Below are 44108 nucleotides of genomic sequence, written 5' to 3' on the forward strand. Positions count from 1 at the left end.
ACATCCTGGTCGTCGCGGACGACATGTACCTGGCGCGCCCGCAGGCCCGTATCGGCTTCGCCGGATTCTCGACCGCGATGCCGCTGGCCCTGCTCAAGCTCGGGCCGAACCGCGGTTATGAGGCCATGATCACGGGGCACAGGGTCCCCGCCGCCGAGCTGCGCGAGTGGGGAGTCGCCGCGTCGGTGGTTCCCGCCGAACGGCTGCACGACGAGGCGCTGCGGTATGCCCGCGCCATCGCCCACCATTCGGCGGACGGGCTGATGGTCGGCAAGCACGCACTCATCACGTTCTGGCACGCGGTCGGCATGGCGCAGTTCGGCGACTGGGTTCCCATGGCGCACAGCGTGTTCAGCAACTTGTCCTGGCGTGAGGACGAGTTCAACTTCATGAAGGAGCGGGCGTCCAGAGGCGGCCGGGAGGCACTTGCGGAGCTAGAGCGCCGATACTCGGAATGGGGTTTCGACTAGTGTACAGATATACACATAATGTTCTGCTGTCTTGTATGATGCCGGAGAGCGCTTGTTAAGGAGCGGGTATGGGTGCACTGGACGGACGGACGGCGCTGGTCACCGGCGCGGGTCGCGGTATCGGAGCTGCCGTGGCCGAGGGACTGGCGACAGAAGGAGCGACCGTCCTGGTCTCCGACGCAGGTGTGGGAGTCGATGGCACCGGTCGTGACCCTGGGCCGGCAGAGGCGGTGGCTGCGGCCATCAACGCACAGGGTGGCAAGGCCTTCTCCGACACCACCGACATCACGGACTTCTGCGCCTGCGCCGACTTGATCGGCCGCGCCGCCGACACCCTCGGCGGGCTCGACGTAGTGGTGAACGCCGCGGGCATTCTGCGCGACGGCATGGTCTTCAAGATGAGCGAGGAGGACTGGGATGCCGTCGTCGCCGTCCACCTGAAGGGGACGTTCAACATCAGCCGACACGCGGCCGGATGGTGGCGGGAGAACCGCGGCGGCCAGTACCGGTTGATCAACTTCACGTCGATGTCCGGTTTGCAGGGCGCCCCGAGCCAGCCGAACTATGCGGCGGCGAAGATGGGCATCGTCGGCCTCACGTTCTCCTGCGCCAACGCCCTGCGCAACTACGGTGTCACGTCGAATGCGATCGCTCCGATCGCCGGAACGCGAATGACGCAGGGCATCAAGGGCGGTGGCAGCATGGACTACTCCGATTCGAATGTGCGGTTGTCGCCGAAGAACTGCGTGCCGCCGGTGGCGTATCTGGCGAGCGTGCAGTCGGATTGGCTGAATCGCCGCGTGATCTTCGCCGGGAACGGCCGGATCAGTTTGATGTCGAATCCGGTGATCGAGCGCGAAATCGTCTCGGCCACGGGAACGTGGGACATCCCCAGCGCGTTCGCCGAGATCGAAACGTCATTCAAAGAGGCGATCCTGTGGCCCAATATCTTCGACAAGCCGCCTGCCGGCTGACGAGAAGAGGTGACGATGACCGACGTGGCGACCCGGCGAGTGCCGGAGAAGTATGCGTGTGGGGAAACGTTCGTCCCGAAGACCCGTTACCTCGACCCGGAATTCCTCCAGCTCGAACTCGACAGGCTGTTCACCCGGGTTTGGCAGGCCGCGTGCCGCGAGGAAGAGATCCCCGACCCGGGCTCCTATTACGAGTACACCATCGGTCGGCAGTCGATCGTCGTTGTGCGCCAGAAGGATCGCAGCATCAAGGCGTTCTACAACGCGTGCGCGCATCGGGGGATGAAGATCGTGCGGGGGACCGGCACGGCTGTCGAGGGGGATCTGCGGTGTGAGTTCCATGGGTGGCGCTACGCGCTCGACGGCCGTTCGTCGTTCGTCCCGTGCAGAGAGGAGTTCGCCTCCCGGCCGCGGGATCAGTGGGGGCTGAAACCCGTCAACGTGGGTACATGGGGTGGCTGGGTGTTCATCAGCATGGCCGACGACCCGCCTGACCTCCTGTCGTGGCTGGACCCGCTGCCTACTGCACTGGCGCCGTTTCGCCTGCAGGACATGCGTTACCGCTGGCGTAAGCGGACGTTTCTGCCGGCCAACTACAAGACCGTCATCGATGCCTTCATCGAGGGCTACCACACGCCGGGCACACACCCGCAGACGTTGCGGGCCGCTCAGGGTCCCCGGCCGAGCACCGAACCGGCACAGCCTCAGGAGTACGTCTACGCGCCGTACACGCCGACGATCGCCTACCGCAACCACTCGCGGTTCATCTACACACAGCGGCCGGAGACGGCCGAGCGTGACAGTGTTCGCCGGAAGCAGTCCTCGCGGCCGGAGGTGTTCGCCAACGCTATGCAGTACAACTTCCTCGGGGTGAACGCGCTGGTCACCGAGCGCGACTATCGCGCCGCGCAGCAGCTGGCCACGATGGAGCCCAGTGAAACTCCGCCATTTGTCCTCTACCACAAGATGTGTGAGGAACTGGCGCTGGCCGACGGTGTCGATTTCCCGCGGATGTCGATGGAGGAGTATTTCGCCGGTAACGGCGACTGGCACATCTTTCCCACGCTCGTGATCCTCGTCGAGAAATCGTGTCTGCTCGGGTACCGGATGCTGCCCGACGCCGACGATCCGAACAGGTGCACGTTCGAGATGTTCTCGCTCGAGCACTTCGCACCCGGCGAAGTGCCCGAAGCCGGTTGGCAGGAATTCGATCGCTGGCAGGACCATGACGGCTGGGGAGAGTTGCCGACTCAGGACCTGAAGAACATCGGCGCCATCCATGCGGGCATGCACTCAAAGGGCTTCGACGGCCTCTGGCTGAACACCGCTCAGGAGATGTCGATCCGCAACGAGCACGCGATCGCGGACCGGTTCATCTTCGGCGTCGACGAGCGGTGAGCGAGACCACACCGGATCAGCCGATTCCGCTGCTGTCGGAGGTGAATCGGCCGTACTGGACTTCGGGCGCCGACGGGCGGTTTCGTCTGCAGCGCTGTTCGAGTTGCGAGCGTCTGGTTCACCCACCGGCCGTGCGCTGCCCGCATGACCACGGCGAGCTCGGATACGTCGCGCTCAGCGGCCGGGGACGCGTCGAGACGTGGACTGTGAATCAACACCCGTTCTTCCCGAGTTTTCCGCCGCCGTACATCATCGCGTTCGTCACACCCGTCGAGGACGAGTGCGTCCGAGTCCTGACGAACCTCGTGAACGTCGAGCCCGACGATGTCACCGCGGGCTTACCGGTGCGCGTCACGTTCGACCCACGCAGTGACGGTGACGACGACGTGTTCGTACCGCTGTTCGAACCGGATCTCTGATGGCCTCGCCGCTCACCGACGACGTCATCATCAGTGGCATCGGTCAATCCGCTATCGGCAGGCGACTGGGTCGGGATGCACTGCGGCTCACCGCCGACGCCTGCCTGGCCGCCGTCGAAGACGCAGGACTCACGCTCGCCGACATCGACGGGCTGACCACGTACCCGGGGGCGTCGCAGGCCGGCCCGGGGTTCTCCGGCGCTTCTCTGCGCGATATCCACGACGCCCTCGGCATCAAACCGAATTGGGTGGCAGGAGGAGTGGAATCGCCCGGACAGTTGGGTGCTGTGGTCGACGCGATGCTCGCCGTTGCGGGTGGCCTCGCCAACCATGTGCTGTGCTGGCGCAGCATCTGGGAGGGCACGGCCCAGGGCTCAGGGCGTCGCCAGGGCTACGGGGCGCGCGGCGGCCGCCCGGCCGGAATGATGGGATGGCAGTTGCCTTTTGGCGTCACCGCCGCCAATCTCGCCGCGATGCAGGTCCGAGCCAGGATGATCCGCTACGGGCTGACGCGCGAACAACTCGCCTCTGTTGCGATCGTCGAACGCGCCAACGCGCGGAGGAACCCGTCGGCGATCTACACCGACCCATTGGATCTGCAGACTTACCTGAACGCGCGCATGGTGTCCGAGCCGTTGTGCATGTACGACTGTGACATCGCCTGTGACGGCGCAACAGCGTTCGTGGTCTCGCGCACCGAGCACGCACATGCCCTCGATCACCCAGCGGTCACGGTGGAGGCCCTCGACTGTGCCCATCACGACCGGTTCACATGGGAGGGTGGGGAGGACATCACGCGGATCAGCTCGCGGTGGTCCACGATTTGGGACCGAACGGATTTCACTGTGGGCGACGTCGATTACGCCTCGTTGTACGACGGGTTCAGCGTGTTCGTGCTGTGTTGGTTGGAAGATTTCGGCTTCTGCAAGGTGGGCGAGTCGGGTGAGTTCGTCGCCGACTCCGCGCGTATCTCGCTTGGTGGCGCCCTGCCCATCAACACCGCTGGCGGCCAACTGTCCGGTGGACGACTGCATGGGTTCGGCCACCTGCACGAGGCGTGTCTACAGGTCCGCGGCGAAGCGGGAGAGCGACAGGTTGCCGACGCTGCACTGGCGGCGGTCGGAGTCGGGGCCGCCAACAGCGGAACGACAGCCATGCTGCTCCGACCGGCCTGAGGCATGCACTCGTCAATGTAGAGGAGCCACTTTGCACATCGACCTACAGACTTGTTTCGAGCTGGAGCAGGCCAAATCGAGATATTGCCGGCTGATGGACACCAAGGACTGGGCCGGATTGGCTGAGCTGATGACCGAAGACATCGTGTTCGATTTGGGCGCCGGCGACGACGTGCCGCCGATCATCGGACGCGACGCCACGCTTGCGGCAGTGCAGGCGTCTGTGACAGATGCGGTCACGGTCCATCAGGTGCACAGCCCGGAGTTTCACCTCGATGAGGATGGGGCCCGCGTGATCTGGGCGGCTCAAGAGCGAGTGAAGTGGAACAACGGGACGGGGTTGACTGCCTACGGTCATTACCACGACCGATGGGTCCGGCGCGACGGGGTGTGGCGTATCGCGGAACTTCGGCTGACCCACCTTCTCATCGATGTCGACTGATGGGGTCTCGCTGACGTCAACCGAGGCGGGGGTAGGTCATGAGGTCCACCCAGTTCTCTGCTGTGGATGTTCGAGATGAGCCACTGGCGTACAGGCTGATTCCGGAATACGGGTCGAGAAACCGACCGGTTGTCGGATCGTAGGTTGTCACGGCGGCACGGCCCGCCTGTGGTTGGCTTGTTCTCGACAATCCGGCCTCAGCCGGCAACGGTGTGTTCTCGCTCGCGGGTGGCGTTGTGCCGCCAGGATTTGCAGGAGTGGGTGGCGCAGACGGCCGGACGTATGGCGGGATCACCTGGTCAGGCGGCGGCTGAAATGGTAGAGGCGGTGGAGGTGGTCCGGGGGTCACAGGCGGGACCTGCGTCGGATACGGCGCGGTGAGCGCCGGCCCCGGCCCGGGCGGCACACCTGGCGGAAGCTGCACGGCGGGAGGCCCGGGATCGTAGTCCGCTTGCGGCGGAATGTACGGATACTTGTTCTGCGGCAGAGTCATTCGTGGATCGGTCACCGGTGTTCCCACCGGCACCGGCGGTCCGCGCCACGGGTTGCTCCCCAACGGTACATAACCCCGCGGATCGCGGCAGAGTTGCACCGTCGGCGCCCTTTTGCCGGGGAATTCCTGGCAGGGGTAGTTGCGTGCGCCGCGAACGACTGTTGGATCGTTCTGCGGGACCTTGCAGTACATGTCTTTCGGGACATCGCGAAGCGTGGTGTCGGCGGGCGAGCGTATGTCGGACGGAGGTACGAACCCGGTGATGCAGGGCGGTGGATCACCGAAATTCAGCTTGAAGTCCGCTTTGGCGCCCTCGTCTGCCGGGTACTGATTCGCGATTGTGATGACCGCCGCGGCAAGGGCCGGCATGATCACCAGCACCTGTTCGATCGACTTGTGGTAGATGACGCCAACACGGCCGGCGTTGGCGAGGTTCGCAGCCAGCACCGGAAACGTGGGACGGATGCCTTCGAAGAGAGCGGTCGCTTCGTCGGCAGCGCCTGGGGCCGACTGCAGAACTGCGCGTATCTGGGGGTCGGCTTCACGAAGATGAGTCGTGAGGCGTGCCAGGCCATCTGCGACCGATCTGATGTGCTGCCCGGACGCACGCTGGGCGTCGAGCAGCGGCTGAGATTGTTCGAGGAGTTGAATTGTCTCGCTGGACGTGTTGTCGGCTTCTTCGATCAGCGACCGTGACGATTCGATGAGCCGGGCGAGCTCGGGACCTGACCCGTCGAAAGCGGTGAATGCCTCCCTCAGTACGTCGCGCAACCGGCTTCGATCAAGCGAATCGACCAGGCTTTGCGCGTCGCGCAGCAGGCTGGCGATGTCGCCGCTGATGTGCGTTCGAGCACGGTCGATGTGCCCATCATTTTCCAGAGAATCCGTCGACGCGTTCGGCGGCGGCACAAGATCGACGTATAGCTCGCCGATCGCCGACACGCTCTTGACGTAGGCGTCGACGTCGTCGGGGATTTTCGTAGTGTCCTCGATTCGCATCTCGACCCGAACATCGTTGTCACGGGTCAGTGATACGGATTTGACCTTGCCGACGGTCGTTCCGCGGTAGGCGACGTTTGCATTGGGATACAGACCTCCACTGGCCGCGAAGTTGGCCGTCACGGTGTAGGTCCCGAGGCCGAACGCCTTCGGCAACTGCACGTAGAACACTGCGATCACGAACACGCTGACGAGCGCGACCAGGGAGAAGATGGTCAGTTGCAGGCGGACGAGTGGAGTGAGCATCAGGGTTGGCCGGCCGGCTGTGGATCGGGAGGATTCAGGGGCGGGATTTTGAAGGGATCGGCAGCCTGCCCGGACAACGACGATGTCGCTCCGACAAGGTAATCGGGTACCGAGATGACTTCGGAGAGGCGCTTCATGTTGGGATCGAGCGTGCTCGTCGTGAAGAAGTTCTCGCCCATTCGCCGCAGGGTGAGGTCAAACGTCGCGAAGACGTTGAGGAAGTCACCCCTGACCGCCCGCTTCAGTCCGTCGTTGAGCGGTATCGGAAATGCCGGCAGGATCGGCAATGCGTCGACGAGCGTTTCGGCGTTGTCGCTGAGGGCCTTGACCACGGCGAAGGCGTGGATGAGGTCAGCGGCGAAATCCGTTTTCGTCTGAGCCAACAGCGGGGCGGCGATGTCCGCGAGTCGCTTCAGGGCCGCGAAAGCATCGACGATTCTCTGGCCGTTGTCCTTGAGTACCCGCGTCGCCGACGGGAGTGCCTCCAGTGTCCGCTCGATCTTGTCGGTACCGCCGGCGAGTCGACCTGCAAAGTGGTTGACCTTCTCCATCGCCGTAGCGATGTCGCCGGCCTGGGCATCCAACCCCGCGGCCAATTCGGCGAGCCGTGGCAGGAACGCGGTGAACTGACCGGCGCGCCCGACAACGGCAGCATACGTCTCGTCTGTAATATCCTGCAGTACACCAAGATTACCGTTGTTGACGACGATGGCCAGCGAAGACAGGACATCTTCGGTGCTCGGATAATTTCCGGCCTTTTCAATGCCGATCCGAGAATTCGGGCCCAGCGAGCCTACGGGCCGTTCGGAGATGGGCTCGGCCAGCTCCAAATGCCGCGAGCCCAGGAGCGATGTTTGCGCGACGGTCGCGGTGGCGTTGGCGGGCAGATGCACCGAGCCGTCGAGGGAGAGCTGGACCAGCGCATAGAACGTACCGTCGTCACGCTGCATGGGCTTGACACCCGACACACTGCCGACGGTCACGTCGTCCACCTTGACGGGGGAGTTCTGTGGCAGCGACGAAATATCGGGTAGCTCGACAGATACCGTGAACGAGCCTTCGCCGTGACCTGCGGTGCCGGGCATGTTCAGTGAGTTCAGCCCGTTGAATTGGCATGCCGAGAGCGCCACCGCGAGTGATGCGATCGCCGTCGCTTGCCGCGCCGATTTGCGGAGATGCACGTTGATCATCTGCCGGCTCCTGTCTGTCCGTCCGGCTGGTGTGGCGCAATCGGTGCGTCCGGGACCATGAGCGAACTCAGATCGGCCTCGGGCGGAATGGACGGTGGGGTCACGCCGGGCAGCGGTTGCCATTGAAGTTGCGCAATCGGGGTCTGCGCCTTCGCCTCCGTTTGCGGTGTGTCATAGATGATTTGCCCCTTGTACGCCGTGATGCTGGTGATTGGACGGAAGAGGAACGGTGGATAGTTCATCTGAAGCCGCTTGACCACCGGCGCCATTCGCTGGCGGCAGATCTCTGCGCGCTTGTAATTCTCCGGCGTCTCGGAGGTCTCGAACATCCCCGCGCACATGAGCTGAACTGGGTTGCCGAAGTTGGGCAGTGTCACGATGCCGTTCAGCGAGGCCTGGGCTGGATTGTAGATGTTGTAGAAGTTGGCTAGCGCCGTCGGCGCGAGGTGCAGAACTTGTTCGATGTCGTCGCTGCGTTCGGTGAGCAGACTGGTGAAGTCGGCGAGCCGATCGATCTGGCCGATCAATGCATCGTTGTTGTCCTTGAGCAGCCCCCGGACGTCGGAGAGCGCACTGTTCAGTGAGCCGAGAGCTTGATCGATGTCGCGGGAATTGTCCGCGAGCACCTGAGAGACCGAGGCGACATGTGACGTGAACGCCACGATCTGTTCATTGCTCTTCGAGAGGGCGTCCACGACGATGCGCAGGTTCTTCACGGTGTCGAAGATGTCGGTACGGGAATCCCCGAGACGCCCTGCCACTTGCGATAATTCACGGACCGCACTCCTGAATGATTCGCCCGAACCGTCGAAAGTATCTGCGGCTTGGTTGATCAACTCGCTCAGTGGGCCCTGCGCCGAGCCTGGTCTGGGTCCAAGTTGTGCCGACAATTTGGTCAGCTCATCTTTGACCTGATCCCATTCGATCGGTACCGCTGTCCGATCGAGTCCGACGACCGCGTTGTCGGACAGGGTCGGGCCGCCGTCGTAGATCGGCGCGAATTCCACGAACCGAGCGGAGACCAGATTCGGCGAAACTATCAGGGCGGCGGCATCGCCCGGAACGGGAATCCTTGAGTCGACACTCATTGCCACCCTGGTGTGCTGCGGGCCTGGTTCGATTCCGGTGACCCGGCCGACGGGGACTCCGGCGACCTTCACCTCGTCGCCGACGTACAAACCCACTGCCGAGGAGAACAAGCCGGTGATGTTCCGTTGCTGCGTGCGCGGCCACACTGTGTACAGCCCGGCGACAAGCGTCATGGTCAGTACCGTGGCGAGCACAGCCCGAGGCCATCCTCGGGGGCGGTTGAGTCCGAGCGTAGTCATGGCGTTCTCGGCCTGATCACGAGTCGCTCTCGAATGAATCCGCGAAGCATGTCGGCCAGACTGTCGGGCAGCTTGCCCGGCTGGAAGTAGGTGTCCAACAGCACGCCGGCAACGGCAGGAGTCGGCACGCCCCAGATGTTGACGGAAAAGCCCGGTCCGGATCCCACAACTTCACCCAATGTGGTGGAAAAGGCAGGGAGCCGTTTGAGCGCTTCGTCGAGGTGGGCGCGGCGGGCGTTCAGATTCTCGAGTACGAGGTTGAGCTTGACCAGTGCGGGACCGAATTCACGACGGTTGTCCGCGACGAACCCCGATATCTGCCTCGACACATCGCCGATTCCCGCGACGAGCGAGGCGAGCGCGGTGCGCTGTTCACTGAGCTCGGCGAACAGCTCATTACCGTCGGTGATCAGCTGATTCAGTTGGCGTGAGCGAGTGGCGAGGATGGTGGACAGCGATTTCGTGTGAGTCAACAACTGGGCGAGGTCTTCGTCGCGGGCGTTGATGCTGCGGGAGAGCGCCGCCACGCCGTCGAGCGCGCTGCGCAGCTGGGGGGTGGCATCGCGCATCGTCGCGGTCAGAGTTTCAAGCGCGCTTTCGAAGGCGTCGGTGTCCAGCTCGGCTGCGGAGTTGCCCAGGTCCTGCAACGCGTCGGGCAAGGTGTACGGGGTCGTCGTGCGTCCGAGCGGCACGGTGTTGACCGAACCTGCGCCACCCGGAGTGACCGCCAGAATCCGTTGGCCGAGAATGGTATCGGTCTTGATGGCCACCAGCGTCTGGTCGCCGAGGCGTAGATCGCGGTCGACGGTGAAAAGCACCTTTGCGGCGCGGGCGCTCAGGTCGAGGTCGACCGAGGTCACCTTGCCGACGTTGTAACCGTAGATCTGCACATCGCTACCACCGGTGACTCCGGCGGCGTTTGTGAAGTACGCGGTGTAGACCTTTCCCTGTGGCATGAAGGGCAGTGTGGAGTAACCGAATGAGACGAGCACCAGCAGTACCACGAGAATGATTCCGAAAATGCCTGTGCGTAACGGGTTCCGGCCACCCCGCTCCTCAACCGTCATCGGAGCACCGTCCCTTTGACGGATCCGACGGCCCGAGCAGCGGAATCAAGATGTCGCTACCTGCCGGACCGTTTATCTTGATCTTCACTGCGCAGAAGAAGATGTTGAAAAACGCGCCGTACTGACCGAGCGCGCTGAGTCGCAGGTAGTTCTCGGCGAGTGGCTCGATCACGGCATTCACCTCCTCTTTTCGATCATCAAGAACGGTCGCCAACGGACGCGCGTGCTCGATCACCCCCTGCAACGGACGCCGCGACGAGATCAACAGGTCGGTGAGGTCGGCCTGCGCGGAGGCAAGCGGCTGGATCGCCCCCGCAATCGGGCCGCGCCCGGCCGACAATGTCGTGGTCAGTTGCTGCAATTGATCGATACTCGTGTCTAGTTGTGCCCCTTTGTCATCGATCGAAGTGAGTACGGTGTTGAGGTTGTCGATGACATCACCGATCAACTGGTCGCGTCCCGCCAGCGTCCGGGTGAACGAGTCGGTTTCCGACAGGACCTTGGCCAAGGTGCCGCCGTTGCCTTGGAGTAATTCGATGATCGCGTTGCTGACCTCGTTGACCTTGCTCGCGTCGAGGCCTTTTAGGACCGGACGCAAACCGCCCAGTAGAGCGTCGAGATCCACTGCTGGTACGGTGTGCGAGCGCGGTATGGTACCGCCGGGCGCCAGCGGCCGTAGTTCCCCTGAGCCAGTGCTGATTTCGAGGTAGCGGTTGCCGACGAGGTCCTCATATCGAATCGCCGCGCGGGTCGAGCTGTATATCCGATACTCTTTGTCGATCTCGAACTCGACGTCGACATGGTCGCCGTTGATGGCGATGTCGGTAACGGACCCGACGGGAATGCCTGCCACGCGCACGTCCTGGCCGGGCTTCAGGCGTGAGACGGAGTCGAACTCTGCACGGTAGGACACCGCTGAACCGAAACGGAACTTTCCGAAGGTCATTACGAGAAGGCCGAGGACGAGCAGCATCACAACGGTGAATGCTGCAACTTTCAGCCCGAGCCGGTCCTTGGGCATCAGTAGTCATCTCGCTCGGCATAGGCGCCGTTGAACAGAAACTGGAAGGTTGACAGCGGATCGAATTGGAGTTCGGTATTGGGCTGATACGGAATATATGCGTTGTCCGTCACCAGAAACGGCGGCCGGAACCACGATCCGTTCTTCATCTTCCCGGGCAGATTCGGCAGTCCCCGGCAATTGGGACCGCCGGATGCGTTGACGATGGGAAGGCTCTCGGGGTACGTGTACGGCGCCACGCCTGGGATGAAGAAGGCATTCATGAAGACCCCGGGTACGGTGCCTCCCCAAGCGGGAGTGAATTCTTTGAGTGTGGTCGCCAAACCGGTTAGGAGGCAGCCTAATTGAGGTGAATAGTCGCCCAGGACCTTCAACGGGGCCCGCAATCGCTGGACCGCGGCGGTCAAGTCGCTCTGTGCGGGCCCGAGCACATCCGCTGCGCTGTTTCCCAGTCCGGCCGAGGCCATCAACGTCGTGGCCAGGTTCTCCTGTTGGTCGACGATGGTCTCGCTGAGGGGACCGGCGTTATCGAACAAGGTCAGGATGTCCGGCGCAGCTTCTGCATAGATATCGGCGACGTCGCCGACCTTTTGGATATCCGCCTGCAGGGTGGGCAGGTGCGAGTTGAACGTTCCCATGTAGTCGGTGATCGTCGAGATAGTGCTCCCGATGTCCCGTCCGTTTCCGCGTAACCCTTCGCCGATTGCCGTCATCGTCGCGTTGAGTTCGGTTGGATCGATCTTCTTCAGAGTGTCGACGAGCGTTTCGAAGAGGGTGTTGGCTTCTACGGCGACCTCGGCGGCACGCAGATGCGAATTGGCTGCAAGTGGGATTTTGTCGGGAGTCTGCGGGCTCAGGAACTCGACGGACTTCGCACCGAATACCGTGTTGCTCGCAATACGGACGGTGACGTTGGACGGGATGTATTCCATCTGATCGCGGCGGATCTTGAGTGTCAGTAGCGCCTGTGCACCGTCGTATTCGATCGAGGACACTTTTCCGACTTCAATTCCCAGGTACTTGACCTTGGCGTCGCGGTCCATCACGAGCCCGGCACGTGCCGAGGTCACTGTGACGGTGTCGACGGGAATGAACCTCCCCGAGTATGCGAGGTAAGTCAGCGACGAGATCGCCGCGAAGATGGCGGCCATGATGAGCGCCGCTATCCGCAGCGCTCTCTTGCGGTAGATCTTGATCAACGCCCTGCATCCTGCGCAGGATTCGGCGGGGGTTGAACCGTCGTCATTGGACTGCCAGTTCCAGACGTTCCAATCTGCGGACCAGAATGCTGGTCAGCCAATCTCCGACGTCGACAGCCTCGATCCATTCGGTCCGTTCGAGCAGCATGCGCAGGACGATCCGGGCCTCCAGCCTGGCAAGGGCTGCGCCCACGCAGAAATGAGCACCCTTGCCGAACGTGACGTGGCCCTTGCCGCTGCCGCGGTCGAGCCGGAAGTCGTGCGGTGAATCGAACTGCGCGGCATCGCGATTGGCTGCGCCCCACAACAGCAGCAGATGTGAGTTGGCGGGTAGGTCGACGCCGCCCAGCGTGGTGTCGTGCAGGACGTGGCGATAGTGGCCGCGGAATGGAGGCTCGTAGCGCAGCGTCTCCTCGATGAAGGGCACCAGGAGGTCGCGATCCTCGCGGACCTGTTTCTGTATGTCCGGTTGGCTCACGAGAATCCATGCGGCGCTGCCGAGCAGCGAGGCCGTGGATTCGCCGGCGGCGCTGAAGAGCGTGAGCATGATGCTCAAGGCGACCGGCTGTTCCACCTCGCCGGAGGCGCAGCGCGCAGCGAGATCGCTGATCAGTCCCGATTGTGGATCGCTGGCCGCCGCTTCGAAGTGGTCCAGGACGTAGCCGCCCAGTTCCATTGCCGCCAGACCGGCGGTTTCGAGCTGCTCCGGAGTGACGATCCCGTCGAGCAGCGTGGTGGTGGCGTATCCCAGCCTGATGAGTTTGTCCACATCATCGTGGGGCAGGCCGAGCAGCTGAGCGACCACCTTCATCGGAAGCCGGTTGGCTATGGCGCTCATCCATTCGATTCGCCCGTCGTTCACCGACTCCGTCCACAGCTGGTGCGCGGTCTCTTCGGCGAACTCCTCGATCACCTGGACTCGCCGAGCCGACAGGTGCGGCAACAGAACCTTGCGATGCACGGCGTGTGCCGGATCGTCCGCGGTGGCGAGCGCGTGCGCCGGGTCGCCGAGCGGCATCATCGGGAACGGGTTCACCGCGCCGCTGTGGTCGTAGACCACGGTTGCGGTGAGATTCGAGGAGAAATCCTCCACCCGGTTGGTCGCCTCGACGAGCGCGTCCCAGCCGCAGACCGCGTAGAAATCGGACTCGCCGATGCGGTGCACCGGTGCTTCCGACCGCATCTGCTCATAAAGCGGGTATGGATCCTGAATGGCGGCATTTCCGAAGAATTGAGCAGGGTCGTCCAAGATCGCCACGGTCCTAGCGTTGGTCCTGTGGCCGAGGCCGTCAACGGCGCCGAAGGAAGTTGACATGCTCCTCGCGGCGCGGTCGGGCAAGACCTTCTCACGGACGACCCCTGAGCTGCGCATCGCATGAGAGAATCGGCGCTGTTCTTCTCATCCTGAGAGATAGAGCCCCGAGGCTGCCAGCGGAGGGAGGCGCGCGGAATGGCCGGTACGGATTGGTTGGTCGGTCAAGACCGAGGTTCCGAGGCAACGAAGCGCATCCATGCCGCAGCCGCCAATCTGATCGCAAGGCGTGGATGGGAGGCATTCACCATCGATGCGTTGGCCGCGGAGGTGCACTGCTCGCCGGCCACGATCTACCGGCACGCCGGCGGTAAGACCGCGATCCGCGACGCTGTCGTCGGTATCCACGCGGCCCGCACCGTCGAAACAGTGCGCGAAGCGATCCGCGGACTCAAGGGTGCGGAGAGGGCGGTCGAGGCGACCGCGTTGGCGTTGAAGCGTGCCCGGTCCGACCCGTTGACCAAGGCGCTCCGCTCCGCCCATCCGCCCGCCGAAACAGACTGGCTGACGACGTCTGAGGTCATCGCGCGGTTTGCCGCCGAGATGCTTGGACTCGAGGATCCCGACCCCCTCGCGGAGCAGTGGCTGATTCGGGTTTTTCTGGCGCTCTGGAGTTGGCCCGTGAAGGATCCCGACGCTGAGTACCAGATGCTGCGGCGATTCCTCGGTCCGCCGTACGGCGACGAGCTTAGCTCGCAGTGAACCGTCCTGCCGTTGAGGTCGCGCGTAGAAGCGTGGCCCGCCAGGACGAGGTCGCTTACCAATCGGATAGGAACTCTTCCGTTCGCGGGGCGTAGTCTGGCGCGGCAGCGATTACGCATCAAATACGTGGTCCGCAAAAGTTGCCTGAAGAGTCCGTTGCCTGACAGGGGCAGCAGCAATCTGCAGCGACGCCGCGTGAGCGACGCGGCTTTATGCGATCGCCGCCGCCACGCGCGGCATGAGGATCGCGGGTCCGAGCCAGCGGGCGATGAAGCGGCGCAACGCGACGCCGTCTCGTGGCGGTTGTCCGGGATCCAATAGCAGCGAATGCATCGTCCGCAGCGCCAGTTCGGCAAGTTCATCCAGTGACGCCTCGTCGAAGCCGTGTAGCTCCCAGTCCACGTGGAACCGGTGCAGAATCGACCGACTGAAGCTCAAGGCGGTTTCCGAGGTCGGGGATGTGATCATTCCGCCGTCCCGGCGTTCGGTCAGCAAGTTCTCGAACTGGGGATCCCCAATCAAGTGCTCGACGGCATAGGCGACGCATTCGACCATCGCCGCAACCGGATCCTTCTGATCGCCAACATGTTCGGCCAGCCGGTCGATGAAGCCGTCCGCGGATCGCATCGCGCTGGCGATCAGCAGCGCGTCGGTTCCGGGGAAATAGCGGTAGACGGTCTGTCGGGTCACGCCGAGCCTTCGCGCGACGTCCGTGATCCGCAAGGACGATCCCCGCTCGGCGACGACTTCGTCTGCGGCGTCAAGGATCCTGGTGATCGCCTCCTCATCGGATGCGGGCGTGGCGCCCGCCCAGCCGTGGCTACGCACCCGTCACCGCGTCGACGTCGAATTCCATGGGGAGGCTTGTCGGTCCGGTCATGCCCAGCACCGGCTTCCACGGGGCCGGTCCCACCCGATGCAGCGTCGGGAGGCGTTGCGCCATGATCGCGAGCGCCTCCGCCAACTCGAGCCGCGCGAGGTTGGCACCCAGGCAGTAGTGCACTCCGCCCCCAAACGTCAAGATCGCCGGTGCGTCCTTTCGGGTGATGTCGAAACGGTCGATCTTTCTTTTCGCCGAATGACGATAGCCTCTCTGGCATGCCAAAGTCGTTCGACTGCATCGTCGAATCTCCGGTCAGCGTTCAACAGATACATGCCGTCTACCGCGAGCGAGACTATTGGGAGGCGCGGTTGGCACCTCATGAGGACGTACGTTGTTGAACTCCGTTCATTCGAGGTTGATGCGAGCTGGACTGTGCGCGCCACAGTCGTCCAGGAGCTGAAGACGCAGTTCTGCCGCCTCCCTTTGGAAAGCTCTATCCCAGAGATCTAGAACTCGTTCAAAGCGAGACGTGGGCCGTCGATCACGACGGAATAGTGCGCGGAGAATTCGCGTCAAGGCCCATGGTGCGCCAGGCTCTGCCCGCAGTTTCGTAGTGATCGCCCCGTCGAGCAACGGGAACGCCTCGAATGCTCAGCAACCGTCCAAGTGAAAGTTCCACTCGTCGGGGGCAAACTCGAGAGTCCTCTCGGTCGGCAGATGATCGACCAGATTCCGGAGACACTGCGCTTTATAACCGAGTGGACCCGCGAGCACACCTGAGGGCGGCCGGACGAACGCCAAGCGAACGGAGTCGTCCGCAAACTGAAGGAATTTCCGAATTCCGTGCTCGGGCGCGGGCAGTCGTGGTTCACTGACTTCCTCGCTAATCCTTGACGGGCGTCAGGAGGGGAACGGTGGCGAAGAAAAGCGTCGACGATCGAGACCAAGGCCACGACTCGGAGCTGGCGGTGGATGTCCGCGTTCGCGTCAACGCCGGTACAGATGCCGAGGCGCGCGGTGTCATCGTGGAAGACTTCGGCGAGATGACGGCCGTTGCCGTCGAGATCGGGCCCAACCACATTGCGGATCCGGCCCGTCGATGGGCGGTGATGCTCGACGAGGGCACGCTTCTGTTCGCCGACTCCGAGCAACTCACGCCCGAATAGTCCCGCCTAGCTGAAACCCCACCCGTCGGCTCACGCCGGCGGCGGAGGTGGCGGCGGCAATGGTGGCGGTGGCGGAGCCGGCGGTGGGGGCGGCGGCCCCATCAAGAACGGCGGTAGACCGGGAAACGGCATGACCATCGGATCAGGGCGGCGGGACCGCGGCCGGGGCGGCGGGTTCGGTGCAATGGGACCTGCCGATGTCGGGTAAGACCGGCACGACCGAATCCCACAGGTCCTCCGGCTTCCTAGGGTTCACCAATCAGTACGCGGGCAGCGTCTACATCTTCGACGACTCGAACTCGCCGTCCGAGATCTGCTCGTTTCCGCTGCGCAAGTGCTACAGCGGTGACCTGTACGGCGGTAACGAGCCGGCGCGCATCTGGTTCGAGGCGATGAAGCCGATCGCCACGAGTTTCGGCGAGGTCCGCCTGCCGCCGACCGATCCCCGCTACGTCGAAGGCGGTCCCGGCAGCGAGGTGCCCAACGTGTCGGGCATGAACGTCGACAAGGCCCGCCAGCGACTCAAGGACGCCGGGTTCCAGGTGGCCGAGAAGACGACGCCGGTGAACAGCGAGGCCCCCTACGGCGCCGTCGTGGGGACGACGCCGAGTGGCCGCACCATCCCGGGGTCAATCGTCACGATCAACACCAGCACCGGGTTCGTACCGCCTCCGCCGCCGCCGCGCCGAGAGGAACCGCCGCCCTGATCATCCTTGCTCAGGGCGTTCGCCATCGTGTTCGCCAACCCCTCCGGCACCGCCTGGTCGCACTTCTCCGCGGTGAAGGTCACCTCCTCACCGCGACGGTCGATGATCTTGTCGATGGGGTTCGGCGGGCACCACACCCCGCCCGAAGCCAACGTCGCTGCCACGTTCGACAACTCGAGACCGTTGAGCTGGAACGGGCCGAGGGTGAACGATCCCGCATTCTGCCTCTTGATGAAGTCGGCCAGGCTCTCATTGCTTCCCCGGTCGTACGCGCGGGCCGTCCCCGGAAGGGCATACGAGCGCAGTCCAAGCCGAACAGCCATGTCGACCGCACGGGGCACCCCCACCTGCTGAATCAACTTCGCGAACGCCGTGTTGGGTGAGCTGGCCAGCGCGTCCGTGACGTTCATCGACCCGCGGTAGTTTCCGGCGTTCTTCACGCACCAGGTCTCTTTCGGGCAACCGGGGGTATCGCTGCTCCCCAAGCCTCGGGCCTGGAAGCTCCCGGGTACGGACAACTGAGCGTTGATCCCCATGCCCATCTCGAGTGCCGCGGAGGTGGTGAAGATCTTGAAGATCGAACCGGCGCCGTCGCCCACGAGTGAGAACGGCTGAGGCTGCACCGTCTGCCCGGCGTCCTTGTTCAGGCCGTAGGTCCGGTTGCTCGCCATCGCGAGGACCCGGTGAGAATCCTTTCCGGGCTTGATGACGCTCATCACGCCGGCGATTCCGTCCAGCGTGGGGCTCGCGACCTTGTCGATGGACCGTTTCACCGACGCCTGGACCGCTGGGTCGAGCGTCGTGCGGATCAGGTAGCCCCCACGGGCGACCTGATCTTTGTTGATTCCGGCATGGGCCAGATACGCCAGCACGTACTCACAGAAGAAGCCGCGATCACCAGCGGCGATGCACCCGCCGGGGAGCTCCTTGGGGCGTGGTAGCACCCCGAGGGGTGACGACTTGGCCGATCGCAGCTCGTCGGCATGCTGGGGCAGGTGGTCGATCATGGTGTCCAGCACCAGGTTCCGCCGCTGCAGGGCACCTTGGGGGTTGACGTAGGGGTCCAGCGAGGTCGGCGACTGGACGAGGCCGGCCAGCAGCGCGGCCTGCTGCCAGTTCAACTGCGATGCGTTGATGCCGAAGTAGGTCTGCGCGGCGTCCTGGACCCCGAAAGCCCCGTTGCCGAAACCGACGAGGTTCAGGTAGCGCGTGAGGATCTCCGCCTTGGTGAACGTCTTGTCCAGCGTCAGCGCCATCCGCATCTCACGCAGCTTTCGCGCCGGCGTCAGCTCGACCGCGGCGCGCCGCTCGGCATTGGTTTGGGCAGTCACCAACAGCTGGAAGTTCTTGACGTACTGCTGTTCGATCGTTGACCCGCCGCGGGTGTCGAGGTTGCCCGACAGATAACCGGACAGACCGGTCAGCGTGCCTTGCCAATCGACGCCCGCGTGCTCGGCGAAGCGCTTGTCCTCGATCGAGACGATGGCCAGCTTCATGGTGTTGGCGATCTTCTCGCTGGGCACCTCGAACCTGCGCTGGCTGTACAGCCACGCGATCGGCTTACCCGCGGCATCGACCATGGTCGTGACCTGGGGGACGTCTTCCTCCACCAGCTGCGCAGAACCGTTGGCGACGATGTCCGAGGCGCGGTTTGACAGCAGCCCGAATCCACCCGCGAACGGGAACATCAGCGCTGCCGCCAGCACCCCGGCCAGCGTGCAGCACAGAACCAGCTTGATGACCGTCCCCCCGGCCGGTTCGCGCTCCGGCATGTCAGCAGGGTATTAAATGCGGTCTCGCGGCGAACGCTCCCGCGCCGATTTCACAGCAACGACGGCGAAACGCTCTGGTAACGGGCACGGTCAGCCTCGGTCCAGATCCCACTGCCCGAAGTCGGGCGCGAGAACCTCGTCGACGTCGACGTGGGTGTCCCCGATCGCCACGCCGGGCTCCGACCCGCCGATCACCACGGCCTGATAGAGCACGGCTCGGGGATCGCGCTCGCCGGCCGACCAGGCCTTGGTCTGCCACACCCACCAATATCCGTCGCTGGTCGATCGGCCGACGACGCCATCGCCGATGGCCCACGAGCACGCCCGCGCGTGGCCGTAGAGCCCCGTGCGGTTCACGCCGAGCACCGAGTTGATGCCGCGGTACCACTCGCGCGCCACGTTCTCCCAGGTCTCTTCGTCGATGTCCTCGTCGACGCTGAAGAAGATGGGCGCCGAGTCGGGCCCGCCCGCGGCGTTGTGCAACCGCAGCGCGGTCGACGCGTCCGCGACACCACCGTCGTAGCCCCGGGTGTAGTCCGACGGTGTGGGCCAGCCGGGCTTGCCGTACTGGTAGCAGCTGACGACGTGCAGACCCTCGGCTCGTAAAGAATCGGCGTATTCACGGGTCACCGGTTTGAAGTCGAAGTCGGCTCCGGGGCGCAGTTCCGACACGTACACCAGCGCGCCGTCGAAACCCGCCGCCTTGAGCTGATCGGCAGGAACCTTCCGGTGCGCGAAGTCGACGAGCCGCAGCCCTTGCGCGCCCGCCTTCGGCGCCGCCCGCGACGCTGCCGCCGCTCCGAGGAGCATCAATGTCGGCGCGGCGACTGCATATTTGAGAAGTTCGCGTCGTGACGGAGAGGGCCCTCCGCCGCGACCGGGTGGCGTCGGGGAGTCCTGCACGGCGCGATGGTAACAACATCGTCGGCACGCGGTTGGCGGTCAGCGGATTCAACTGCGCCGAATCGTCTCCGCCCTATGCTGGCGAATGCGCGGCTGGACACGGCGGCGTCGCACGCGCACCTTCGACCCGACGAGGTGGCAATGCCAGCAGACCGATCCGCCGGTGGTGGAAGGCGGTCGACGCCGTGGCTCCTTGTCATCGCGGCGGTCGTACTCGCGCTCACGGCGTCTTCGGCGTGTGGCCGGGTCGATCGTCCGCCGGCAGATTCGCGTCCGCCTTCGCGTCCGCAGGCGGCGTCGCCGTCGACTGCCACCCACACTCCCGCCGCTCCGACGCCAGGGCTTCCGCCGGTCGATGAGCTGATCGACAGCGCGATCGCCGCGCACAAGCTGCCTGGGGCCGTGGTGGCGATCGGCCACGGCGGGAAGCTCGTGGTGCACCATGCGTACGGCTCACGGAAGCTGGCCGGCGAACAGGGTCTCGACAGCACTCCCACGCCTGCCGAGCCCATGACCGAGAACACGATCTTCGACATGGCGTCGTTGACCAAGTGCCTCGCAACGGCGATCGCGGTCATGCAGCTCTACGAGCAGGGCAAGGTAGGGCTCGACGAACCGGTGCAGAGTTATCTACCCGCTTTCAACAGCGCGCACGACCCGCAGCGGGCGCAGGTGACGATCCGTATGTTGCTCACTCACACTTCGGGTATCGCGGGCGATATCGATCTGCGGGACCCCTGGGGCCTGACGCGCGCCGACAGCGGGGAGGGCATCCGTCGTGCGCTGGCGACGCCTCTGCAGTCGGAGCCGGGGGAGGTGTTCCGCTACTCCGACATCAACTTCATCCTGCTCGGTGCACTGATCGAGAAGGTCGCCGGCGAGCCCGAGGACGTCTACGTTCAGCGCAACGTCTTCGAGCCGCTGCACATGGACGACACCCGCTTCCTCCCTCCGGCCAAGGCGTGCGGTCCGCACGAGCTCAGGGGCGCCGCTATCGCTTGGGTATCTTCCCCGCCGACCAGCGCCTCGTGCTTCGAAGGTGGTTGGAACACAGACGTTCTGGCGCGGACCGCGCCGACTGCCCTCGACGAGGAAGGCAGAGCCCAACCGGGCAGTAACCCCGATCTCGACTTCTTGTTGCGTGGCACGGTGCACGATCCGACAGCACGACGCATGGGTGGAGTCGCCGGGCACGCCGGTGTGTTCTCGACGGCACTCGACGTCAGCACCTTCGCCCAGGCGCTGCTCGACCGGTTGGCGGGCCGCCCGAGCGATTTTCCTCTGAAGCGAGAGACGTTGCAGCTGATGACGACTCCGCAGCAGCCCGGTCACACACCCGGACAAGTCGAGGCGGCCAACGAGGCGGTCCGCGAGGCGATCGCCGAGACTCCGAACCCGAATCCGCTCCTCGCGCCGAACTATCCCGCGATCGAGGGCCAAGATCTCCGCGGTCTGGGGTGGGACATCGACACCGGCCACTCCCGACCGCGCGGACTGATCTTTCCCGTGGGCAGCTTCGGGCACACGGGATTCACCGGAACGTCGCTGTGGATCGACCCGGGTTCTGATACGTACGTGATCCTGTTGACGAACGTCATCCACATTCGCGGCAGTCGACCGCTTTCGAATCTGCAAGGAGAACTGTCCACGGTGACCGCACGAACGCTGGGCCTGTACACCGCGCCGACGTTGGCGCAACCCGCTCCCAGGCCTCGCTGAGATGAACCAGGCACAAAGGCAATTCGAGGCGTACGGGCCCTCGCACCTAGTGGTGCTCGCGATATTCGCGGTGGGTGCCGTACTGCTGATCTGGTTGGGGCGCCGACAGACCGAAGCCCAGGCTCGCGTGTTCTCGCGTGTCTTCGCGGTGCTGATCCTCGCGGCATTCGTTGTGGCGCTCGTCTACAAATTGATCCGGCCCGACATTCAAACCTCCATTCCGATTCAGCTGTGCGACATCGCCGAGCTGACGGCAGCGTATGCGCTGTGGTCACAACGCCACTGGGCCTTCGCGCTGACGTACTACTGGTGTCTCCTCCTGAGCTCGCAGGCGCTGCTCACGCCCGACGTCGGCACACCGCGGGAGGGTGCGCCCGATTTCCCGCACCACCTGTTCCTGACGTTCTTCGTGCTCCACGTCTTCGCCGTCTGGGCGGCGGTCTACCTCACGTGGGGCCGGAGGATGCGTCCGCATTGGCGCAGTTACCGTTTCGCGGTTGTGGTGTCGCTGGTCTGGGCGGCGCTGACCTTCACCTTCAATGCGATCGTCGGGACGAATTACGGCTACCTGAACAGGAAGCCTCCCACCGCGTCACTGCTCGACGTGTTCGGGCCGTGGCCGTTCTATCTGGTGGTCGAGGTGGCGATCATCATTGCCGTGTGGGCCCTCATGACGTGGCCGTGGGAGCGCAGACGGGTTGCCGTCGAGTCGGCGTGAGACGGCTCAGGAAGACGGCCGCCACATCTCCAGCGTCGATTTCACCCCTGCCGGCAGTTCGATGAACTCGATGGGCGTGCCATCGGGGTCGTAGACGAACAGCATCCGGACACCGGCGATTTCGACGGCGGGAGTGGCCCGCACATCCGGATGATCGCGCTGGAGCGCCTCGGAGGTTGCGTCCAGATCCGCCACTCGGAAGGAGATGTTGGTATAGCCCAGATGAGGACCGTTCTGGCCGGCCGGCACGGTGCCGAGATAGAGAAGTTCGACCATGACCCCGCCGACGAGACCGCCGACCATACGACCGCTCTGGGCGGCGCCACCGGTGACGGCGTCCATTCCGCCTCCGTCGAGGTCGACGTCGAAAACCACGTCCATGCCGAGCACCCCGGTGTAGAAGGACACCGCGGCATCCATGTTCGACACCCCGACGCATACATGAGAGAAGTTTTCGACCGAGATCGGTTGCGGCGCAGTCATACCGTTCCTGTCTAGAGTCGGATCAATTGCCTTCTGGCACGCTTCAAGCCTGTCCGCACCGCAGCGGCGGCGATGTGGCGCCTCGCATGGGTAGCGCCGGCCAGGAACCCGCAGAAGGCGCCGAAAGCGAAGATCCGCCGCGTGTGTCGCTTGTTGCGCCGCATCGCTGACGATGCGACGAATCCGCATAGCGCGCCCATGATCGCGACGGCGATCAGCAGGCCAAGCCAAGCTGGCGGTCCGAGCGAAACCATGAGAACCTTCCGGCGGTTCGCACCATCGAAGCACCGTCACCGCGGCGCCGAGGCCTCCGTTCGCAATTCGTGACCGAAGCGTTGCGAGCGTCTAGGTGATCGTGACGCCGCCGTCGACCACGATCGTCTGACCGGTGACGTAGCCACCCGCCTCTGATGCGAGCCAGATGACCGCGGCCGACAACTCGTGCGGCTCGCCCACCCGATTGAACACGACGCGACCGGCAAGCGTTTCATCCAGATAGCCGGGTTTGTACTCGTCGGTCATCTCCGACTTGAAGAAGCCGGGCGCCAAGGCGTTGACGCGAATCCCCTTGCGCCCTCCCCATTGTTGCGCGAGGTCGCGCGTGAGGCCGACGATCGCGGCCTTGCTGGCGGCGTATGCGGCCTGGGGGAGTCCGGCGGTGGTCAGGCCCAACACGCTGGAGATGTTGATGATCGAACTGCCGGGCTGCATCACTCGCCCGCAGGCTTGGGCCGCCCAGTAGGAACCGTTGAGGTTGATGTCGACGACCTTGCGGAACTCCTCAGGCGTTTCCCGTGTCGCAGGGACGGCGGTGCCGACGCCCGCGTTGTTCACCAGGACGTCGACGTGTCCGAACTCCTGCATCGCAGCGTCGATGAGTGCTGTGCACTGGTCGGGATCCGCGACGTCGGTCTGGACGTTGAGCGCACGCCGACCGCCGGCTCTGACGAGTTCTGCTGTCGTTTCCAACTTTTCGACGCGTCGAGCGGCGAGCACGACGTCGGCGCCGGCCTGTGCGCAGGCCTCGGCGAACGAGACGCCGAGGCCGGACGATGCGCCCGTGATGACGACGACTTTGTCGTCGAGTCGGAAGCGGTCCAGAATCGTCATCCGACGTTCTCCTGTCTGTCGTGGTCTGTGTCGCGGGTCGATGCTCGACTAACCGTAATGTGGCGGCTCATCGCGTTGGCTGGGCGGTACCACGTTGGACAAACATCGGGGTCAATTCACTTGTGTTTCTTTGGTTTCAGTGGTCACAAATGGGGCTTGGCTGTCGGTGGGTAGGTTTAGCGTCGGGGTGTGGTTTTCGAACATGTGAGCGAAGTGATTGCGGGGATGGCCGCTCAGGCGTCCGCGTTGATCGCCGAGTCGTTCGACACCTTGAGCACTGCTGAGCAGTTGGCGTTGACCGCCCAATGGGAGACCTTCACGCGACGCCAAGCGATGGTGGGGCACCGGCTGGTCGCCGGGTTGCAGGGCGCGCCGTTGGCGGAGGTGGGGGAGCACAGTGTGGCCGGCGCGTTGACGGTGTTGTTGCGGATCTCCAAGGCCGAGGCGACCCGGCGGGTGGCTGAAGCGGCGGAGTTGGCGCCGCGGCGGGCGATGACCGGCGAAACCCTGCAACCGGAGTTGGCGCACACGGCCGCCGCGGTAGAGAAAGGGTTGGTGGGGGCCGAGCATGTGCGGGTGATCCGGCGGTTCTTCACCAAGGAAATCCCCGCCTCGACACCGTTTGACGTGCGTGAGGCCGCCGAAGCCCAACTCGCGGAGTTGGCCTGCAAGCACACCCCGGAGGAGTTGCGGGCGGCCGGGCAGCGGTTGGCGGCCTATCTGAACCCCGACGGGGACTTCTCCGATGAACTGCGCGCGGCGCAGCGCTGGCTGCGGTTGGGTCGTCAACGCCTCGACGGGATGAGTGAGCTACGCGCCCAGATCGATCCGGCCACCCGCGCCGCACTCGAAGCGGTGCTGGCGGTCTGGGCGGCCCCCGGGCGCAACAACCCCGACCACCAACCCGACGCGGATCAGCCCGGCGGTGATCAGCCCGATACTGCTGCCGAGCCCTCACCGGAGGCGGTGCGCTGCGATACCCGCTCGACGGGGCAGCGCAACCACGACGCCCTCGGGGCGATGTGTCGGGCCCTGCTGGCCCCCGGCCAGCTCGGCGACCAGAATGGCGTGCCGGCCACGCTGCTGATCACCACCACCCTGCAAGAACTGGAATCGGGCAGCGGGCATGGGGTCACCGGTGGGGGGTCGCTGCTGCCGATGAGTGACGTCATCAAGCAGGCGTCGGCGGCGCATCCGTATCTGGCGGTCTTCGACAAGGCCACCGAGCAGCCGTTGTTTCTGGGGCGGGGGCGCCGGTTGGCGTCCAAGGCGCAGCGGTTGGTGTTGTTCGCCAAATACCGCGGCTGCACCCGCCCCGGCTGCACGGCCCCGGCCTATCAATGCCAGGTCCATCACGCTAACGGCGACTGGGCTGCTGGTGGGCGCACCGACATCACCGACCTCACCCTGGCGTGCGGGCCCGACAACCGCCGCGTCACCCCCGGCGGGTGGCGCACCCGCAACCGCAAAGACGGGCGCACCGAATGGCGGCCCCCACCCCAACTCGACACCGGCCAAGCCCGCACCAACAACTACCACCACCCAAACCGCTACCTCATCGACGACAACACCAACGACAACGGTGACGACGAAGCAGACTGTCCCGACCCTGACGACACCGACGACACCCACGACACCGACGAGGGCACCGGCCCTGCGGGAACCGACGACACCGATGCGGGCCCCGACCCCGACTACCGCAACACCGGCTGACACCGACCGGTGCGCGATCGGCGGCGAACCGGGAGGCACCGAAAGGGGCCGCAGCGATGCTGCGACCCCTGCGGTGCCCACGGTCAGGGTTGTTTGTTGTACCGAATCAGGAAGACAGCGGCGACATAGCCGGCGGCGAGCCCGATCGCGAGCCACAGCACGAGCGGCATCACCAGCGAGACCGGCGACCACCCGATGCTGGAGAACGTCGCCGTGGCGTAGAAGAGCCAGAGCACGCGGTAGAGCGACCACAGCGCGGTCAGCCCCGCGCTGATGGCGATGACCAGGCTGTACGTCCGATCGACGCGGCTGACCTGCGCTTCGAGGGAGGCGGGGACGATGTTCATTGCTTTTCCTTCTCGTCATCACGTTGCCGGGGTGGCTTCGTTGCGCCTGAAGTACAGCCAGCGGCTGGCGCTACCGATCCCAAGAAGCGGGCACTTGATCGGCGGGAGCGCAAGGCCCGTCGTCAGGGCAAGGCCCGTCGATCAGCGCAAGGCCCATCCATCCGATGCTCACCAGCCAGCCTTCGAGACGCCGCAGATGTGACCACCGATACGCTGCCCGTCGACGCCGGGTGAATTGGCGGCAGCAACAGTAGGGATAGTCGAAATGGGCGTGTACGTAGTCACCGGAGCCGCATCCGGCATGGGGCAGCAGGCTGCCACCAAGCTGAAGGCGCAGGGTCACACCGTCATTGCGGTCGACCTCAAAGAAGGCGACGTCGTCGCCGATCTATCGACGCCCGACGGCCGCCGGGCCGCGGCTGACCAGGTGCTGTCCACGGCGGACCGACTCGACGGCGCCGTGTTGGCCGCCGGTATCGGTCCGACACCCGGTAAGGACAGCACGCGGAGAATCTTCGAGGTCAACTATCGCGGTGTGGTCGACCTGCTCCAAGCATGGCAACCGGCCTTCGCCGCCGCGGATCGGGCCAAAGTCGTGGTGATCGGCAGCAATTCGACGACCACCACGCCGGCCGTACCGCGACGCACGGTGCGGGCGCTGCTGGCGAACGATACCGACAAGGCGGCCCGCTCCCTGAAACTGCTCGGCCCCGTCGCGCCGTCGCTCGGCTATGCCGCCTCGAAAATCGCCGTCTCACACTGGGTTCGCCGTACCGCCGTGACGCCGGAGTGGGCCGGAGCGGGGATCCGCCTCAACGCGCTGGCCCCGGGTGCCATCATGACCCCACTGCTGGAGAAGCAACTGGCGACACCACGCGAAGCCAAAGCGGTCAACGCCTTCCCGGTACCCATCGGCGGCTTCGGCGATCCCTCTCACCTCGCCGACTGGATGCTGTTCATGTTGTCGGACTCCGCCGACTTCCTCTGTGGCAGCATCGTTTTCGTCGACGGTGGATCCGATGCCTACTTCCGCGCACGAGACTGGCCCAAGAGCGTGCCCGCTCGCCGGCTGCCGACGTACCTGTGGCGGTTCGCGAGGTTCAAGGCCGCCAGATAGAAATCAGAACTTGGCGACAGCCCCCGCATCGACCGGCAGCGCCGCTCCGGTGATGTACTGCGATTCGTCGGAGGCCAGGAACAACACCGCGTTGCTCACGGCACGCGCCTCGATCACCGGCTTCGGCAGCATGTGAAAGTGGCCGATCACCTGCGTGGCATCTTCCATCGTCGGATCGGTGAGATCGGGCCGCACCGTGCGACGGAAGTGGTCGTTGTCGATCATCGGCGTCAGGATGTTGCCGGGATGGATCGAGTTGACCCTGATCCACTGTGGCGCAAGCTCGTTGGCCAGCGAGTTCATCAAGCCGACGACGGCATGCTTGGCCGACGCGTAGTGGGCCATGTAGCCACCGCCGCGCAGCCCCAGCATCGAGCTGACCAAGATGATCGATCCGCCGCCATTGGTCATATGCGGCAGGGCGGCCTTCACGGTGTGCCACACCCCGGTCACGTTGATGTCGAGCATTGTCTGCCAAGCGGATTCCGCGATCATCGCGGCCGGCGCGGGATCGGCGCTGATACCCGCATTCGCCACCACGATGTCGACCGGGCCGAGATCGCCGACTCCGCGGTCCAGGACGGTGCGGAGGGCCGCGAGATCGCGCACATCGGCCTTCTCGATCACGATGCGGCGACCCGACTTCTCGACCAGCGCCGCGGTGTCGGCGAGGTCCGCTTCAGTGGGGCCGGGATATCCGGCCGCGTCGATGTCATCGCACACGTCGACGGCGATGATGTCGGCTCCCTCCTCCGCCAGCCGGACCGCGTGCTCGCGGCCCTGACCGCGGGCGGCGCCGGTGATGAAGGCGACCTTGCCGGCCACCCGACCGACCCTGTTCTCTGCCATTGCTGTACTCCTCGGAGATTCGGCTCGCGTGGTCACGGTTGTTCGGTGTGCCGGATGACGAAATCGACGACCGCCTCGGCGAAGAGGTCGTTGCGGTCGCCGGCGACCATATGCCCGGCGCCGCCGACATCGACGAACTCGATCTCCGGAAAGCGGCCGATGAACTCCTGGGCACGGTCCTCGGTGACGAGGTCGCTCATCTGTCCCCGCACGAGAAGTACCGGCACGCCGTCGCGCAGAATCGACGCCACCGCGGCGTTCATCCGGTCGACCTCGGTCACTTCGATCGGTGGGGACGCGGCCGTTCCGTCGATGAACTTCGGATCCCAGTGCCAGTACCAGCGTCCATCGCGCTGACGAAGATTCGTCCGCAGCCCGTCGAGATCCTTCGGCCTGGGCCGGTGGGGGTTGTACTCGGCGATCATGTCGGCGACCTCGTCGAGCGACTCGAACCCCGACTCCATCCGATCGGCCATGAAATCGTGGATGCGTGAGGCCCCGGACGGGTTCATGTCCGGCACGATGTCGACCAGCACGACCGCGCGGACCGTGCCCTGCGCGAGTTCACCGGCGAGAATCATCGTCGTGATGCCGCCAAGCGACGCCCCCACCAGTACGGGTTTCGGCGGCAGTTCCGCGAGCACCTTGAGAACGTCGTCGGCGAAGCTGACGACGCGGTAGTCGCCGTCGGCGGACCAGTCCGACTCGCCGTGGCCTCGCAAATCCACGGTGACGGCCTGCCATCCGCGCTCGGCGACGGCGGCGGCGGCCCGGCCCCAGGAGCGCCGCGTCTGTCCGCCGCCGTGCAGAAACACCACTGCCGGCGCTGTCGGATCGCCAAGCCGGTCGGCGACGATCGTCAGCCCGTCGCTGCCCGACACACGAAAGACGTTCGGAGAAGTGGTCATCGGCATGCTCCGGCGATGACGGTTCGAGTGATCGCCTCGGCCCGGCTCCTGGAAAATGATCGTCCCTCGGTGAGGATCGCGTGCACGATGCCGCCGACGATGGCGTCGGCCGCCGCGTGCGACGTCGCGTCATCGAGGCCGTCGGCCGTGAACCGCGCCTTGACGCCCTCGTGCAGCGGAACGCTGAAGCCCGCCTGCATTCGCGCCTTGACGTCGTCGTGCTCGATCCCTGCGACGGTCAGGATGCGCAACATGGCGTTGCCCCGTTCGCCCGTGAGCGTCGCGGCAAGGCTGACGGACCAACTGCTCAGGTCGGCCACGAGGTCATCGGTGTGGGCGACGGGCTTGAGGATTCTGTCCGCATCTTCGAGCAGCACATCGGCGACCAGGGCCGGACGGCTCGGCCACCACCTGTAGATCGTCTGCTTGCCGACACCGGCGCGCGCCGCGACGGCCTCGATGCTCAGCCCGTCGAAGCCCCGCTGCAGCAGCAGTTCTTTGGTGGCTGAGATGATCGCCGTCCTGGACCGCTCGTTGCGGCGGCGGGGCGCCTTCGCCTCGGTGACCATCGATTGACTCCGCTCCTGACGGGGGTCGGCTTTACAGATGGTGACAGCACTGCCTAATCTTTGGCAAGACGAGACGTTGCGTCTCGTGTGAGCGGAGAGGGACGAGATTGGCCGACCACCGGTGACGCCCACCAAGCTCGTCGTCGGCGCCAGCGGCTTCCTGGGGTCGCATGTCACCAAACAACTGGTCGCCCGCGGCGATGACGTGCGGGTGCTGATCCGCCGGACCAGTTCCACCCGCGGCATCGAAGGCTTGCCCGTCGACATCCGGCGCGGGGACATCTTCGATCCGGACAGCGTGCGCTCGGCGATGCTCGGATGTGACGAGGTGTACTACTGCATCGTCGACGCCCGTCCGTGGCTACTCGACCCGGCGCCGATGTGGCGCACCAATGTCGACGGTCTGAAGGCGGTGCTCGACGTCGCGGTCAAGGTTGAGTTGCACCGCTTCGTGTTCACCAGTTCGATCGCCACGATCGGTCGGTCCACCGACGGCCGGGCCGATGAAACCACCGCCCACAACTGGCTCGACGTCGGCGGCGCCTACGTTCGCAGTCGCGTGGAGGCCGAGCGAATGGTGCTGCGATACAGCGTCGAAAAGGGTCTACCCGCCGTCGCGATGTGCGTCTCGAACACGTACGGGCCGGGGGACTGGCTGCCGACGCCGCACGGTGGACTGCTCTCGGCTGCCGTGCGCGGCAAGATGCCCTTCTACATCGACGGTTTCGAGAGCGAGACCGTCGGCATCGAGGACGCCGCGCGCGCCTTGCTCCTCGCGGGCCGCTCCGGCGGGATCGGCGAGCGCTATATCGTCTCCGAGCGGTGGATGAGCGCACGCGAGATCTTCGAAGCCGGTTGTGAGGCTGTCGGAGTCGCGCCTCCGCGGCGTCGCATCCCGATCTCGGTGATGGCCGCCGCGAGCTACCCCAGCAGCTGGGTCGCCCGGCTCCGCGGCCACGACACCATGCTGACTCCGCTGAACATCCGGCTGATGCACATCATGACCCCGATGGACCATTCGAAAGCGGTCCGCGAGCTGGGCTGGCAGCCGTCGCCCACCCCGGACGCGATCGCCGCGGCCGCCCACTTCTTCCGAACCTCACGCCGCAGGGAGTCTGTATGAGCCTGGCCCTCACCCCGGAGCAACGGGAGCTCAGCGACTCCGTGGCGCAGTTCGCGGCGCGGCGCGCCCCGGTGGCCGCCACCCGCGAATCCTTCGACCTGCTCGCCGCGGGGCACCTGCCGGCGTGGTGGGAGGAGTTCGCCGCCAATGGCTTTCACGCCGTACACCTGCCGGAGGACTACGGCGGACAGGGCGGCACCCTTCTCGACGCCGCCTGCGTGCTCCAAGCGGCAGGCAAGGCGTCGCTGTCGGGTCCGTTGCTGCCGACGGTGGCCACCGGTGCGGTCGCGCTGCTGGTCGAGTCGACGAAATCAGCCGAAGCGCTGCTGACCCGCCTTGCCGAGGGGCAGGCGGCCACGCTCGCGCTGCCGACCACCTCGGCGTTCACCGCCCGCGACGACGGCGAGCGGTGGCTGATCGAGGGTGACTCCGACCTGCTCTCGGGGATTTGCACGGCGACAACAGTTTTGATCTGTGCAGCCACCGAGGACGGAAGCGAGGTCTGGGCCGTCGTCGATACGACGCAGTCCTCGGCGGTCGTCGAGACCGTCGGGGGGACGGACCTGCTGACGGACCTCGGCAGGCTGCGGCTCGACGGCTATCCCATCGCCAAGGCCGACGTGCTCACTGGTATCGACGCGGACCGTGCCGAATACCTCAATACCGCGCTGACCGCGAGCATGGCCGCCGGAATCACACGGTGGTGTGTGGAAGCCGCCACCGCGCATCTGCGCACTCGCGAACAGTTCGGCAAGCTCATCGGCACGTTTCAAGCGTTACAGCACAGCGCCGCAATGCTTCTGGTCAACAGCGAGCTTGCCAGCGCCGCCGCGTGGGATGCGGTGCGCGCGGCATCCGAACCGATCGACCAGCAGGCGATCGCCACTGCCGGCGCCGCGCTGATGGCCGTCCTGCCGTGCCCAGACCTCGCGCTGGACACGCTGACCATGTTCGGGGCCATCGGTTTCACGTGGGAACACGACCTGCACCTGTACTGGCGGCGTGCCACCAGCCTCGCCGCGTCGATCGGTGACAAGAATCGCTGGGCTAGGCGGCTCGGCGAGCTGACCACCGTGGCCGAGCGCGACCTCTCCGTCGACCTCGGTGACGCGGAAGCCGACTTCCGCGCCCGCGTCGCCGAAACGCTCGACAACGCGGCGGCGCTACGCAACGACGGTCAGGGGCGCCAAGGCGACTACGAGCATTTCGCCACTGGCCCGCAGCGCACGGCGATCGCCGAAGCGGGGCTGATCGCTCCCCACTGGCCACCGCCCTGGGGCATCGAGGCCAGCCCGCTGCAGCAACTGATCATCGACGAGGAGTTCAACAAGCGCCCAACGCTGACGCGACCGTCGCTGGGGATCGCCGAGTGGATCCTGCCGTCACTGATCAAGGCCGGGTCAAAAGACTTGCAGCAACGGCTGATCCCGCCCACCCAACGCGGTGAGCTCGCGTGGTGTCAGCTGTTCAGCGAGCCGGGGGCGGGTTCCGACCTCGCCGCGCTGGCCACTCGGGCGACCAAGGTCGACGGCGGATGGCGCATCCACGGACACAAGATCTGGACCTCGTCGGCCCACCGGGCAGATTACGGCGCGTTATTGGCGCGAACGGATCCGATGGCGCCGAAACACCGCGGTATCGGCTACTTCATCGTCGACATGCGCTCGCCCGGGATCGAGGTGCAGCCGATCAAACAGGCCAGCGGGGAACAGGAGTTCAACGAGGTCTTCCTCGACGACGTCTTCGTCCCCGACGAGATGCTGCTCGGCGAACCGACCGGCGGGTGGGCCCTGGCCATCGCCACCATGGCCGAAGAGCGTTCGGCGATCAGCGGTTACGTGCAGTACGACCGGTCCGCACCACTGCGCCGGGCCACCGCCCCATCCAACCGCCACGATACCCTGCGCGAACTCGGCGAACTCGACGCATACGCCAACGCGATCAAGGCGCTCGGAGTGCGCGAGACCATCCGTCTGCTCGACGGCCAGGGTTCGGGCCCGGCGTCGAGCATCGCGAAGGTCGCGATGAACGTGCTGCTGCGACGCACCTTCCCGGCGACTCTCGGCTCCGCGGGCAGGTCGGCGATGGCCGCCGACTCCGACGTCGTGCAGCCGTACCTGCGGGTGCCGGCCGAACTGATCGGCGGAGGTACCAAGGAGATTCAGCTCAACATCATCGCCCAGATGATCCTCGGGCTTCCGCGCAAGTAACGAATCGAGAAGGACACGCATGGGGCTACGTGGTGAAGCCGCGATCGTCGGCTACGTCGAACTCCCGCCCGAGCGGATGAACAAGGCCACCTCGGCGCCGTTCACGCTCGAACAGTGGGCCGAGCTGGGAGCGGCGGCGCTCGAGGACGCCGGGCTCTCCGGCGAGCTCGTCAACGGCATCGTCACCTCGCATCTGGCCGAGTCGGAGATCTTCGTGCCGTCGACGATCGCCGAATACCTGGGTGTGAGGGCCAATTTCGCCGAGCTGGTCGACTTGGGCGGCGCGAGCGCGGCGGCGATGGTGTGGCGGGCCGCGGCGGCGATCGAACTGGGGATCTGCGACGTCGTGCTGTGCGCCCTGCCCGCGCGCTACATCACGCCGATGTCGGAGAAGAAGCCGAAACCATTGGTGGACGCGGTGTTCTTCGGCTCGTCGAGCAATCAGTACGGGTCTCCGCAGGCGGAGTTCGAGATTCCCTACGGAAACCTCGGCCAGAACGCGCCCTACGGCCAGGTCGCCACCCGCTACGGCGCGGTCTACGGTTACGACGAGCGGGCGATGGCTAAGATCGTTGTCGACCAGAGGTTCAACGCCAATCACACGGAAGGCGCGATCTGGAAGGGCAAACCGCTCACCGTCGACGACGTGATGGCCAGCCCCGTCATCGCGGACCCGTTGCACATGCTCGAGATTGTGATGCCGTGCGTCGGCGGCGCCGCGGTCGTCATCGCGAGTGCGGACGTCGCCAAGCGGGCACGCAACAGGCCGGTATGGATCAGGGGGTTCGGCGAACACGTCCCGTTCAAGACCCCCACCTACGCAGCCGACCTGCTGCACACGCCGATGGCGGAGGCGGCCGAAACCGCCTTCGGCATGACCGATCTCACGCGTGCCGACATGGACATGGTCTCCATATACGACTGCTACACGATCACCGTGCTGCTCTCGCTGGAGGATGCGGGCTTCTGCGAGAAGGGGAAGGGCATGCAGTTCGTCGCCGACCACGACCTGACGTTCCGCGGCGACTTCCCGCTCAACACCGCAGGCGGTCAACTGGGATTCGGCCAGGCCGGCCTCGCGGGCGGGATGCACCACGTGTGCGATGCCGCCCGCCAGATCATGGGTCGCGCCGAAGCGGCCCAGGTGGGCGACTGTAATCGTGCGTTCGTGTCCGGTAACGGCGGGATCCTGTCCGAACAGACCGCCCTGATCCTCGAGGGAGACTGACCATGACGACCTTCGAGCGGCCGATGCCGGTCAAAACGCCGACAACCGCGCCGTTTTGGGACGCGCTGGCCCAACACCGCATCGTGATCCAGTACTCGCCGTCATCGGATACCTACGTGTTCTATCCGCGGGTGCGGGCACCGCGGACCCTTGCCGATGATCTCGAGTGGCGCGAGATCTCGGGGATGGGGACGCTGTACTCGTACACGGTGGCGCGCCGACCCGTCGGGCCGCACTTCGCCGACGCCGTGCCCCAACTGCTCGCGATTGTCGAATGGGATGAGGGCCCGCGGTTCTCCACCGAACTGGTCGACGTCGACCCCGACGAACTGAAAGTCGGAATGCGGGTCAAGCCCGTGTTCTTCGACTACCCCGAGCACGATGTGACGATGCTGCGCTACGCACCCGCGTAGCCACTCACCGCCGCAGCGGCGCAAGCAGCGCTTCCAACCCGTAGGCGAACACCGCGTCGTAGTCGGTCGGCGACTGCAGCGCCTCGACGAGGGCCCGGTCGGGCCAATCGTCGGTCCACAGCGACGGGTCCTCCTCGTCGTGCTTCTCACCGCGCACGGCCGAGAACTGCATGACCGCAGAGGAAATGACGTGTACCTCGACCGCGCGCAGCACCAGCGCGGCGTCGTGGCCCGTCACGCCCAGTTCGGCCAGTTGCGCCGCCAGGGCCCGTTGAACCGGCAGGAACAATCGCGGCGTCTGGTCCCGCTCATGCGCGATGGCGAGCAGATGCTGCCTGCTGATCAGCGCCCGGCGTTGCGCGTGGGCAAGCGACGCGATGCGATCCACCGCGTTGTCACCGACGGTCGGCAGATGCGCCATCTCGTCGAGCAACCGGTCCACGAGGCCGTCGAGCAGCTTGTCGCGGCCGCCGATGTGCCAGTAGATCGACGTCACCGCTACACCGAGCTGTTCGGCCAGCCCGCGCATGGTGAAACCGTCGACGCCGTGGAGTTCGATCATCTTGGCGGCGGTGTCGAGGATGACGTCGGCGTTGACCGCCTCTTGGCCTCTAGCGGTCGTTCTGCGCTGTGACGGCACCGGGCTCACCCCCGGTGATGCGGTCGGACTCGGGCAGGTCGAGGTAGCGTTCGAGGTTGCGGTGCATGTTGATGACGCGGCGCTCCTCGTTGGACAGGGTCAGATGCGTGAAGCCCGGCTGATGTAGACCGCGCTGCAACCCTCCCAACACCGAGATATCTTGTGTGAGAACAAGTCCCGGGTGCGCTTCGTCTGCGCTCATCCGCACGTCGACGGGTTTGGTGCGTGGCGCGCCGGGTGCCATCCGGGACCACAGCAGCATCACCAACTCGCCGTGATCTGGGTCGGTCCCCGGGTGTGACGTCATCACCGTGAGGTGGTCGGCGTTCATCAGCAGCGTCATGTTCGGAAACACGTTGTACTGGTGCAGTCGCATGACCTCGTCGGTGCCCGCCCAGTCGAGGTCGACGCCCCTGGAGGCAGCGAACGCGCGGGTGCGGGCTGCGATCACGTCGGCCACCGATGCGCCGGGTTGACGGTCTTCGGGTAGTGGTGTGCCCTCTTCGACGCCCATGAGTGCGCCCTGTGTGCACACGTACGCGTCCCACACCTCGTCGTCGCGCAAGGACTGCTTCAGATGTGGGCTCGGAACTCCGTACACCTGTTCGGATTTGCCGGTATGGCCCCAGATCGTCTGCGGCGCATAGACATCGTCCATGCATCGGTGCAGCTCGGGGTGCAGGGTCTGGATGTGGTACGTCTCGCTGTACCCGTCGGCGATCGTCTTCCAGTTCGCGTCCACCTCGATCGTCATCGTGGCGTAGCAGCGGAAGTCGCCGAGCCCGCACCACTTCACGTCGGCGGGCATCTCCTCCAGGTAGTCCAGCAGTGGCATCGCGTCGACGTCGAGGTTGACGAAGACCAACCGCTCCCAGGTGTCGACGGCCACCGGAACGAGGGGCAGCTCGGACATGTGCAGTGCGCCGAATCCCTTGCGGTTCGGCACTCGCCGCAGCGCTCCGCCGAGGTCCCAGGTCCAGCCGTGGTATCCGCACCGCAATTCACGCAGGCCCGCGCCGGAGCCGGAGCACAGCGAGTTGCCGCGGTGCCTGCACACGTTCTGGAACGCGCGCAGAACACCGTCGTCCCCGCACACGATCAGCACCGAATACGGCCCGCAGCGGTACTCGAAGAAATCGCCGGGCTCGGCGACGTGGTCGACCGTGCAAGCCAGTTGCCACACCTTCGGCCACATGCGTTCGATCTCCAGCTGCGCGAACGCGGGCGAGTAGTACCGCTCGGCGGGCACCAGGGTCGGTCGTGCGGGCGGGACGCCGATCGCGTCTTCGCGCCGGACTTCTTGCGCAGTGTGCGTCACGAACGGTCCTTTCGAAGTCGCCGCCAAGCCGTCTGTAACGGTGTTACAGTGCCCGACATTAGCGGCTGAAACCTGGATGCGGAGGGCTAATCGTGTTCGACCTGAAGATCACCGGGGGAACCGTCGTCGACGGCACAGGGGCGGACCGGTTCACGGCGGACATCGGGATCAAGGACGGCAGGATCGTCGAGGTTCGTCGCCGCGGCCCGGGTGGCACCCCACTGGAGGGTGACGCCGCCGAGACGATCGACGCGACAGGGAAAGTCGTCGCGCCTGGTTTCGTCGACATCCACACCCATTACGACGGGCAGGTCAGCTGGGACAGCAAGCTCGAGCCGTCCAGCGGTCACGGTGTGACGACCGTGGTGACCGGCAACTGCGGGGTGGGGTTCGCGCCGGTACGGCCGGGTCGGGAGGATTGGCTGATCGGTTTGATGGAGGGTGTCGAGGACATCCCCGGCACGGCGCTCACCGAGGGCATCACGTGGGGGTGGGAGAGCTATCCCGAATATCTCGATGCGGTCGAGAAGAAAGAGTTCGCCGTCGACGTCGGCAGTCAGATCGCCCACGGCGCGGTTCGCGCGTATGCGATGGGGGAGCGCGGCGCCCGCAACGAGCCCGCCACGCCGGAGGACATCGCGGCGATGGCACGCCTCGTGCAGGAGGGCATCGAGGCTGGCGCACTGGGCTTTTCGACATCACGCACGCTGGGCCATCGCGCCATCGATGGTGAACCGGTTCCCGGCACCTTCGCCGCCGAGGACGAACTGTTCGGCCTCGGCCGCGCCATGGCCGCGGGCGGGCGGGCCGTGTTCGAGTTGGCGCCCCAAGGCGTCGCCGGCGAGGACATCATCGCGCCGAAGAAGGAACTGGAGTGGATGAAGCGCCTGGCCGCCGAGATCGACCGTCCGATCTCGTTCGGGATGATCCAGGTCGACGCGGCGCCCGATCTCTGGCGCGAACAACTCGACATCTCGGCGGAAGCGCATGCAGCGGGCAGCGAGCTCTACCCGCAGATCGCGGCGCGTCCGTTCGGCATGCTGTTCGGCTTCCCCGGCCACCACGCGTTCACCCACCGCCCTACCTTCCGCAAGCTGAAGGCCGAATGCAGCCGTGAGGAGTTGGCGTCGCGCCTTGCCGACCCGGCGGTCAAGTCGGCGATCCTGGCCGACGACGATCTGCCTGCCGATCCAAATGTGTTGTTCGACGGCATGTTCGCGCTCGTACAGCATTCACTCGGGCGCATCTATGCGTTGGGCGATCCGCCGGACTACGAGCCGACCGTGGAGCGCACCGTCGAGAAGATCGCCAGCGACCGCGGCGAGGATCCGCTCGCCACGCTGTACGACCTGATGCTCGAGGACAATGCGACCGCGATGCTGATGCTGCCGTTCTACAACTACTTTTACGGCAATCACGATGCGATCCGAGAGATGCTGCTGCACCCGGCGGGTGTCGTCGGTCTGTCAGACGGCGGCGCACACTGCGGAATGATCTGTGACGCTTCGTATCCCACGTTCCTGCTCACGCATTGGGCGCGCGACCGTCACCGCGGCGAGAAGCTGCCCCTGGAATACGTCGTCCGCAAGCAGTCGCACGACACCGCGCGCCTGTTCGGGCTGTCCGACCGCGGCGTGATCGAGGTGGGGAAGAAGGCCGACGTCAACGTCATCGACATGGACGCGCTGACATTGCATCCCGCGCGGATGGCCTATGACCTCCCGGCGGGAGGCCAGCGGCTGGTGCAGGGCGCCTCCGGGTACACCGCGACGATCGTCAGCGGCGTGGTGACGCGCCGCGACGGGGTGGACACTGGTGCCCGGCCGGGGCGGCTGGTCCGCGGCGCCCGCTGAGACCGCGCGTCGCGACTACGCGAGACGGCCCCCTCGTTGCCGAGGGGGCCGTCAGCGTCGTACCTGGTTACTTGCTGCTGCCGGAGCCGGAGCCCGAACCCGAGCCGCCGCCCGAACCCGAGCCGGAGCTGCCGGTGCCCGAGGTGCTGCCCGACGCGGTGCCCGACGTGCTGCCGGACGTGCTGCCCGACGTCGTGCTGGCGCTACCGGTGCCGGTCGTGCGGCCCGACGCGGTGCCGGTGGTGCCGCCCGACGTGGTACCGGACGTGCTGCCCGAGCCGCTACCGGTCGTGTTGGAACCGCCAGTCGTGCCGCCCGTGCTGGAGCCGGTGGTGCCGGTGCCGGCGGTGCTACCTGAGCCGGCGCCCCTGCTGGTGCTGATACCGGAGGTGTTGCTGCCCGTGCCGGAGCCGGTGGTGGTGCCGGTGTTGGAGTTGCCGGCAGCCTCGCCCGCGCCGGTTCCTTCGCCCGAGCCCGCGGCTTCGCCTGCGCCTTCACCCGTCCCGGTCTCGGTGCCCTCGCCCGCGCCGGTGTCGGTGCCCTCGGCCGCGCCGGTGCCTTCGCCGAGACCTTCGCCCGCGCCGGCGCCTTCGCCTTCGCCGGTGCCCTCGCCCGCGGTTTCGCCGACACCTTCGCCGACACCTTCGCCGACACCTTCGCCGACGCCTTCTCCGGTGCCTTCGCCGAGACCTTCTCCGGCGCCGAGGCCCTCATCGTCAGCCTTGTCGACCAGGTTGATCGGGACGATGTCACCGCCGAACCTGAATTCCGATGGGCCGGTCGCGCCGAAGCTCGCCAGGGTGGAGTCAGCGGGAGCGGGCGGCTTGATCGCGTTGGCGATCTGGTTGGGCAGCGTGACCGTGAGGTAGGTGACCAGACCACGGTCGAGCAAGCCCTGCCACTCCGAAGTGGTGCCGGCAGGCGTCATTCCGTTGAGCAGAGCGTTCAACGCCTTCGCCGGCAGGTTCACCAGGTGGACGATCGCATCGCCGATGTTCCCGTCGACCAGCGCTTGACGGGCCCCGTCAAGCACCTCCATGGACTGCAGGATCCCACCGAGGAACGGCTCGAAAATGGCCTTGGTGACCGCGAACTCGGACACCACGTCGAGCAGTTTCGGCAAGGCGTATGTGCCCGGGAGGGCGTCGACGAACTGAGCCGGGATGGACAGGATCGGAATCAGCGGCTGAACTCCGCCGAGCACCCGGAGCACGAACCAGCCGTTGATCTTGGAGAACGCCTCGACGAACTGCCCCTGCGACAGGTAGGTCAGCGACTCGATGACCGCGGTCGGGAACTGCTCCACCGCCAACTGCAGCCTCTCGAAGGTGCCCGAGATCGCGGTGGTGATCGTGGGGCCGTACTTCGAACTGAAGTTCATGAACTCGTTGAGCAGGGGACCCGGGTTGAGGATGTTCTGAACCAGGGCGCTCACGGCCTCCTGGAAGATGTAACCGGTGCCCAGCGCGTCCGCGAGATTCAGCGTCGCTGTCGTGGAGTTCCGGGTCAGCTGGTCCAGGCTGCCGAATGTGTCGGCGATGGTCTGGCCCCACACGAGGAGCGGATTGGTGGCCGCCGTGAGCTGGACCGCGGCCTGCGCCGCACGCTCCTGAACGTCCTGGATGTTCGGCATCGGTGGGGTCACCGGGCTGATCGCGATCACGCCGGCACCCGCCATCGCAACGCCAGCAACCAACAGCTTCGAGCTGCGGCGCGTCGATGGTGAGTAGCTGGGTGAGAGACCGTAAACCGGCGGATCAGCCTGAGCTGCTAGTTGCACGTTTTCTCCTGTTGTGCCTGTGAATTTGCCAAATGGCACTCGGAGATTAGCTGAGCCTATCCTTACAAGCAAGCGTTCTGATGCTTGACATAGGGCGCGTTACGGAGGCTGAGCCATCAAGGGGCTGACCCTGAACATAAGTTCGTATATCGCAGATGGAGCGCGGTGCTTGCAAGATCAAGTTGCGAACTGACCGAAATTTACCCGAGAGTCACCGAATATCGGGGGCTACGTCCTCTGCGTGAGAGTGACCTGCGCCACGCGGCCCAGATGCATCTGCGGAGGCGTGCCTTCAAACGTTGCTGCGACAATGACAGTCGCTTGCGGTCACCGCCGAGCAGCCAAAAGTAACGATTTAGCCGGCACCCAACTCGGTCACGCGCGTACCGGCGTCGGGCAAAGAGACGAGTGCCGGGGTCGGCTCTGGAGCCGTTGGGCACGAAGTCCGCCACCTCGTGCCAGGTGACTGTCGCATCGCCCAGACGCCCGACTGCGGGCCCGGTCAACGATTGACAGCAGATAGTTCGACCGGCTAGATATACGACACGCACGGTAACGGGGTCGTCTGGCCCGGTCGGCCGGCGATCCACGCCACCGAGGGGTCATGGCATGACCAACATCCAGCCAGGACGCACCGCGCCCGACGCGCCGGTCGCCGGGCGGTCGCGCATTGCACACGCGATTCGGGTGCTCTCGGTGCCGATCATCATCGGTTGGATCGTGCTGACCGCGGTGACGAACGTGTTCGTCCCGTCGCTGGAGAAGGTCGGCGAGGCGAACACCGTCTCGATGAACGCCCATGACGCTCCGGCCTTCATCGCGATGCAGCGCGTCGGCGCGAACTTCAAGGAGTTCGACTCCGACAGCAACGCGATGGTGATCCTAGAGGGTGACAAGCCGCTGGGCGCCGACGCGCACCATTACTACGACGAACTGATCAAGCGATTCCGCGCCGACCCCGACCACATCGAGCACGTCGCCGACTTCTGGAGCGATCCGCTGACCGCGGCCGGGGCGCAGAGCGCCGACGGCAAGTCCGCATACGTCCAGATCTATCTGCGCGGCAACATCGGCGAGACGATCGCCAACGAGTCGATCCAGGCGGTGCGCGACATCATCGCGGAAACGCCCGCGCCGCAGGGCGTCAAGGCCTACGTGACCGGTGGGGCTGCGCTGAATGCCGACCAGCGCGTCGCCGGTGACAAGGGGGCCGCGAAGGCGACCATCGCCACGCTGATCGTCATCGCGGTGATGCTGCTGTTCGTCTACCGCTCGATCGCCACGATGGTGCTGATCCTGTTGATGGTGTTCGTCGAGCTCGGCGCCTCCCGCGGCATCGTCGCGTTTCTCGGCGACGCCGGGTTCATCGGGCTCTCGACCTTCGCCACCAGTCTGCTCACCCTGATCGCGATCGCGGCGGGCACCGACTACGCGATCTTTCTCATCGGGCGGTACCAAGAGGCGCGGCAACTCGGTGAGGACAAGGAAACCGCGTACTACACGATGTTCCACGGCACCGCCCACGTGGTGCTGGGCTCGGGGCTCACCATCGCCGGTGCGCTGCTGTGCTTGAAGTTCACCCGCTTGCCGTGGTTCCAGACCATGGCGGTGCCCTGCGCGGTGGGCATTCTCGTCGCCGTGATCGCCGCACTGACGCTGGGGCCCGCGGTCACTGTCGTCGGCGGCCGCTTCGGACTGTTCGAGCCGAAGCGCCCCATCAACTCCCGCGGTTGGCGGCGGGTGGGTGTCGTGGTGGTGCGGTGGCCCGGACCGGTTCTCGTGGCCACGTGCGCCCTTTCGCTGGTCGGCCTGCTGGCGCTCAACGGGTACAAGGTCGACTACGACGGTCGGCACTTCCTGCCGGCCGACACCCCGGCGAACATCGGATACGACGTCGCCGACCGGCATTTCGACGCCGCCCGGATGAATCCCGAACTGCTGATGGTCGAAAGCGACCACGATCTGCGCAACTCGGCCGACTTCTTGGTGATCGACAAGATCGCCAAGGGCATCTTCCATGCACCGGGCATCGCGCGGGTGCAGACCATCACCCGGCCGCAGGGTAAGCCGATCGAGCACACGACGATTCCGTTCCTGCTCAGCATGCAGGGCACCACGAACCAGCTGAACCAGAAGTACCAGCAGGACCGGATGGCCGACATGCTGGTCCAGGCCGACGAGATGCAGACGACCATCGACCAGATGGAAAAGATGGCCAGCCTGATGCAGCAGATGGCCGACACCACCCACAGCATGGTCCAGAAGACCAAGAACATGACGGTCGACATCGCCGAAATCCGGGACCACATCTCCGATTTCGATGACTTCTTCCGTCCCGTCCGGAGTTACTTCTACTGGGAACCGCACTGCTTCAACATCCCGGTCTGCTGGTCGCTGCGCTCGATCTTCGACACCCTCGACGGGATCGACACGCTGACCGATGACATCCAGCACCTGGTACCGGACCTCGAACACCTCGACAGCCTGATGCCGCAATTGATCCTGCTGCTGCCTCAGCAGATCGAGACCATGAAGACGATGAAGACGATGATGCTGACTATGCACTCCTCGCAGAAGGGGTTGCAGGATCAGATGGCCGCGATGCAGGAGAACTCGCACGCGATGGGGGACGCGTTCGACGAGTCGATGAACGACGACTCGTTCTACCTGCCGCCAGAGGCGTTCGACAACAAAGACTTTCAGCGCGGCATGGACAACTTCATCTCACCCGATGGCAAGTCGGTGCGCTTCATCATCGAGCATGAGGGTGACCCGGCCACTCCCGAGGGCATCGACCACATCGACGCGATCAAGCTCGCGGCCAAGGAGGCCATCAAAGGAACTCCGCTGGAGGGCTCCACGATCTACCTCGGCGGGACCGCCGCGACCTACAAAGACATGCGCGACGGATCCAACTACGACCTCTTGATCGCCGGAATGTCCGCAGCGGCTTTGATTTTCATCATCATGCTGATCATCACCCGGGCCGTGGTGGCGGCCGCGGTGATCGTCGGAACGGTGCTGCTGTCGCTGGGCACGTCGTTCGGCCTGTCCGTGCTGGTGTGGCAGCACCTGCTGGGCATCCGCCTGCACTGGATCGTGCTGGTGATGTCGGTGATCCTGCTGTTGGCCGTCGGCTCGGACTACAACCTGCTACTGGTGTCCCGGTTCAAAGAGGAATTGCACCACGGTTTCAAGGTCGCCATCATCCGGGCGATGGCCGGTTCGGGCAAGGTGGTCACGTCGGCGGGACTGGTGTTCGCCGCGACGATGGCCTCGTTCGTGGTCGGCGATCTGCGCAGCATCGCCCAGGTCGGCAGCACGATCGCGCTGGGCCTGTTGTTCGACACCCTCGTCGTGCGGGCGTTCATGACACCGTCCATCGCGGCGCTGCTCGGCCGGTGGTTCTGGTGGCCGCAGCGGGTGCCCACGCCCGCGTCGAGGCGCAGGATGGCCGCGGTGTTCCCCGAGCGGGCGGCCGCCACGACCGACCCCGCCGAATGAGGCGCGACCGGTCGGTGCCGAGCTTCTAGAACGGACTCTAACCAACGTCTGCAGTGCGATGATGGGCAGATGGGGAACCCGGACCTGGCGGACAGCCCACTGCCGTCGGCCTCGGCCTGGGCGATCGCGGACCGCAATGTCGGAACCTTCCGGTTCTGGTTCGTGGGACAACGCTGGGAATGGTCCGACGAGGTGGCCCGGATGCACGGGTACGAACCCGGCACCGTGGTCCCGACGACCGAGTTGCTGCTGTCGCACAAGCATCCCGATGACCGTCAGCACGTGCAGGACCTACTGGACCACGCCCTGCACCTAGGAGGCTCGTTCTCCAGCCGGCACCGGTTCATCGACACGGCGGGCAAGGTGCACACCGTCATCGTGATCGGCGACCGGATGCTCGACGACACCGGTGCCGTCGTCGGCACCGAGGGCTACTACATCGACCTGACCGACACGTTCGCCCAGACCCGCCGGCAGGCGTTGAGTGACTCGCTGCCGGAGCTGTTCGAGGCCCGTGCAGCGATCGAGCAGGCCAAGGGCGCGCTGATGCTCGTCTACCGGATCGACGCCGACGCGGCGTTCGAGTTGCTGATGTGGCGCTCCCAGCACACCAACACCAAACTGCGCGCCCTCGCCTCCCAGATCGTCGCCGAGTTGAACTCGATCGATCCGCAGCGCGACGATCTGCGCAGGCAGTTCG

39 protein-coding genes and 3 pseudogenes are annotated in these 44108 nt (G+C 65.3%); 21 read left to right on the forward strand and 21 right to left on the reverse strand.

What is annotated here, in order from left to right:
* From A5698_RS17330 to A5698_RS17355, 6 genes are all read left to right on the forward strand, one after another.
* Positions 1-470: enoyl-CoA hydratase/isomerase family protein (locus A5698_RS17330; RefSeq protein WP_231967436.1), on the forward strand; the 470-nt coding region annotated here is incomplete at its 5' end.
* 68 nt (positions 471-538) lie between these two features.
* A complete protein-coding gene (locus A5698_RS17335) occupies positions 539-1444 on the forward strand; it encodes an SDR family NAD(P)-dependent oxidoreductase (protein ID WP_068299392.1) in 906 nt (301 codons plus the stop codon).
* 15 nt (positions 1445-1459) lie between these two features.
* The gene (locus tag A5698_RS17340; RefSeq protein ID WP_068299496.1) at positions 1460-2842 is read left to right on the forward strand and encodes an aromatic ring-hydroxylating oxygenase subunit alpha; all 1383 of its coding nucleotides are present in this window, start codon (positions 1460-1462) and stop codon (positions 2840-2842) included.
* On the forward strand, positions 2839-3261 hold the full coding sequence (locus A5698_RS17345) for a Zn-ribbon domain-containing OB-fold protein (RefSeq protein WP_068299394.1): 423 nt from the start codon (positions 2839-2841) through the stop codon (positions 3259-3261). The genes A5698_RS17340 and A5698_RS17345 overlap by 4 nt, the downstream gene beginning before the upstream one ends.
* Entirely contained in the window at positions 3261-4436 is a 1176-nt protein-coding gene (locus tag A5698_RS17350; protein ID WP_068299399.1) for a thiolase family protein, read from the forward strand. Before A5698_RS17345 ends, A5698_RS17350 begins: the two co-directional genes overlap by 1 nt.
* A 31-nt stretch (positions 4437-4467) precedes the next feature.
* A complete protein-coding gene (locus tag A5698_RS17355; RefSeq protein WP_286144543.1) occupies positions 4468-4878 on the forward strand; it encodes a nuclear transport factor 2 family protein in 411 nt (136 codons plus the stop codon).
* A 16-nt stretch (positions 4879-4894) separates the two neighbouring features.
* On the opposite strand, the gene A5698_RS17360 is transcribed toward A5698_RS17355, so the two are convergent.
* The 7 genes from A5698_RS17360 to A5698_RS17390 are packed head-to-tail and all read right to left on the reverse strand — an operon-like array spanning position 4895 to position 13679.
* Positions 4895-6616, reverse strand: a complete 1722-nt coding sequence (locus tag A5698_RS17360) for an MCE family protein (protein ID WP_068299405.1) — start codon at positions 6614-6616, stop codon at positions 4895-4897.
* Positions 6616-7806: an MCE family protein gene (locus A5698_RS17365; protein WP_068299407.1), complete on the reverse strand. Its 1191-nt coding sequence runs from the start codon at positions 7804-7806 to the stop codon at positions 6616-6618. Before A5698_RS17365 ends, A5698_RS17360 begins: the two co-directional genes overlap by 1 nt.
* Entirely contained in the window at positions 7803-9134 is a 1332-nt protein-coding gene (locus A5698_RS17370; RefSeq protein ID WP_068299410.1) for an MCE family protein, read from the reverse strand. Before A5698_RS17370 ends, A5698_RS17365 begins: the two co-directional genes overlap by 4 nt.
* The gene (locus A5698_RS17375; RefSeq protein ID WP_068299415.1) at positions 9131-10201 is read right to left on the reverse strand and encodes an MCE family protein; all 1071 of its coding nucleotides are present in this window, start codon (positions 10199-10201) and stop codon (positions 9131-9133) included. Before A5698_RS17375 ends, A5698_RS17370 begins: the two co-directional genes overlap by 4 nt.
* Entirely contained in the window at positions 10191-11222 is a 1032-nt protein-coding gene (locus A5698_RS17380) for an MCE family protein (RefSeq protein ID WP_068299418.1), read from the reverse strand. The genes A5698_RS17375 and A5698_RS17380 overlap by 11 nt, the downstream gene beginning before the upstream one ends.
* Positions 11222-12421 carry an MCE family protein gene (locus tag A5698_RS17385; protein ID WP_502688944.1) on the reverse strand — a complete coding sequence of 400 codons (1200 nt, stop codon included), beginning with the start codon at positions 12419-12421 and terminating at the stop codon, positions 11222-11224. Before A5698_RS17385 ends, A5698_RS17380 begins: the two co-directional genes overlap by 1 nt.
* 43 nt (positions 12422-12464) lie before the next feature.
* Positions 12465-13679 carry a cytochrome P450 gene (locus tag A5698_RS17390; protein WP_068299422.1) on the reverse strand — a complete coding sequence of 405 codons (1215 nt, stop codon included), beginning with the start codon at positions 13677-13679 and terminating at the stop codon, positions 12465-12467.
* A 192-nt stretch (positions 13680-13871) separates the two neighbouring features.
* Between A5698_RS17390 and A5698_RS17395 the strand changes: the two genes are divergently transcribed.
* On the forward strand, positions 13872-14435 hold the full coding sequence (locus tag A5698_RS17395) for a TetR/AcrR family transcriptional regulator (protein WP_068299425.1): 564 nt from the start codon (positions 13872-13874) through the stop codon (positions 14433-14435).
* A 210-nt stretch (positions 14436-14645) separates the two neighbouring features.
* Here A5698_RS17395 and A5698_RS17400 read toward each other — a convergent pair whose 3' ends face one another.
* Positions 14646-15263, reverse strand: coding sequence for a TetR/AcrR family transcriptional regulator (locus A5698_RS17400; protein ID WP_068299430.1), 618 nt, complete (start codon positions 15261-15263; stop codon positions 14646-14648).
* A pseudogene (locus A5698_RS17405) lies at positions 15256-15495 on the reverse strand (cytochrome P450); the annotation flags it as partial. The gene A5698_RS17400 and the pseudogene A5698_RS17405, both read right to left, overlap by 8 nt.
* Positions 15496-15909: 414 nt before the next feature.
* Between A5698_RS17405 and A5698_RS29880 the strand changes: the two are divergent.
* The 3 genes and pseudogenes from A5698_RS29880 to A5698_RS30010 form a co-directional block, all read left to right on the forward strand.
* Positions 15910-16038 (forward strand): annotated as a pseudogene (locus A5698_RS29880) (DUF2505 domain-containing protein); the annotation flags it as partial.
* Between the two features lie 134 nt (positions 16039-16172).
* Positions 16173-16424, forward strand: a complete 252-nt coding sequence (locus A5698_RS17415; protein WP_068299442.1) for a hypothetical protein — start codon at positions 16173-16175, stop codon at positions 16422-16424.
* A 494-nt stretch (positions 16425-16918) separates the two neighbouring features.
* Positions 16919-17131: a PASTA domain-containing protein gene (locus tag A5698_RS30010; RefSeq protein ID WP_502688945.1), complete on the forward strand. Its 213-nt coding sequence runs from the start codon at positions 16919-16921 to the stop codon at positions 17129-17131.
* Here A5698_RS30010 and ponA2 read toward each other — a convergent pair.
* Positions 17089-18903 (reverse strand): annotated as a pseudogene (gene ponA2 / locus A5698_RS17425) (transglycosylase/D,D-transpeptidase PonA2); the annotation flags it as partial. The gene A5698_RS30010 and the pseudogene ponA2 overlap by 43 nt on opposite strands.
* 90 nt (positions 18904-18993) lie before the next feature.
* Positions 18994-19713, reverse strand: a complete 720-nt coding sequence (locus A5698_RS17430; protein ID WP_197506816.1) for a DUF1906 domain-containing protein — start codon at positions 19711-19713, stop codon at positions 18994-18996.
* Between the two features lie 234 nt (positions 19714-19947).
* Between A5698_RS17430 and A5698_RS17435 the strand changes: the two genes are divergently transcribed.
* A complete protein-coding gene (locus A5698_RS17435; RefSeq protein WP_068299508.1) occupies positions 19948-21525 on the forward strand; it encodes a serine hydrolase domain-containing protein in 1578 nt (525 codons plus the stop codon).
* 1 nt (position 21526) lies between these two features.
* Positions 21527-22243 carry a YwaF family protein gene (locus A5698_RS17440; RefSeq protein ID WP_068299452.1) on the forward strand — a complete coding sequence of 239 codons (717 nt, stop codon included), beginning with the start codon at positions 21527-21529 and terminating at the stop codon, positions 22241-22243.
* Positions 22244-22249: 6 nt separating this feature from the next.
* Here A5698_RS17440 and A5698_RS17445 read toward each other — a convergent pair whose 3' ends face one another.
* The 3 genes from A5698_RS17445 to A5698_RS17455 all read right to left on the reverse strand — a co-directional run bounded on the left by A5698_RS17445 (position 22250) and on the right by A5698_RS17455 (position 23836).
* Positions 22250-22726: a VOC family protein gene (locus tag A5698_RS17445; protein ID WP_068299456.1), complete on the reverse strand. Its 477-nt coding sequence runs from the start codon at positions 22724-22726 to the stop codon at positions 22250-22252.
* A gap of 11 nt (positions 22727-22737) precedes the next feature.
* On the reverse strand, positions 22738-22980 hold the full coding sequence (locus A5698_RS29065; RefSeq protein WP_068299458.1) for a hypothetical protein: 243 nt from the start codon (positions 22978-22980) through the stop codon (positions 22738-22740).
* A 91-nt stretch (positions 22981-23071) separates the two neighbouring features.
* Positions 23072-23836: an SDR family NAD(P)-dependent oxidoreductase gene (locus A5698_RS17455; protein WP_068299460.1), complete on the reverse strand. Its 765-nt coding sequence runs from the start codon at positions 23834-23836 to the stop codon at positions 23072-23074.
* Positions 23837-24025: 189 nt separating this feature from the next.
* On the opposite strand from A5698_RS17455, the gene A5698_RS17460 reads away from it, so the two are divergent.
* The gene (locus A5698_RS17460) at positions 24026-25549 is read left to right on the forward strand and encodes an HNH endonuclease signature motif containing protein (RefSeq protein ID WP_231967438.1); all 1524 of its coding nucleotides are present in this window, start codon (positions 24026-24028) and stop codon (positions 25547-25549) included.
* A gap of 83 nt (positions 25550-25632) precedes the next feature.
* Here A5698_RS17460 and A5698_RS17465 read toward each other — a convergent pair whose 3' ends face one another.
* A complete protein-coding gene (locus tag A5698_RS17465) occupies positions 25633-25896 on the reverse strand; it encodes a hypothetical protein (RefSeq protein WP_068299466.1) in 264 nt (87 codons plus the stop codon).
* 265 nt (positions 25897-26161) lie between these two features.
* Between A5698_RS17465 and A5698_RS17470 the strand changes: the two genes are divergently transcribed.
* The gene (locus A5698_RS17470; protein ID WP_068299468.1) at positions 26162-27013 is read left to right on the forward strand and encodes an SDR family oxidoreductase; all 852 of its coding nucleotides are present in this window, start codon (positions 26162-26164) and stop codon (positions 27011-27013) included.
* 3 nt (positions 27014-27016) lie between these two features.
* Here A5698_RS17470 and A5698_RS17475 read toward each other — a convergent pair whose 3' ends face one another.
* Genes A5698_RS17475 through A5698_RS17485 form a run of 3 tightly spaced genes read right to left on the reverse strand, consistent with a single transcriptional unit; the run spans position 27017 to position 29339 of the window.
* Positions 27017-27862 (reverse strand): mycofactocin-coupled SDR family oxidoreductase, encoded by an 846-nt coding sequence (locus A5698_RS17475; RefSeq protein ID WP_067085996.1) that lies wholly within the window; start codon positions 27860-27862, stop codon positions 27017-27019.
* Positions 27863-27894: 32 nt separating this feature from the next.
* Positions 27895-28770 carry an alpha/beta fold hydrolase gene (locus A5698_RS17480; protein WP_068299511.1) on the reverse strand — a complete coding sequence of 292 codons (876 nt, stop codon included), beginning with the start codon at positions 28768-28770 and terminating at the stop codon, positions 27895-27897.
* A complete protein-coding gene (locus A5698_RS17485) occupies positions 28767-29339 on the reverse strand; it encodes a TetR/AcrR family transcriptional regulator (protein ID WP_068299471.1) in 573 nt (190 codons plus the stop codon). The genes A5698_RS17480 and A5698_RS17485 overlap by 4 nt, the downstream gene beginning before the upstream one ends.
* Before the next feature lie 121 nt (positions 29340-29460).
* Here A5698_RS17485 and A5698_RS17490 point away from each other — a divergent pair, with 121 nt between their 5' ends.
* Genes A5698_RS17490 through A5698_RS17505 form a run of 4 tightly spaced genes read left to right on the forward strand, consistent with a single transcriptional unit; the run spans position 29461 to position 34313 of the window.
* Entirely contained in the window at positions 29461-30462 is a 1002-nt protein-coding gene (locus A5698_RS17490; protein ID WP_068299477.1) for an NAD-dependent epimerase/dehydratase family protein, read from the forward strand.
* On the forward strand, positions 30459-32672 hold the full coding sequence (locus A5698_RS17495) for an acyl-CoA dehydrogenase family protein (RefSeq protein ID WP_068299479.1): 2214 nt from the start codon (positions 30459-30461) through the stop codon (positions 32670-32672). The genes A5698_RS17490 and A5698_RS17495 overlap by 4 nt, the downstream gene beginning before the upstream one ends.
* A gap of 19 nt (positions 32673-32691) precedes the next feature.
* The gene (locus tag A5698_RS17500) at positions 32692-33900 is read left to right on the forward strand and encodes a thiolase family protein (protein WP_068299481.1); all 1209 of its coding nucleotides are present in this window, start codon (positions 32692-32694) and stop codon (positions 33898-33900) included.
* Positions 33901-33902: 2 nt separating this feature from the next.
* Positions 33903-34313, forward strand: a complete 411-nt coding sequence (locus tag A5698_RS17505; RefSeq protein WP_068299483.1) for a Zn-ribbon domain-containing OB-fold protein — start codon at positions 33903-33905, stop codon at positions 34311-34313.
* Positions 34314-34317: 4 nt separating this feature from the next.
* On the opposite strand, the gene A5698_RS17510 is transcribed toward A5698_RS17505, so the two are convergent.
* Both A5698_RS17510 and A5698_RS17515 read right to left on the reverse strand, forming a co-directional pair.
* Positions 34318-34953: a TetR family transcriptional regulator gene (locus tag A5698_RS17510; protein ID WP_067086060.1), complete on the reverse strand. Its 636-nt coding sequence runs from the start codon at positions 34951-34953 to the stop codon at positions 34318-34320.
* The gene (locus tag A5698_RS17515; RefSeq protein ID WP_156670795.1) at positions 34925-36271 is read right to left on the reverse strand and encodes an aromatic ring-hydroxylating oxygenase subunit alpha; all 1347 of its coding nucleotides are present in this window, start codon (positions 36269-36271) and stop codon (positions 34925-34927) included. Before A5698_RS17515 ends, A5698_RS17510 begins: the two co-directional genes overlap by 29 nt.
* A 92-nt stretch (positions 36272-36363) precedes the next feature.
* On the opposite strand from A5698_RS17515, the gene A5698_RS17520 reads away from it, so the two are divergent.
* The gene (locus tag A5698_RS17520; protein WP_068299489.1) at positions 36364-38124 is read left to right on the forward strand and encodes an N-acyl-D-amino-acid deacylase family protein; all 1761 of its coding nucleotides are present in this window, start codon (positions 36364-36366) and stop codon (positions 38122-38124) included.
* Positions 38125-38191: 67 nt separating this feature from the next.
* On the opposite strand, the gene A5698_RS17525 is transcribed toward A5698_RS17520, so the two are convergent.
* Positions 38192-39904 (reverse strand): hypothetical protein, encoded by a 1713-nt coding sequence (locus A5698_RS17525; protein ID WP_156670796.1) that lies wholly within the window; start codon positions 39902-39904, stop codon positions 38192-38194.
* Positions 39905-40513: 609 nt separating this feature from the next.
* Here A5698_RS17525 and A5698_RS17530 point away from each other — a divergent pair.
* A complete protein-coding gene (locus A5698_RS17530) occupies positions 40514-43408 on the forward strand; it encodes an MMPL/RND family transporter (RefSeq protein WP_068299495.1) in 2895 nt (964 codons plus the stop codon).
* A gap of 69 nt (positions 43409-43477) precedes the next feature.
* A partial coding sequence (locus tag A5698_RS17535) for a PAS and ANTAR domain-containing protein (protein WP_084792496.1) occupies positions 43478-44108 on the forward strand: 631 nt, incomplete at its 3' end.

This window comes from Mycobacterium sp. E136 (genome assembly GCF_001666865.1).
Classification (GTDB): domain Bacteria; phylum Actinomycetota; class Actinomycetes; order Mycobacteriales; family Mycobacteriaceae; genus Mycobacterium.

Coding starts and splice junctions, on each gene's coding strand:
- A5698_RS17335 (WP_068299392.1), top strand. CDS start 539: ATGGGTGCACTGGACGGACGGACGGCGCTGGTCACCGGCGCGGGTCGC.
- A5698_RS17340 (WP_068299496.1), top strand. CDS start 1,460: ATGACCGACGTGGCGACCCGGCGAGTGCCGGAGAAGTATGCGTGTGGG.
- A5698_RS17350 (WP_068299399.1), top strand. CDS start 3,261: ATGGCCTCGCCGCTCACCGACGACGTCATCATCAGTGGCATCGGTCAA.
- A5698_RS17360 (WP_068299405.1), bottom strand. CDS start 6,616: ATGCTCACTCCACTCGTCCGCCTGCAACTGACCATCTTCTCCCTGGTC.
- A5698_RS17365 (WP_068299407.1), bottom strand. CDS start 7,806: ATGATCAACGTGCATCTCCGCAAATCGGCGCGGCAAGCGACGGCGATC.
- A5698_RS17370 (WP_068299410.1), bottom strand. CDS start 9,134: ATGACTACGCTCGGACTCAACCGCCCCCGAGGATGGCCTCGGGCTGTG.
- A5698_RS17375 (WP_068299415.1), bottom strand. CDS start 10,201: ATGACGGTTGAGGAGCGGGGTGGCCGGAACCCGTTACGCACAGGCATT.
- A5698_RS17380 (WP_068299418.1), bottom strand. CDS start 11,222: ATGCCCAAGGACCGGCTCGGGCTGAAAGTTGCAGCATTCACCGTTGTG.
- A5698_RS17395 (WP_068299425.1), top strand. CDS start 13,872: ATGGCCGGTACGGATTGGTTGGTCGGTCAAGACCGAGGTTCCGAGGCA.
- A5698_RS30010 (WP_502688945.1), top strand. CDS start 16,919: ATGAACGTCGACAAGGCCCGCCAGCGACTCAAGGACGCCGGGTTCCAG.
- A5698_RS17430 (WP_197506816.1), bottom strand. CDS start 19,713: ATGCTCCTCGGAGCGGCGGCAGCGTCGCGGGCGGCGCCGAAGGCGGGC.
- A5698_RS17435 (WP_068299508.1), top strand. CDS start 19,948: ATGCCAGCAGACCGATCCGCCGGTGGTGGAAGGCGGTCGACGCCGTGG.
- A5698_RS17440 (WP_068299452.1), top strand. CDS start 21,527: ATGAACCAGGCACAAAGGCAATTCGAGGCGTACGGGCCCTCGCACCTA.
- A5698_RS17445 (WP_068299456.1), bottom strand. CDS start 22,726: ATGACTGCGCCGCAACCGATCTCGGTCGAAAACTTCTCTCATGTATGC.
- A5698_RS29065 (WP_068299458.1), bottom strand. CDS start 22,980: ATGGTTTCGCTCGGACCGCCAGCTTGGCTTGGCCTGCTGATCGCCGTC.
- A5698_RS17455 (WP_068299460.1), bottom strand. CDS start 23,836: ATGACGATTCTGGACCGCTTCCGACTCGACGACAAAGTCGTCGTCATC.
- A5698_RS17465 (WP_068299466.1), bottom strand. CDS start 25,896: ATGAACATCGTCCCCGCCTCCCTCGAAGCGCAGGTCAGCCGCGTCGAT.
- A5698_RS17470 (WP_068299468.1), top strand. CDS start 26,162: ATGGGCGTGTACGTAGTCACCGGAGCCGCATCCGGCATGGGGCAGCAG.
- A5698_RS17475 (WP_067085996.1), bottom strand. CDS start 27,862: ATGGCAGAGAACAGGGTCGGTCGGGTGGCCGGCAAGGTCGCCTTCATC.
- A5698_RS17480 (WP_068299511.1), bottom strand. CDS start 28,770: ATGACCACTTCTCCGAACGTCTTTCGTGTGTCGGGCAGCGACGGGCTG.
- A5698_RS17485 (WP_068299471.1), bottom strand. CDS start 29,339: ATGGTCACCGAGGCGAAGGCGCCCCGCCGCCGCAACGAGCGGTCCAGG.
- A5698_RS17495 (WP_068299479.1), top strand. CDS start 30,459: ATGAGCCTGGCCCTCACCCCGGAGCAACGGGAGCTCAGCGACTCCGTG.
- A5698_RS17500 (WP_068299481.1), top strand. CDS start 32,692: ATGGGGCTACGTGGTGAAGCCGCGATCGTCGGCTACGTCGAACTCCCG.
- A5698_RS17505 (WP_068299483.1), top strand. CDS start 33,903: ATGACGACCTTCGAGCGGCCGATGCCGGTCAAAACGCCGACAACCGCG.
- A5698_RS17530 (WP_068299495.1), top strand. CDS start 40,514: ATGACCAACATCCAGCCAGGACGCACCGCGCCCGACGCGCCGGTCGCC.